Genomic DNA, 56,714 nt, shown 5'->3' with positions numbered 1-56,714 from the left:
GGGTTGTTGCGCGCGAACTGCCGAAAGGCACGACGATGGCATCGCAGACCATCCTTGTGACCGGTGCAGGCGCTTCCGCCGCAAGCGACGGCTGGTTGATCGTCAACAGCAGCCTCGATCTCGACGACGGTAGCGGTTCAGCGGAGCCGCTGATGGATCACGCGTGCAAGGTCGCACGAAAAAGCTGACCGCTCATACGCACCTCGTTCCGCTGCAACGCCCTTTTCCGTTTTTCAGCACATGCTTTCCGCGAGAAATTGGTTCTGCGGCGAGACGTGCGCCATTACGATCGGCTTTAACGGACGTGCCGCCTGACCGCGTCGCGCCGTATCGACAGCCTTTCATAACGACGCGAGTGAGCCTGTGGCGACCTATCTCGACGACACCCAGCGCCGCAACCTTGCGCGCCTCGCCACCACGCTGACGTGGCGCACCGAATGGCCCACGTGGGTATTGATCGCGACGATCTACGCATCCTGGTTTGGCGTCGCGACACACGTGCGCGCGCTCGGCGTGCCTGTTGCAGCACTTCTGCTCGCGTTTCTCGGCGCGTGGTACATGTCGCTTCAGCACGAACTGATGCACGGTCATCCGACGCGCTCACGCTTCTTCAATGGGCTGCTCGGTTTTGCACCGCTGGCGGTCTGGTTTCCGTATGGCATCTATCGCGACCTGCATCTTCAGCATCATGTCGATCCGCATCTGACGCATCCGTCGTTCGACCCGGAGAGCTATTTCGTTACGCATCAAACGTGGCAACGGACCGGGGCATTGATGCGCGCGCTGCTCACGGTACGCAACACGTTTATCGGACGCCTTCTGCTGGGACCCGCGTTTTCAATCGCGGCAACGGTTGTGGAAGCGTTTCGCAGGATGGCCGGTGGCGATTTGCGCGACGTTCCCGCCTGGCTCGTGCATTTCATCGCGCTCGCTGCGCTGACGTACTGGCTGGACGTGTCATGCGGGCTGCCAGCGTGGGTTTTTATTGGTGGCGTCGGCTATGCGTCGCTGTCTATCGGCTCGGTGCGTTCGTTTCATGAACATCGCACTTCCGGGACTGGTGAGCATCGGTCGGTGATCAATGAGGCTGCATTCTTCTGGCGGCTTCTTTATCTGAACAACAACTATCACGCGGTGCATCACGATCTGCCGCACGTGCCGTGGTTTGCGCTGCGATCGGTGTATCTCGCGCGGCGTGCGGACTATCACGAACGCAACGGCGGGTTCGTCGTGCAAGGTTACCGGGAATGGCTGGGACGTCATGCGATACAGCCCGTCGCGCATGTGGTGCATCCGTTCGCCGACGGCGTTCCGGCTCACCGCTCACGCGCGAACCCATCCGGCGTGGGTCCATTGCGCGCCGTGAGTAATGACAAAAGCGCGCGGCTCGCCGGTTGATATGCCAGAATCGGCGGCATGAACTGGATCGCCTCGCTGCCTATGTACAACGTGACGCCCGCGCTCGCCGCGGACTGGCGCGCGTTTCTCGCCGATGTACTCCACGAAGCGGCGCCGCTAACGCGTATCGTCGAAACCCACGAGCCGCTGCCCGCGTTCTGGCGCCGTACGGATCTCCTGATATCGCAGACCTGCGGCTACCCGTTGATGCAGGGACTGCGCGAATCCGTGCAACTGGTCGCGACACCGGAGTTCGATGCGCCGGGTTGTGCGGGTCCAGACTATTCGAGTGTGATCGTTACGCGTGCCGATGGCCCGGTTCATTCGCTCGAAGCGTCGCGCGGTCTGCGTGTGGCGTTCAACCAGAGCGATTCGAATAGTGGAATGAACGCATTGCGACACGCCGTGGCGCCGCTGTCACGCGATGGCACGTTCTTTGGAGAAATGATCGCTACCGGTTCGCATGTCGGCTCACTAACGGCGCTTGCGGAAGACCGGGCAGATATCGCGGCGATCGATTGCGTGACAATGGCCTTCGTACGCGACGGGTTGCCTCAACTTGCCCAGGCCGTGCGCGAAGTGGCGTGGACGCAGGCGTCGCCGGGACTGCCGCTGATAGCCAGCAAGGGCGTTGACACATCGATCGTCGAAGCACTTCGGGTAGCGCTGACTCACGCGCTGCGTACTGATCCTGCTCGCACCAAACGCCTTCGATTGAAGGGGTTTTCTACGTTGTCGCTCGCGGACTACGCACGCATCGAACAACTGGAGAGCGACGCGCTCGCCTGCGGCTACGCGCGCCTCGCCTGATCGTCGCTAACGGTCAGCTTACTTCCATCACCAGCAGTTGCGCGCCGTCGGCCACCTGATCGCCGACTGCATACAACACTTCCGCGACCTTGCCCGCTGCCGGCGCGCCGATGGTGTGCTCCATTTTCATGGCTTCCATCACGATAAGCGGCGTACCTTTTTCCACCACGGTACCCGGCTCGACCAGCACCGCGATCACCTTGCCCGGCATCGGCGCCGTGAGCCGGCCTTCGCCGTGCTCCGCATCGGCCGCATGGGCAAGGAGGTTCTGCCACTCGAACGCGAACGCAAAACCCCGGCAAAACACGTGAAAAACATCGCCATCGATAAACACGCGGCCCGTCACGCGTGAGTCGCCAATCGTCGCGCCGAACTCGTGAGCGTTTGCACCACTCCACCACGTGAACGGGTCGTGCTGGCCCGCGTGATCGAGTGTCTGCGAATCACCGTGACGTGCGAACGTGGCGGAGAACGCCGTTTCGCTCTCCACGTCGCGCCACGAAAGCGTCTGCGTATAGCCGCCATTCAGGCGCCAGTGCGAAAGCGCATCCCAGGGCGATGCGCCGTGGGCGGTGCCGCCTTCGCGCGTCAGCAATGCGCCGCACGCCAGCGCGAGCGCTTCCGTGAACGGCTTTTGCAGCGGCGCAAAGAGCGCGTCGTGATGTCGCTCGATCAAACCGGTATCGAGATCCGCCGATGAAAACGGCTCGCTCGTCACGATCCGCTGCAGGAATTCGACGTTCGTATGCGGCCCGACCACCTCGCACTCATGCAACGCACGGTTCATCCGGAACAGCGCTTCGGCGCGTGTCGCGCCATGCACGATCAGCTTCGCGATCATCGGATCGTAGAACGGCGTGATCGTGTCGCCTTCCCGCACGCCACTGTCGATACGCACGGGCGCGCGGTTGCCCGCGTCGCCGAGCGTGAACTCGACACCTTCCGGCATCCGCAGATGCTTTAGCGTGCCAGTCGAAGGCAAAAATCCGCGCGCGGGATTTTCCGCGTAGATGCGCGCCTCGATCGCATGACCGTCGACGCGCAATTCGTCCTGCGTCAGCGGCAACGGTTCACCTGCCGCGACCCGCAGTTGCCACTCGACGAGATCGAGGCCCGTCACCATCTCCGTCACCGGATGTTCGACCTGCAGGCGCGTGTTCATTTCCATGAAATAGAACGCGTCGCCGGTCATGATGAATTCGACGGTGCCCGCGCCGACATAATTCACCGCGCGCGCCGCGGCGACCGCCGCTTCGCCCATCGCAATACGCAGCGATGTGTCGAGACCCGGCGCGGGCGCTTCCTCAAGCACCTTCTGGTGGCGGCGCTGCACCGAGCAGTCGCGGTCGAACAGCCACACGGCGCCGCCCTGTGTGTCCGCAAAGACCTGCACTTCGACGTGCCGCGGCCGCGTCAGGTATTTTTCGATCAAGACCCGGTCGTTGCCGAAGCTGCTTGCCGCTTCACGCTTGCACGACGCGAGCGCAGCCGCGAAATCCTCGCTGCGCTCGACTACGCGCATGCCCTTGCCGCCACCGCCCGCGCTCGCCTTGAGCAGCACCGGGTAGCCGATCGAATCGGCTTCGCGATGCAGCAGCGCCACATCCTGATCGTCGCCGTGATAACCCGGCACGAGCGGCACAGCGGCCGAATGCATCAGCGCCTTGGCCGCCGCCTTCGAACCCATCGCGGCAATTGCGCTGACAGGCGGCCCGATAAACACGATGCCGGCTTTCTCGCACGCATGCGCGAAATCTTCGTTTTCAGACAGGAAGCCGTAGCCAGGATGCACGGCCTGCGCGCCCGTTGCGCGCGCGGCCTCGATGATGCGTTCGATGCGCAGATAACTCTCCGACACCGTCGATCCACCAATATGGACCGCCTCGTCGCAAGCGAAGACGTGCTTTGCATTCGCGTCCGCATCGGAGTACACCGCGACGCTCGCGATGCCGAGCCGCTTGCAGGTAGCGGCCACGCGGCACGCAATCTCGCCCCGGTTTGCAATCAGGATCTTGTTGAACATGAAGTGTCTCGCTCCCGGGCTGTTCTTGATGGATTTCGCGCACGACGCGACGTTCGTTGCATCAGGTGCGCCACGCTGGCGCGCGTTTCTCGAGGAACGACGCGACACCTTCGCGGCCTTCCTCGCTCGCCCGTACGCGCGCGATGCGCGCCGCGGTGTCTTCGATCAGTGCGGCGTCAAGCGGGCGACCCGCCACGTCCTGAACGAGCCGCTTGCATTCGCGTACCGCGTGCGGGCTGTTCGCAATCAGCGTCTCGACGAGCTGCTGCACGGTCGCGTCGAGCTGGTCGGCGCCGACCATTTCGCTCACCAGCCCGAGCCGCGATGCGGTCGCACAATCGAACTGTTCAGCCGTGGTGAAGTAGCGGCGCGAAGCCTGCTCGCCAAGCGCACGGGTGACGTACGGCGCGATCGTCGCGGGAATCAGGCCAAGACGCGCCTCGGACAGGCAGAAGCGCGCCGTATCGACGGCCACCACGATGTCGCAGGCCGCGATCAGGCCCATGCCGCCCGCGTATGCGTCGCCGCTCACGCGCGCGATCACGGGTTGCGGGCACCGATAGATCGCGCTCAGCATGTTCGCGAGACGCATCGCGTCGGCACGGTTCTCGTCGTCCGAGAAGCCGGCCATCTTCTTCATCCAGTTCAGGTCCGCCCCTGCGCAAAACGCCTTGCCGTTCGCGGCCAAAACAACCGCGCGCACGTCCTGCCGCTCGCCCATCGATTCGAACACGGCGGTCAGTTCCGCGATCATCGCTTCGTTGAACGCGTTGCGCACGTCGGGGCGGTTCAGCGTCACGGTTGCCACCTGAGCGGAAACCGCGACGTCCACATGTTCGTATTGCATGCTGCTGGACTCCTTCGCGTGCGTCACATTCTGAACACGCCGAAACGCGTGTCGCCGATCGGCGCGTTCATCGCCGCGGACAGACCCAGACCCAGCACATCGCGCGTTTGCGCCGGATCGATCACGCCGTCATCCCACAGACGCGCGCTCGCGTAATACGGGTGCCCCTGATGCTCGTACTGCTCGCGGATCGGCTGCTTGAACGCTTCTTCCTGTTCCGCGGTCCATGTGCCGCCCTTGCCTTCGATGCCATCGCGTTTGACCGTCGCAAGGACCGAAGCCGCCTGCTCGCCGCCCATCACCGAAATGCGCGCGTTGGGCCACATCCACAGGAAACGCGGTGAGTACGCGCGACCGCACATGCCGTAGTTGCCCGCGCCGAACGAGCCGCCGATGATCACCGTGAACTTCGGCACCTTCGCGGTGGCAACCGCCGTCACCATCTTCGCGCCATTGCGCGCGATGCCTTCGTTTTCGTACTTGCGGCCCACCATGAAACCCGTGATGTTCTGCAGGAACACGAGCGGAATCTTGCGCTGGCAGCACAGCTCGATAAAATGCGCGCCTTTTAGCGCGGATTCGGAAAACAGGATGCCGTTGTTCGCGATGATGCCGACAGGGTGCCCCCAGATATGCGCGAAACCGCAAACGAGCGTGGTGCCGTAACGGGCCTTGAATTCGTCGAACGCAGAATCGTCCACGACACGTGCGATCACTTCGCGGATATCGAACGGCTTGCGCGTATCGACGGGAATCACGCCGTACATGCTCTTGACGTCATAGCGCGGCGGCTTCGGCTCGCGCAGCACGACGGGCGGTTGTTTCGTACGGTTCAGATTGCCGACGATGCTGCGCGCAATCGCGAGCGCGTGCGCATCGTTTTGCGCGAGATGATCGACGACACCGGAAAGACGCGTATGCACGTCACCACCGCCGAGGTCTTCGGCGCTCACCACTTCACCGGTTGCCGCTTTCACGAGGGGCGGCCCGCCGAGAAAAATCGTGCCCTGGTTCTTCACGATGATCGACTCGTCGCTCATCGCGGGCACATAGGCGCCGCCGGCCGTGCACGAGCCCATCACCACCGCGATCTGCGGAATGCCATCTGCGGAAAGATTCGCCTGATTGAAGAAAATGCGGCCGAAGTGATCGCGATCTGGAAACACGTCGTCCTGATTCGGCAGATTTGCCCCCCCGGAATCGACGAGATACACACACGGCAAGCGGTTTTCCGCGGCAATTTCCTGCGCGCGAACGTGTTTCTTGACCGTGACCGGATAGTACGTGCCGCCCTTCACCGTCGCATCGTTGCAGACGATCATGCATTCCTGCCCGGCGATGCGCCCGATGCCGGTGATGACACCCGCACCCGGCGCGTCGTTGTTGTACATGCCGAACGCCGCAAGCTGCGACAGTTCGAGAAACGGCGTACCCGGATCGAGCAGTTGCGCAATGCGCTCGCGCGGCAGCAACTTGCCGCGCGACACATGCTTGTCGCGCGCGGCCGCGCCCCCACCTAGCGAAAGCGCCTCGATCTTTGCCTTCAGATCGGCGACCACGGCCTCCAGCGCCGCCGCGTTGGCGCGGAAATCGTCCGAGCGTGGATTCAGTTTTGTTTCTATGATCGGCATCGCGTGGCTCTCCGTTTCAGCACGTAGGCAGACTTACATCGTCTCCGCGAACAACTCGCGGCCAATCAGCATGCGTCGGATTTCGCTCGTGCCGGCGCCGATCTCATAGAGCTTTGCATCGCGCCACAGACGCCCCACCGGATACTCGTTGATATAGCCATTGCCGCCGAGAATCTGGATGGCCTCGCCGGCCATCCACGTCGCTTTTTCGGCCGTGTACAGGATCACGCCTGCGCAATCCTTGCGCACCTGGCGGACATGTTCCGTGCCAATCGTGTCGAGCTGACGGCCGACGGCGTACAAATAGGCACGGCACGCCTGCAATGTGGTGTACAGATCCGCGACCTTGCCCTGAATCAGCTGGAATTCACCGATCGACTGACCGAACTGCTTGCGATCGTGGATATACGGCACGACCGAATCCATCACCGCGACCATGATGCCCGTGGGGCCACCCGCCAGCACCGCGCGCTCGTAGTCGAGCCCGCTCATCAGCACTTTCACGCCACCGTTTAGCTGGCCCAGGATGTTTTCTTCCGGCACCTCGACGTTCTCGAAAACGAGTTCGCCGGTGTGCGAGCCGCGCATGCCGAGCTTGTCGAGCTTCTGCGCGACCGAAAAGCCTTTCATTCCCTTCTCGACGATAAACGCCGTAATGCCGCGCGAACCTGCTTCGATGTCCGTTTTCGCGTAGACCACGAGCGTGTCGCAGTCGGGGCCGTTGGTGATCCACATCTTCGTGCCGTTCAGCACATAGCGATCGCCCTTCTTGTCGGCGCGCAGTTTCATGCTGACCACGTCCGAACCCGCGTTCGGCTCGCTCATCGCAAGCGCGCCGACGTGCTCACCCGACACCAGCTTCGGCAGGTATTTGCGCTTTTGCGCTTCGGTGCCGTTGCGGTGGATCTGGTTCACACACAGGTTGGAGTGCGCGCCATACGAAAGACCCACCGAGGCCGACGCGCGGGAGATTTCCTCCATCGCGACCATATGCGCCGTATAGCCCATGTTTGCGCCGCCGTATTCCTCGGAAACCGTCATGCCCAGCACACCGAGGTCGCCGAATTTGCGCCACAGGTCCATTGGGAACTGGTCGGTGCGGTCGATTTCGGCGGCACGCGGAGCGATTTCTTTTGCGGCGAATCCTGCAATGCTGTCACGCAGCATTTCAATTTCTTCACCAAGCGGAAACTGCAAACCGGGCAGATGCGTCATGGGATGTCTCCTGGAATTCCGTGGCGGCCGCCCTGGCGGGCGTGCCGGCTTTCTGAGCGAGGCTCAGCAATCCTTTCTGGCCGCCCCCATGATGATCCATGCGTCGCGGCCGCTCAAGGCGAATTTCACGCCACATTTACGTATACGTCAACAGGTTTTTTGAGTCTTGCTCAATTTCCTCAAAAGCACCTTGCAGCGAGGTTATGGCGTGCTAACATGGTTCCTGTCATGCGTATCAAACGCTTAAAACTGAACCGGACTCAAATCATGGCCGTCCCGAAGGCCGAACTGCCTCCATCGCGCCGTCTGCCGGCCGGGCGCAAGTCCCAACAGCGTGTGAAGGAAATCCTTCATACGGGGCGTGACGTCTTCTCCGAAAAGGGCTACGAGCGCGCTACCACGTCGGAAATCGCGCAGCGCCTCGGCATTTCCGAGGCCACCGTGTTCAGCTATTTCCGCGGCAAACGCGAACTGTGCGCGCGCGTGATCGGCGACTGGTATGACGAGATCATCGACGCCATCGAGTCCGGTCTGCCCCGCGACGGCACGGTGCATCAGCAGTTCGCGTTCATCGTGCGGATGCATCTTCGCCTGATGCTGGTCAACGGCACCGGTCTGTGTTCGCTGGTGTTGTCAGAAGGTCGCGCGCGTCAGCACGAACTCAGCGAGGCGCTGGTTGAACTGCAACGGCGTTACACCGCGCCACTTATGCGCGTGCTGGCGCAAGGGCAGGAAACCGGACAGATCCGCCAGGATGTGCCATTGCGGCTATTGCGCTCGATGGTATTCGGGCCGATGGAACACGTGCTCTGGGACGCGACGCTGGCCAATCGCCGGATCGATATCGAAGCAACCGCCGACCGTCTGATCGATGCGCTGTGGTCGGCGCTGCAACCGCCCGACGCTTCGCTTGGCGCGCTGCTGCAGTTTCGTCACGTTGTGGGCGAGGCAACGCGGCAGCTCGAAGCGGCCGAAGCGGCACACAAAACAGCGCATACCGGCACGACAACAAGCCCGACACGACGCGCCCCACGCAAGGCGTCAGGCACGGACGCGGCCTGAGCCTCACCCATGAGAGGCGCGCGCCATCCGCGCAAACTGGGTATCCTGAACGAAGTCCCCACGGCGCCCGTCGCCGCGTGCCTTTGAAGGAGCCCGTTGTGACCCACCAATCTGACCCGTCCGCGCCCTCGCAACCCGCAACGCCGATCGATCCCGACCTCATCGAAGTCGCACGCGAAGTATTCGACCTTGCGAGGCGCGGAGACGCAGCCACGCTCGCGGTCGTGATCGAAAAGGGCGTGCCGCCCAATCTTCGCAACGAGAAAGGCGACAGCCTGCTGATGCTTGCGGCGTATCACGGTCACGTCGACGCCGTGCGCACGCTCGCCGAACACGGCGCCGATCCGAACCTGCGCAACGACAACGGCCAGACGCCGATTGCCGGCGCCGCTTTCAAGGGCTTCAAGGAAGTGATCAAAACGCTGCTTGCAAACGGAGCGGACGTCGAAGGCGCGTCACCCGATGGTCGCACTGCGTTGATGATCGCGGCCATGTTCAATCGCACGGAGATCGTCGATCTGCTGATCGCGAACGGCGCGAATCCCGACGCGCGCGATACCGCCGGTTTCACGCCGCTCGACGCGGCGAACAGGATGGGCGCGCCGGATACGCCGGCTATTCTTGCGAAGGCGCAGGCGAAGTCGTGAGCGTGCGGCCCCGGAATACGCAGGCATAACCGGGAGGCAACGACGTCGCCAACACCAATCTTGTATGCGGCTGCCCGCAGTTGACGATCGGCCTCTTATTCTCGATACGTGTATGGATCATTCCAGCCGCTTCGATGTCGGCGTTGCCTTTAAAAAAACCAGAACGAATTCGAAATATCACTTGCTGCACGATATATTCCAGATACATACCTATTTCTCAAGCCTCAGGGAAAGCCCTCATCAAGCACTTCCAGAAATGATTTGACGCTGAAATTGGCTCGTATATCCTGAACTACAGGTCAGCGTCATGACGATGTTGCGGTCCACAACAACGTGGGCTGCAATTCCGCGAACCACGGTTCGCGAACGGATGCACGAATGACCGGCGTCCCGTTTCTCCAAACGCCGTTGCGTTTGCCAGAGCGAGGCGTGCAATGTTTTCAATGTCGTCCAGTCGAGTGTAATCGTGAGAGTCCGAGTACCTTTGGTAAGGTGGGATCGAAGTCAGCGAGCGAGTGTTTCTCGCGCTGACCGTACCATCGCCGACGGCGCACACGGCAGCCCCACGCTTCGCCGTTATCTGTCCGTCTTCACGATCCTTTCCCGCCGTTCAGTTCGACGTCGCAACGCCATTTCGGCACGCGCATTCATCGCCGTTCGCACCGACGAAGTCGCGTCGCTGCTGCCGTAGCGTCTCCCCACTTTCAATCGTTCGATCCGTTCGCTTGCGTTGGCGCATGGCGCTTGTGCCGGGTTTCGCCTGCGTCATTCGCATTACCTGCGCGCGTGCCTTCGCCGCGAACCGGGTCGAACGGTTTTCCTGACGACATCCACCTCACGCACCATTCGTGGCTTTGCGCCTGACGCACGGCTGCGGAATCGTGTCGCGTGTGCGTGAAGCTATTTTCGTCACATTACGCGGCAATTCGGCACACGATCTTCTTCACACTGTTAGTCATGCAAAATAAACCGACAGTTGGCATCACCGCAGACAGCATTATGATCGGCGCGCACCCGTCGCATGTGACCGGCGAAAAATATATCGCCGCGATCGTCGAGGGATCGAACGCGCTGGCCGTGGTGCTGCCCGCGCTCGGCAAGCGCCAGTGCTTTACGGACATCCTGTCCCTCGTCGACGGCCTGCTTTTCACCGGCAGCCATTCGAACGTGGAACCGCACCACTACGGCGGCGAGCCCAGTGCGCCCGGCACATTGCACGACCGCGCACGCGACGCGACGACGCTACCGCTGATGCGCGCGGCCATCGAGACCGGCGTGCCGGTTTTGGCAATCTGTCGCGGCTTTCAGGAAATGAACGTCGTGTCCGGCGGAACGCTGCACCAAAACGTCCACGCAGTGGACGGACTTCGCGACCACCGCGAGAACAGGGACGACGAACTTGCCCTGCAATACGCGCCGTCTCATTCGATTCGCCTGACACAGGGTGGCCTGTTGCAGCGTCTCGCTTCCGGCGCGAATGAGGCACGCGTGAATTCATTGCATGGGCAAGGCGTCGAGCGGCTCGGCGCCGGTCTCATCGTTGAAGCTGTTGCGCCCGACGGCCTGGTCGAAGCAGTGAGCGTCAAGGACTCGCGAGCGTTTGCGCTGGGTGTGCAGTGGCACCCCGAATGGAAGTACGCGGAAGACGCGTTGTCTACCGCGATCTTCCAGGCCTTCGGCGCCGCCTGCCGTGAGCGAATGCGTTTCAAGGCCGGTCTCGCAGCGGCATCCGCCGCCGCAACCTGAGCAGCCGTCAACGCTCAACCGGCCACGAAAAAAGAGAGAGAAAATCATGCATGACATCGATGAGTTTCTGAAGAAACACCGCATCACCGAGATCGAAGCCATCATTCCCGATATGGCGGGCACCGCGCGCGGCAAGATCATTCCGCGCAGCAAGTTCGAATCCGGCGAATCCATGCGACTGCCGCAGGCAGTGATGATCCAGACCGTCACCGGCGAGTACCCGGAAGACGGATCGCTGACGGGCGTGACCGATCCCGACATGGTGTGCGTGCCCGATCCTTCGACGATCCGCATCATCCCGTGGGCCGTGGATCCCACTGCGCAGGTGATCCACGACTGCGTCCATTTCGACGGTACGCCCGTTGCCATTTCGCCGCGCCGCGTGTTGCGTCGCGTGCTCGAGCTCTACAAGGCAAAGGGCTGGACGCCCGTTGTCGCGCCGGAACTCGAGTTTTATCTGGTCGACATGAACCGGGACCCGGACCTGCCGCTGCAACCACCGATTGGCCGGACAGGTCGCGCGGAAACGGGTCGTCAGGCGTATTCGATCGAAGCAGTCAACGAGTTCGATCCGCTCTTCGAAGACATCTACGAGTATTGCGAGATCCAGGAGCTCGAAGTCGACACGTTGATTCATGAAGTGGGCGCCGCGCAGATGGAAATCAATTTCATGCATGGCGATCCGCTCAAGCTCGCGGACAGCGTGTTCCTGTTCAAGCGGACCGTGCGCGAAGCTGCGCTACGCCACAAGATGTACGCGACGTTCATGGCCAAGCCGATGGAAGGCGAACCGGGTTCGGCGATGCACATGCATCAAAGCGTCATCGACGATGAAAGCGGCCAGAACATCTTCACCGGCGGTGATGGCAGGTCGACCGCCCACTTCGACAACTACATCGCCGGGCTGCAGAAATACACGCCGGCGCTGATGCCGATATTTGCGCCGTACATCAATTCGTATCGGCGTCTGTCGCGCTTCATGGCCGCACCGATCAACGTGCAGTGGGGCTACGACAACCGCACGGTCGGATTTCGCATTCCGCATTCGGGGCCCGCTGCACGGCGTGTCGAGAACCGCATTCCGGGCGTCGACTGCAATCCCTATCTTGCGATCGCGGCCACGCTCGCTGCCGGTTACCTCGGCATGACGCAACGCCTGACGCCGACCGAACCGCTGACCAGCGACGGCTACGCATTGCCCTATCAGTTGCCACGCAACCTCGAAGAAGGAATCACGCTGATGGGCGCGTGCGAGCCGCTGGCGGAAATTCTCGGCGAGAAGTTCGTGAAAGCGTTCCTTGCGCTCAAGGAAACCGAATACGAAGCGTTCTTCCGCGTGATCAGTTCGTGGGAACGCAGGCATTTGCTCCTGCACGTCTAGAGCGCAAAAAAGCAGACGGTCAAAAATCTGGAGGCACCATGAGGTACACAACAGAAGAAGTCGCATATGTGCAACCCGCGGCGAGCGTGCAGGCCACGCAGCAACGCACGACTGCCGAATACCGCGCGCTCGACGCCGCGCACCACATTCACCCGTTCTCGGATATGGGATCGCTGAATCGCGCCGGCAGCCGCGTGATCGTCAAAGCAAAAGGCGTTTACCTGTGGGATTCCGACGGCAACAGGATTATCGACGGCATGGCGGGCCTCTGGTGCGTGAACGTCGGCTACGGACGCCGCGAGCTTTCCGACGCGGCATTCCGGCAGATGCAGGAATTGCCGTTTTACAACACGTTCTTCAAGACAACGCATCCGCCCGTTATTGAACTGTCCGCCCTGCTGGCCGAAGTCACGCCGGAGCCATTCAACCACTTCTTCTACTGCAACAGCGGCTCTGAAGGTAACGACACCGTGCTGCGCATCGTCCATCAATACTGGGCGACGCAAGGCAGGAAGCAGAAGAAGTACGTGATATCGCGCAGGAACGGCTATCACGGCTCGACGATTGCCGGCGGCACGCTCGGCGGCATGGGTTACATGCACGAACAGATGCCCTCGAAGGTTGAGCACATCGCGCACATCGATCAGCCTTACTGGTTTGGCGAAGGTGGCGACATGACGCCCGAAGCGTTCGGTCTCGCACGCGCGCGGCAGCTTGAAACGAAGATCCTCGAACTTGGCGCAGACAACGTCGCGGCATTCATCGGTGAGCCTTTCCAGGGGGCGGGCGGTGTGATTTTCCCGCCGTCTACCTACTGGCGGGAAATCCAGCGCATTTGCCACCAATACGACATCCTGCTGGTCGCCGACGAGGTGATTGGCGGCTTCGGACGCACAGGCGAATGGTTCGCCCATCAGCACTTCGGCTTCGAGCCCGACCTGATCACGCTCGCCAAAGGGCTGACAAGCGGCTATGTGCCGATGGGCGCAGTTGGCCTGCACGATCGCGTCGCCAAAGCGATCATCGACAACGGTGACTTCAATCACGGCCTGACTTACTCGGGTCATCCGGTTGCCGCTGCGGTCGCCGTCGCAAACCTCAGGTTGCTGCGCGACGAAAAGATCATCGAGCGCGTGAGGAACGAAACAGGGCCTTACTTCCAGCAGTGTCTGCGAGAGACATTCGCGAATCACCCGATTGTCGGTGAGATCGCGGGCACGGGCCTCGTTGCCGGCATTCAACTCGCGCAGGACCCGAAGGCGCGCAGGCGCTTCGAGAACGGCGGCGACGTCGGCACGATCTGCCGTGACTTCTGCTTTAACGGCGGCCTGATCATGCGCGCTTCAGGCGACCGGATGCTGCTTTCACCACCGCTTGTCATCACAAAGGAAGAAATCGACGAAGTCGTCCTGAAGGCAAAAAAGGCGATCGACGCGACCGCCCAACAACAGGGTCTTTCATGACGTCAGCTTGTCGGGCACACGCGCGTCGCGACGCCCGGTGCGGCGCGACGCGCGTGTGCCTGATCGGGTCCGCACGCTCCGGGTTGCTGTTTTCGGGCACTTCGATATGATTAAGTGCCTGCAAAACGCAGGTTAACGTTCCTGCCGGTGTGCCGATGACCACTCAACTCACTTCCGCAATTGCATCGAAATTCGCTACGCTGGCGCTCGATCACCTGACGCGCGAATATCCGAACAAGTTGACGCATTCGCTGGCCGGCCCACAGGATGTGCAGGGGCCGCGCGCGCTTCACCCGGTTTTCTACGGCAGCTACGACTGGCATTCGTGCGTGCACGGTTACTGGCTCGTGCTGAGACTGATCGACCGCTATCCCGACCTGCCCGAAGCGAAACGTATCGTCGCAACCGTCGATGCGCATTTCACGGCAGCAAATGTCGCGGGGGAGATGGCCTATCTGGACCTGCCGCACAATCGCGGATTCGAGCGGCCGTACGGCTGGGGGTGGCTGCTCGCGCTCGCGGCACAGGTGCAGTCCATGACCTTGCCGCAGGCGGCCACGTGGACACAGACAATCGCGCCGCTTACCCAGGCGTTTGTCGATCGCTTTGAGGAATTCCTGCCGAAGTCGACGTATCCGTTGCGCGTCGGCACGCATTTCAACACCGCGTTTGCGCTGTCGCTTGCGCTCGATTTCGCACAGCAGACAGGCCATCGTTCACTTGCCGGCCTGATCGTGGACACGTCAAAGCGCTGGTATCAGGAAGACGCCGCGTGTCAGGCGTGGGAGCCGTCGGGTGACGAATTTCTGTCGCCATCGTTGATGGAAGCTGAATTGATGCGACGCGTGCTGCCTGCGCGGGAATTTGTCGCGTGGTTCGCGCGCTTCCTGCCGGATATTGCAGCGCGCAAGCCAGCGACGCTCTTCGTACCCGCCACCGTAACGGATCGCACGGACGGCAAGATCGCGCATCTCGACGGATTGAATCTCAGCCGCGCATGGTGTCAACGCTCGATCGCGCGGGCGCTGCCTGCGGACGATGCGCGCGCCGCCGCGCTCTTCGAAGCGGCCGACACGCATCTGGCGGCCGCACTGGATCACGTCGCAGGCGATTACATGGGCGAACACTGGCTCGCGACGTTTGCGCTGCTGGCGCTGGAGGCCTGAGGAACGCCCGGTATCACCTGTATCGACGATCCCTCCCGGGATCGTCACGTTTAGTGCGAAATGTCTTCGAGCGCGCGACCCTTCGTGCGCGGCCCCATGAATCCAATCGCCGCCATGACGATCAGCATCGCGCCGGCGATCAGCACGAATACCCCTGTCGAACCAAACTGCCGCAACGCGGCGGCAATCAGGAACGCGGTGAAGATCGCGGAGAACCGGCTCCACGAATAGACAAAGCCGACCGCACGCGCACGGATGCTCGTCGGAAAAAGCTCGCTCTGATACGCGTGAAAGCTGTACGACATGATGTTGCTTGCCAGCGTCAGGCACACGCCAAGCGCCACCAGCAACAGTGCATCGGTCACCTGGCTGAACCACAGGCCGCACACCACAATCGCACCGGCCATCACCACGATCACGCTCTTGCGCTCAAAACGATCCGCGATCGCAAGCCCGATCACCGGTCCGAGCGGTGCCGCCAGCGCGATGATGCTCGAATACAGCAGGCTCGTTGTGATCGTGATGCCCTGCTTGATCAGCAGCGTCGGCACCCAGTTGGCGAAGCCGTAGAACCCGACCGTCTGGAATACGTTGAAGATCACCATCATCAATGTGCGCGAACGGTACGGCGCCACCCACATGTCACGGAAGCGGCCGCGTTCCGGCGTCGCGACAACCTTTTCAGGCGCCGGCAGCGGACGGCCGTATTCGGCCTGCACTTTCGCCTCGAGCGCGGTCATCACGCGGTCCGCTTCTTCAAGACGCCCCTGTTGCGCAAGCCATCGAGGGCTCTCGGGCAACGCACGACGAATCCACCACACGAAGAGCGCGCCATGCGCGCCAATCAGCACGACCCAGCGCCACCCATCGAGGCCGAAGAAAGTACGCGGCACCAGCAGATACGCGAGAAACGCCACCACCGGCACGGCCGTAAAGCCGACTGCCTGCTCGCAGGCGAACGCCCGGCCGCGGATCTGCCGTGGCACCAGCTCCGCGATGTACGTGCCGATCGTCACAAGTTCGACGCCGATACCCACACCCGCGATAAAGCGCCAGACGTTCAGCCCGAGCGCCGTCTCCTGGAACGCCATGATGACGTTAGCCACCGTGTACCACAGCAGCGAATACGTGAAGATGGCGCGGCGGCCAAAGCGGTCGGCAAGTGAGCCGCAGGCAATCGTGCCGACGAACAGCCCGGCAAACAGCGCGGCGATAAAACTCGCGATGCCGGTCGTGCCAAAGAGGCCATGCGTCGTCGCCGTCAGCAGACCGCTCTTGACGAGTCCGGGTGCCACGTAGCCTGTATAAAGCAGATCGTAAAGCTCGAAGAAAAAGCCGAGGCTAAGCAGAACGACGAGCTTCCAGATGGAACGTGTCGCAGGCAGCCGGTCCAGACGCGCGGAAATCGTACCGGCGTCGATGGCGAGCGAGGCGGATTCACGGGAGGCCGCCGCGTGTGCCGCGGCCCGATCCTGTTCAGGGGTTGTCATTCTTGTCTCCAGAGTGAGGCCGGTCTTCTGCCGGCTTTTCACTCCGCGCGCGTGCGATGAGTGCGTGCACAGCCGGGCACAAGGTCCGGCAGCATTCTAGCGGCGCACGCCCCTGAAAGGGTCGAACGTCGTGATTTTCCCCACAGACAGGGCAACCGCAACAGCCCGTCAGGCTTCGACGATCACTTCGAAACCGCCGAAAATCGCCCGCTTGCCGTCGAACGGCATCGGATTCGTCTCGGGCCGCATCCGCGGGTCGGCCATCACGGCCTGCATGCCCTTGTCGCGCACCTGACGCGACGGCCAGAGAATCCACGAAAAGACCACGGTCTCGTCGTCCTTGCGTTTGACGGCCATCGGGAACGAGGTCAGCGTGCCATCCGGCACGTCGTCGCCCCAGCATTCGACCACCTGCAACGCCCCCTGCTCCCTGAAAACCGCCGCGGCAATCTCGGCGTGTCGCGTGAACGCTTCACGGCTTGCCGTGGGCACTGCTGCAACAAAACCGTCGATATAGGTCATGAACGTGCTCCTTTTTCGATTGAAGAGGAATGAGGGCAGGAAGCCGCCACACGGAAACATCGCCGCCGGCAGCCTGACCACCCTTCACATACGACGAACGACACCGCAGGAAATCGACAACGCCAAAACCGCGCAGACAGTAAAATTGCCCGTGGAAATGAGCACCCAGAGGCGACTGTTTGACTGAGCAACACCAAGGCTTTCTTTTGACCCGACACTGGCGCGATACCGCAGCCGGCACGGAGGTCGAGTTCTGGCTCGCGACCGATCAGGGTCCGCGTCATATCCGGCTGCGTCCGCAGACGTCGGTGGCGTTCATCCCCGTTCAGCAACGTGAGCGCGCTGAAACGATATTGCGTCGCGAAGCTCAGGTCGAGTTGCGCCCGCTGGATCTCGTCGATTTTCACCATCGTCCCGTGTTGGGGATGTATTGCCAGCACTACCGCCAGCTCGGCGCGCTCGAAAAGCGGCTGAGACAGGGTGGCGTCGATGTGTATGAAGCGGACATCTTCCCGCCCGAGCGCTACTTGATGGAGCGGTTCATCACGGCACCCGTCACGTTCAGCGGCGAAGCGACCGGAAGCGGCATGCTCGTGAATGCCGAGATGAAGCCTGCAACAGACTATCGACCTCAACTCAGGCTGGTGTCGCTCGATATCGAAACGAGTGCGCATGGCGACCTGTATTCGATTGCACTGGAAGGATGCGGCCAGCGTCAGGTGTATATGCTCGGCCCCGCAAACGGCGACCACTGCCTGATCGATTTCCAGTTGGAGTACTGCGAAAGCCGCCCGCAGATGCTGGAAAAGCTCAATGAATGGTTTGCCGTTCACGATCCCGATGCGATTATCGGCTGGAACCTCGTGCAGTTCGATCTGCGCGTGTTGCAGGAACACGCAGAACGTTATCGCGTTCCGCTCAGGATCGGACGCGGCGCGAGCGTCATGGAATGGCGCGAGCACGGTCACCAGAAAAACCACTTCTTTGCGGGCGCTGCCGGGCGGCTGATCATCGACGGCATCGAGGCGCTCAGGTCGGCGACGTGGAGCTTTCCGTCGTTCAGCCTCGAATACGTCTCGCAATCCGTGCTGGGCGAAGGCAAGTCCATCGACAACCCCTATCAGCGCATGGAGGAAATCCAGCGGCGCTTTGACGAGGACAAGCCGGCGCTCGCGAAGTACAACCTCAAAGATTGCGAGCTGGTCACGCGTATCTTCGCCCGAACGGAACTGCTGACGTTCCTGCTCGAACGAGCCACCGTCACCGGGCTCGCGGCGGATCGCAGTGGCGGATCGGTCGCGGCATTTACCCATCTCTACATGCCGCGGATGCATCGCCAGGGATTTGTCGCACCGAACCCGGGCGACGTAGCGGGGCAAGCGAGCCCCGGCGGTCTCGTGATGGATTCGCGTCCTGGTCTCTACGATTCCGTGCTCGTGCTGGACTACAAGAGCCTGTATCCGTCGATCATCCGCACGTTTCTGATCGATCCGGTCGGGCTCGTCGAAGGCCTGCAGCACCCCGATGACGCCGATTCCGTGCCGGGCTTCCTCGGTGCACGCTTTTCACGCAGCAAGCACTGTCTGCCATCGATCGTCAGTCAGGTCTGGCAAGGACGCGAAGCTGCCAGGCGCGAACAGAACAAGCCGCTCTCGCAGGCGCTCAAGATCATCATGAACGCGTTCTACGGCGTACTGGGTTCGACGGGGTGCCGTTTCTTCGATCCACGTCTCGCATCGTCGATTACGATGCGCGGGCACGAAATCATGCGCCAGACGCGCAAGCTGATCGAAGCCGAAGGTTATGAGGTCATTTACGGCGACACCGATTCGACGTTCGTCTGGCTAAGACACGCTCACTCCGAAGAGGACGCCGCGCAGATTGGCCGGGCGCTCGTTGGGCACATCAATACGTGGTGGCAACAACACGTGCAGACGCGCTTTGGTCTGGAAAGCGCGCTTGAACTTCAGTTCGAGCGACACTATCGGCGCTTTTTCATGCCCACAGTTCGCGGCGCCGAGGAAGGCAGCAAAAAACGCTATGCGGGTTTGACCGTGCTGCCCGACGGCACCGAAGACGTGATCTACAAAGGGCTCGAAACGGTCCGCACCGACTGGACGCCGCTCGCGCAGCGCTTTCAGCAGCAGCTTTATCTGCGCATCTTCAGGCAGCAGCCCTACCAGGACTACATCCGCGACTACGTTCAGCGAACACTCGGTGGCGAGTTCGACGATCAGCTCATCTATCGCAAGCGGCTGCGCCGTCCGCTCGAAGACTATCAACGCAACGTGCCACCGCACGTGCGGGCCGCGCGCCTCGCCGACGAACTCAATCGCGAGAAAGGCCGGCCGCTGCAATATCAAAACGGCGGCTGGATCAGTTACGTGATGACAGGCGCAGGCCCCGAGCCGCTGGAAGCGCTACGCGCGGAAATCGACTACGACCACTACCTCACGCGCCAGTTGCAACCTGTGGCCGACGCGATTCTCCCCTTGCTCGGCGACGATTTCGAGACGCTGATGTCAGGCCAGAAAGCGCTGTTCTGACATGACACCCACTGGGCCTCAGAAACCGAACAGCCTGCGCGGCGTTTGCCACAGGACACGTCGGCGCGCATCGGAGTCGGGAATCAGGCGCTCGATGAGCGTCAGCAGCGGCGCGTAATCCATCCGCACAGGCGAGCGCAGAAACGGCCAGTCCGAACCCCAGACACAGTGATCCGGGCCGACCGTGCGAAGGATTTGAAGCGCGAAGTTCTGTGCGTCGTCGTACGGATAGGCAAGCTGCGAAAACTTTTGCAGCCCGGATAGCTTGACGGTGACGCGCTCCGTGTCCGCAAGACGCAGCAGCGTCTGGAAGCCGGCCTGGCCGGTGCCGGCAGCGACTTCCGGTCGACCGCAGTGGTCGATGAGTATCCGCGTTGACGTCCGTCTGATCAGCGGCTCGATCGCAACCAGCTGGTCGCCGGTGGTCTGGATCTGCGCGAACATGTCGAGGTCGGTCAGTGTGTCAAGGAGCGCATCGACATCGTTCATGGCCTCGACGCCCTCCATCGCCGGATTGAAGGCGAGGCCCACTACGCCCGCTGCCTTCAGCTCCACCAGTTCGGCGCGGCTCACGTCGTTATCCACTACCGCGATGCCCCTGAAACGACCGCTGCCGTTCGCGATTGCGTCGAGCATGCAGCGGTTGTCCGTGCGGTAGCCGCTCGTTGGCCCGACAAGCAGCGCATGTCGCACGCCGCAGGCGTCCATCACGTGAGCAAACTGCGCTGCCGTGCCGATCTCCTGCATTGACGGCCGGTACGCTGTGTCGGCACGATACGGAAAACGTGCGGGGTCGAAAATATGATTGTGACAGTCGATCTTCTCTTCGTCGAAGATGTTCATCTTTAAGGCGCTCCACGAGATGTGTCGCCAGGGCGCGTACCCGATATGTCGCGCTCACGGCCGATCCGGCTCACCATAGCATCGAACGCGTCGATCTGGAGGAAGCGCCCTGATTGCGGCGTCAAGCGCATACTGTTGCCAACCCTGCCTCTTACTCGTCTGGAGGTGCGAACCATGCGGACCGACACGCCCGCTCATCCGGCGCGCAGATCAGGACGTGCCCGACGGTGGCTTCGCTCGTTGCCCGGCATCCAGGTCGTCAAAGGTTATCAGGCAAGCTGGTTGCCGAAGGATCTGGCCGCGGGCCTGGTGTTGACCACGATGCTGGCGCCAGTCGGCATCGCCTACGCAGAGGCGTCGGGCGTGCCTGGCGTCTGCGGCCTGTACGCGACCATCGTTCCGCTCCTCGCCTATGCGCTCTTCGGGCCCAGCCGGATACTCGTGCTCGGGCCGGACTCCGCGCTCGCCGCACCGATCCTGGCGGTGGTGGTGCAGATCACGGCCGGCGACCCGTCCCGGGCGATCGCGGTGGCCAGCATGATGGCGATCGTCTCCGGCGTGGTCTGCATCGTGATGGGCATCCTGCGGCTCGGGTTCATCACTGAACTGCTGTCGAAGCCGATCCGCTATGGCTACATGAACGGCATTGCGCTCGCGGTGCTGATCAGCCAGTTGCCCAAGCTGTTCGCCATCCCGATCGAAGAAGCGGGACCGCTTCGCGACCTCATCAACCTCGCGCAGGCCATTGTTGCAGGCAAGGCGAACTGGACGAGCTTCGCGGTAGGCGCAGGAAGCCTCGTGCTCATCCTCTTTCTGAAGCGCTTCGAAAAGCTGCCCGGCATTCTCATCGCGGTCGTGCTGGCGACGCTGTGTGTCAGCGTTTTCGGCCTCGACAGTCATGGTGTCAAGGTGCTCGGCAAGATTCCGCAGGGGCTGCCTGCGTTCACCCTGCCCTGGGCAAGCGGCGCGGATCTGACGAAGATTCTCCTTGGCGGCGGTGCTGTCGCGCTCATCGCGTTCGCCGATACCAGCGTGCTGTCGCGGACCTTCGCTGCGCGCACAAATAGCCGCGTCGATCCGAACCAGGAGATGATCGGCCTTGGGGCCGCCAACCTTGCGGCCGGCTTTTTCCAGGGCTTTCCGATCAGCAGCAGTTCGTCGCGCACGCCGGTCGCCGAAGCGGCAGGTGCGAAGACGCAGTTGACGGGCGTCGTGGGCGCCCTCGCGGTCGCGGCGCTTTTGCTGGTCGCGCCCAACCTGCTGCGTTATCTGCCCACCAGTGCGCTCGCCGCGGTGGTCATAGCGGCGGCCATCGGCCTCTTCGAGATCAACGACCTCAAGCGCATTTTCCGCATCCAGCAATGGGAGTTCTGGCTTTCGATCGCCTGCCTTGCGGGCGTCGCGCTGTTCGGCGCCATCCCCGGCATCGGTCTCGCGGTGGCGATCGCGATCATCGAGTTCCTGTGGGACGGCTGGCGGCCGCATTACGCGATTCTCGGACGCGTGCCGGACCTGCGCGGCTATCACGATCTCGAACGTTATCCGCACGGTGAACGGATTGCCGGTCTCGTGCTGTTCCGCTGGGACGCGCCGCTCTTCTTCGCCAACGCCGAGCTGTTTCAGGAGCGCCTGTTGCAGGCCGTCGCGGCGTCGCCGACACCCGTGCGCAGCGTCGTCGTGGCCGCCGAGCCGGTGACCAGCGTGGACGTGACATCGGCCGACATGCTGCGCGAGCTGATCCGCAGGCTGGGCGCGCGTGGCATTGAGCTGCACTTCGCGGAAATGAAGGACCCTGTGCGCGACAAGCTCAGACGCTTCGAACTGACCGGGCTTCTCGGCGATGCGCGATTCCATCCGACGATCGGCAGCGCTGTCGATGACCATCTGGGCAATCCCGCAGACGGGGAGCCGCGTGACGATGCAGGCCGCGCATCTGCGGGGAAGACGTAAGGACGCCCGGACCTGGTGCCATCGGCGCGAGCGTTGGCAGGCCAGGGCAGAGCGGTATACTTCCACACTTTTATTGCCTTCCTCAGGCACGAAAGGTCTACACATGAGCGCATTGCCCACCTGTCCGAAATGCAATTCCGGATTCACGTACGAAGATGCGGGCGTCTATATCTGCCCGGAGTGCGCGCATGAATGGTCGGCACACGCAGCCGCACCGGGCGATACGGCCGACAGGATCTATCGGGATTCGGCGGGAAATGTCCTGCAGGATGGAGACACCGTCACCGTCATCAAGGATCTGAAACTGAAGGGCTCGGCTGGCGTGATCAAGATGGGCACCAAGGTAAAAAATATCCGCCTGGTGGACAGCGATCACGATATCGATTGCAAGATCGATGGCTTCGGCGCGATGAGCCTGAAATCGGAATTCGTCAGGAAGGCGTGAACGGGTGCGTGGTGCATGAATGGCGAAGGCCGGCTTCCTGGCCGACGGCCTGTCATCGTGACCATTCACGACTCATCGCATCCCTGCTCCCGGTATGGCTGCCTGCCTACGAGGCCTGGTCGTGGGCCGCCGCCCGGCGCGAGGCCTCCTGGACACCACGCACCGTCGCGGCTGCGAGAATGCCAGTCATCAGCAACCCCACCACGCCGAGCAGGACCGAGTCGATCCGGCCGAGTGCGGTCGTGGGGAGCACGTCGCCGTACCCGATGGTGAGCGCCGTAATTGCGCACAAATACAACGTTTGTCCAAACGAGGCGGGCGCCCGGCTTCCCGCGTCGACAGGCCCGCCGACGTAAAACATCACGACCGAAAGCACGACGAATATCAGCAGCAGACTGGCGAGAAATACACGCAGGTACCAGAGCGTCTTCGCAAACTCCGCGAACACGTCGCGAGCCCTTGGGGGCGTGTCGACAACTTTGCTGGCATTGTCCATGACGGGAACCTCTCGCAATCACGTGAAGCATTGAGCAACGTATCGGGTCCCGACATCCGCTTCGGACCATCGACGGCATTACGCTGGCGGCTGTCGCACACGGTCTGGCTGGTCGAGAAGCTGCAGCATCAGGCAGGCGTAGAGCGTCACGGCAATGAAAAGCCCCATACGTACTGCAAAGGCGCTGTAGACATCCTTGCCGGCCACGCTGTCCTGTACCGACTGGCCGAGCAGGATGATCAGCGTGACAAGGCTGTTCAGCCAGAAGCCGGGACGAAACCGCTGCGGCCTGGCGGCATACAGCCTGCGCGCCAGCAGCAGGCCGAACAGCAACATCCACAGGAAGAACATCCACAGATCCACGAAGAGCCTGAGCGCAAACCAGAACACGATGGCCAGCAGTCCGCCAAAGAGCGTCGACCCGAGGAGTTCGCGTGCCGCGCCGCGCGCCGTCGTCGTGCAGCTTTGCCGGCCAAGACTGACGGACTTCATGATGATCGGCATGTAGCTCGCGGGATCGGTCATGGCAAGCACGAATGCCGGCATCACCACCAGCGCGGCGCGTAACGCGATCCGGCCGGCCTCGGCATCCGGCATGACCTGTGGCGCTGCCTGTGCGCGATCCCGCGCGGGCTCGGGAAAGAGCCAGTGCGTGACAGCCAGCACCAGCACCGCAAGCAGAAGCCCTTTGACGAGCGCGCCCACGACCGTGACAGCAAGCTGGTAATCAGCGGTGCCTGCCGCGGAGATCATGGTGAGCCCGGCCACCAGAAACGTCGCGACCAGATTGTTGCCGCCGCGCAATCCATAGCGGAACGCAAGGAAAAGACACAGGCCGATCAGCAGCACACCCGGAAACGCGTAGTAGCGCAGCAACGGGATGAACAGCAGGCCGCAGCCAGTCGTCAACATCACCACCAGCGCGAGGCCGAGCGCGGCCTTGAACGACAGCGGCTGGTTGAGCGTGGCGAGCAGAAACACAGCGAATACCGGCGCGACCACGGGAATCGGCAGGTCGAGACCGAAGCTGGCGGCAAGGCACAGCGCCGTGCCGCTCGCGAGCCGCAGCGGACGTTGCCTGAGAGGTTCACGTACCTTGAACACGGTCGTCATCCCGTCATCAGTAGACGAAGGAAAGCCAGCTCATCAGATGCAGGAACGCACGGCCTGGCAGGTTGAGCGGATTGCCCTGCCCCGGAAACGCCATGACTTCCGCCTGGCCGCCGATGCGAATGCCACGAAGCCCGGACACCACACCGGGAGCAAACTCGACGATCACCGGGAAACGTTGCGCCGGACGCAGCCAGTCGCGGCTGTTCTGGACGGTCGGCAGGCCGCCGGGTGAAGTGCTCTGTCCGTCGCTGACGCCATAGCCGATGCTGCGAACGCGTCCTTCGAATATCTCGCCGGGCAACGCGTCAAGCACGATGCCGACCGGCGTGCCGGGCACGATATGCCCCAGGTTGTTCTCGGTCATGTCCGCACTCACCCATACGTCGCGCACCGAGATCAACGTCATGACGGGGCCGCCGGCTGCGGCGAACTGACCGACGTCCGTGCGCAGATCGGTGATCAGCCCGGCCGAGCGCGCATGTATCTGCGTATTGGCCAGATCCAGTTCCGCCTTCTTCACTGCGGCGGCTGCGCTGCGCAACTGCGCGTTATCCGCGTCGCTGCCGCCCTGCTGTTCGCGCGCGCGCTCCACCTCGGCGCGCGCTGCGGTGACCTGACTCACGGCCTGTTCATGCGTGGCGCGCGCCACTTCGAGGCGGCGCAGCGAGACGGTGCCCTCGTCTTCGCGGTACAGCCTTTCGAGACGGTCGCTATCCTGACGCGCCTTGACCTCATTCGCGATGGCCGCGCGCAACGAAGCCTGCGCGGAATCGATGCCCGCCGTGCTCGCGCCGATCTGACGACGCGTCGACTCGAGGTCGGCACGCGCGCGGTCAAGGGCGATCTGGTATTGCAGCGAATCCACCTCGAACAGGACGTCACCGGCCTTCACTTCCTGATTGTCATGGACGAGCACGCGGATCACCCGTCCCGACACTTCGGGAGCCACCGCGACAACGAACGCCTGCACCCGCGCCTGCTGGGTGTAGGGCGTGAAGCGGTCGGCCAGCAGGTACCAGAGAAGACTCACGCCGATCACAATGACCACCCACCTGACGCCCTTGCCTGCCGCATCGGCGGGGGGCGCTGGTGTCTCCGGCGGCGTCGCGGCTGGCGGTTTCGACGTGTCACTCATCGGGATTTCCCTCCGGCAACGCGCGACGTGTCGTCACAGACGGCGGCTTCGACTCGTTCAGCAGATCGCCCCAGTTGGTGCGTTGTTCCATCTGTTGACGGGTGGCCGCGTCGACAAGCGGCTCACCTGTCTGCCAGCCGCCACCGACGGCCGCGTACAGGGTAATCAGGCTCGACACGGCGTTGCCACGGTTCACCACGTAGGCGTCCTGCTGCGCCGAGAGCGCGCGCTGCGCATCCAGTACACGCTGGAAGTCCGAGTAGCCCTCGCGATAGATCGTGTTGGCGAGCGTGAGCGAGCGCAGCGCCGCGAGTTCTGCGTCGTGCAGGATGCTCTCGCGCGTCAGTGCCGTGACGAGGCTCGTGGCGGCATCGTCAGCCTCGCGCGCGGCCTCGCGCACGGTATTCTGGTACGCAACGACCAGTTGCTGCAGACGTGCGTCCTGCACGCGCACGTTGTTCCTGATCCGGCCATGGTCGAACACGTTCCAGGTCACGCTGGGACCCGCTACGAGCGCGAGCGTGCTGGGCGCGCCCGCCACCGACGTGGCGGTCCATACCAGGCTGCCCAGGATCGTCACCGAGGGATAGAGATCGGCTTCGGCCACGCCGATCAACGCCGACTGGGCCGCCATCTGCAGCTCGGCCGCGCGAACGTCCGGGCGGCGCAGCAACAGGTCAGCGGGCACGCCCTGCAGCACCGCACGGTCAACGAGTGGGATCGTGCCTTCCTTGCCGGGCTGTTCGTCCAGCTCGGGCAGCGGGCCAGGCGGACGGCCGATCAGGCTGGACAGCGCATGGCGGGCAAGCATGATCTGGTTCTCGAAGTCGGGGATGGTGGCCAGCGTGCCCAGATACTGCGTTTTCGCCTGTTGCAGGTCCAGTTCATCGCTTTCGCCGCTCTTGAAGAGACGCTGCGTGATCTCGAAGCTGCGCTTTTGCAGCCGGGCGTTGTCGCGGGCAATGCGCAGGCGCGCCTCGGCCGTGCGCAGGGCGTAGTAGGTCGTGGCCACCTGCGCATGCAGCAGCACCAGCACATCGTCGTGGTTCGCCCGGGCGGCAAAATACGCGGCATCGGCCGATTCGATCGCGCGGCTGAAACGCCCCCAGAAATCGAGTTCCCAGCCAACGCTGAAGCCCGCGCTGTATTGCAGGAAGCCGCCGGAATGGGGATGACTTCCGCCGGAGTGCTTTTCGTCGCCGTACAGGACATCCCCGGTGATCTGCTGCACCTGCGGATAGCGCCCGCTCAAGGCAATTCCGAGTTGCGCGCGGGCCTCCATCACACGTAGGCCCGCGATCTTCAGGTCGCCGTTGTGCGCGTCGGCCTCGGCGATGAGACGCTCGAGATTCGGGTCCGCGAATACCTGCCACCACTGGCGGGCGTCAGGCTGGAGCGCCTGCTGTGTGACCTGCTCGATGGCCGGGCTGCTCCAGTGTTCGGTCCACGCCTCGCGCTGCGGATGAAAGTCGGGCCCCACCTGCATGCAGCCACCGACACACACCGTGCCGATCAGCAGCAGGCGCTCGGCGCGGACGAGGCGCGGCACGGTACGCCCTCTCCGAACATCAGGGCTCAATCTGTTCCGGTGGCACACCCGCGTTCGGCTGGTCCTCTACCCATCGCCAGAAGAGTTGATACCCGACTGCCAGCAACACCGGACCGATAAAGAGGCCAATGACGCCGCCGGTGACCATGCCGCCCAGTGCGCCGATCAGCACCACCGGCATCGGCACATCGACGCCACGCCCCAGCAGCAGGGGCTTGAGGACGTTATCGGCCAGTCCGGCAACAAAGACGTAGACCGCGAAGATGATCGTCCCCACATTGGCACCCTGGGTGGCAATGACGAAAGCGATCACCGGCACCGTGATCAGCGTGGCGGGCAATTGCGCGATCCCGAGCAGCAATACGGCGAGCGCCAGCAGGCCGGCGGCCGGAATGCCCATCACGACAAAGCCGACGCCCACCAGCAGCATCTGGATGAACGCAATGCCAACCACGCCCTGCGCGACCGCGCGAATGGTGGCGGTGCACAGTTCGGCGATCTTCGGGCCGTTATCCGGGCCTGAGATGCGCGACGCGATCTGCACTGCGCTGCGGCTGCCCAGTTCGCCGAAAGCCATGAAGATGCCGGCGACGATCAGGGCGACAAAAAAGATCAGGAGCCCCGCGCCGAGGTTCGTGACCACCCCCAGCAGCGCGACACCGACCCCCTTCAACTGAGGGGTGAACTTCAGCACGAGAGGCGTCAGGTCGGTGGCGGCCTGCAGCCAGAAATCGTAGAGCTTCTTGCCCACCAGTGGCCAGGCTGCCACAGACTCAGCCGGCGGCGGAATCTGGAACGTGCCGCTCTTCGCCATTTCCATTGCACGATCCAGCGAGTCGGCAACCGCGTTGCCCAACAGCCAGGTCGGCACAAGAATGATGATGAGCGCAACGACAACGATGAACGTCGCGGCATAGCTGTCCTTCCTGAGCATCCCGTTGCGAAGTTTGACGTGCACCGGGTAGAGCGTGATCGCGAGTATCAGCGACCAGACCATCAGGTTGAGGAACGGGTAGAAGATCTGAAAACAGGAAATCGCCAGAATCGTAATCAGCCCCGCGCGGATCAATACATCGAGCAACCCGCGCGACAGCGTCTTTTCGGAAGTGAGTGTCGGCAACATCGATTGTTCTCCTCGCGGGTTGGCACGACCTGTCGGCGCTGCGTATCAAGCCTGCCCGTCAAACGTTTTTTGGCCATCACGATGTGACAGGTCCGTGTTCGCCGACGAAGCCCGCATGGAGCAACGTCAATTCATGCGATGTTCTTTCCGGAAAGTCAAACGTGGCAGGGCAGTGCGTTCCCACGACAAAAGTCTAGACCAGCGTGGAAGCAAGGACAACTTAAAGCGACATGGCGCAACCATCGTATGTGAATACGGAAGTGCGCCGGGCTACACAGGTAGTTATAGGTGGTATCGACGATGATGCGAAGGTCGTAAGCGAGTTAAACAAACGTGAAAAGCCGCCATGGCTGACGTGACGATCTGCATGACGAAGTTTGAATCCTTTGCATAATTGCGAACTCTGACGCTTTCAACGGCCCTTGCCTGCCTGGCGTGTAGGACCAAAGTCCGATTGAATCAGGGTGCCCGCGTGACACTATGTACTCGCAGCCTGGGTGTGCGGCGTGCCTGTGATGTGATTGCGCGACCTTGCGGCCAGCGCGACAGCCAGTCGCACCCGAGGTCCGGTCGAAGTCGGTGCACGGTATCAAGACCGCGTGTGCCGGATGGCCCTGGATGACTGCGGACCGCCCAATTGCGCAAGTTGGTGCATTGAGCGGTCAGAAATTTTTCGTGTGTGAAGACAGATCAGACTCTTTCGATCCAGGAGGAACGGTCTGGACTGTCAACGACGAACGGGCCTGTGCTCGAGTCACCTGTCAGATCGTCGCTGTCGCGGGGTCAGCTGGCGCTTTGCCTTCCATGGAGTTATCCGTGCTTTGCGGCATTTGATTTGGAGCCACTAACATGAAATATCCCTTGATCGCACTGGTCGCTGCACTCTCCGCTTGTGCCAGCCAGCCACCGTCAGACGTTCACCCCGTCGGCCAAAGCCAGAATTCTCCCAAGACGGTCGCTCAATGCATCGCAGTGAAGTGGGCGAACAGTTCCGGGCAGACGGTCTATTCGCAGTACATCTACGCCAACGAAACCGCATTCGACGTCTTTGTTCCCGGCACGCCGGCACCGGGCGGCTCGGCTGCCATCGTCCGTCCGTCGCCAACCGGAACCGGGTCATCGGTGGGTTTCCGCGGTGCTGACAGCAATGCGTCCAGTTCCATCAGCCAGTGCCTGTAAGGCTGAGTCGCAGCGTTATTCCAGTTTCAACGCAGCACTCCAGCTCATCAGGGGGCCATCATGAATCGTCGCATGCTGCTCGTGACGGCGGCCTGCTCGCTGGCCGTGCCCGGCATTGCGCTCGGCGCGAGCAAGGAAGAGAAGCAGGCTGAAGTACGCAAGGCGGGACAAAGTGCACTGGCTGCGCTCTACAAGGCACAGCCAGCGGCGCGCAAGGCCGTGGAGTCAGCCGCGGGTTACGCGGCGTTCAGCAACTTCGGCATGAAGATCCTCCTTGCAGGCGGAGGCTCGGGCAAGGGCTTCGCGGTCAACAACAAGACAAAGGCCTTGACCTATATGAAGATGGCCGAGATCCAGGCCGGTCTCGGCATGGGCGTCAAGAAGTTCCAGCTGGTCTGGGTGTTCGACAACGCCGGCGCGCTTAACGATTTCATCTCGTCGGGTTGGACGCTAGGCGGGCAGGCGACTGCCGCGGCGAAATCCGGCGACACAGGCAGTGCGTACCAGGGCGCGGCAGCCGTGGGGCCCGGTGTCTGGCTCTATCAGATTACCGACAAAGGCCTTGCACTCGAAATCACGGCTAAAGGAACGAAGTACTACAAGGATGACGACCTGAATTGAGCGCGAGCGCACCGCGCCAAACCGGTGTGTTCGATCTGCGGACGGCAACCTCGACGGTGAGATTCACCCCGGGGGCCGCACGCATGTGCTGACCTGGGCGAACCTGCCGGACGTACCACGAGGTTACGCGATGAACTGCATCGTGTATCGACTGCTCGCGGGGCTTGTCGTTACCTGCGTCCTGTCCGGTTGCGCCGCAACGACGTTTTCCACGGGCGGACTCCCTTACAGAAGCCGCGCAGAGACACGCTCTAGCGACGGGGTACAGGTGTCGGCATCCGTGCTTTCGGCCGAAGAAAGCGAGCAAGTGTACGGCGTGCCGCTCGCGAAGAAGATGATCCAGCCTGTCTGGATTGAAGTTCATGTCGACGACACGCACAGCTATTTCCTGATGTCGCCGGGCCTCGATCCCAATTTCTTTCCTGCGTCAGAAGCGGCCGAGGCCTTTTCCCAGGACGCTTCGCCGGGTGGCAAGGACGAACTCGACCGGCGCTTCCGCCGGCTTGCGTTCCACAATCCCGTCGTATCCGGCCAGACCGTGTCGGGGTTCGTGCTGACGAACCTTAGCGAGGGCGCGAAGCTCGTGCAGATCGACCTGATTACGAACGGACAGGCACGCACGTTCTCGATCCTCATGTCTGTCCCCGGCTTCCATGCCGACTATCACGCAAGCGAAATATTCTGGCGCGACATTTATCCGCCAGAGAAAATGATCGACTACACGGACGACCGCGCGTTTCTTGCCGCACTCGAAGCGCTTCAATGTTGTGCAACGAACAAGGACGGTTCGAAGAACGGCGATCCGCTCAATCTCGTTGTCGTGGGTGGCCTCGACGATGCTTTTCCCGCACTGGTGCGTCGCGGGTGGAGCCCGACAGAACAGAGATGGTCGGGCGCAATCATGAAGACGGTTACGTCAGCGCTTTCCGGCGAGCGCTATGTCAATGCACCGGTGAGCGACCTCTATCTGTTTGGCCGGCCGCAGGACCTCGCGTTGCAAAAAGCGCGTGACACGATTCACCAGCGCAATCATTTGCGGCTTTGGCTCAGCCCCATGCGGTATCACGGCAAGCCCGTGTGGGTAGGTCAGATCAGCCGCGATATTGGCGTGCGTTTCACGTTTCACTCGCCGACGTTTACAACGCACAAGATCGATCCCGACGTAGACGAGGCACGCACAGCGCTCGCGGAGGACATGGCCTATTCGCAGAACCTGGCAAAGATCGGGCTCGTCAAGGGAGCAGGGGCGGCCCCGCAAAGCGCGCCGCACGAAAACCTGACGACCGATCCCTACTACACCGATGGATACCGCCAGATACTGGTATTCGACCGCCACCCAACCTCCCTGTCAGAGATCGAATTCTTCCCTTCGGAGTCGGGTTCCGGGCGCGATAGCGTGCCGCTGGGAGAGAAGCAATGAGCGGGCTGTCATCGTTACAGCGTGCATGGAGAAACGCTTTGCTCAGTGTTGTCTTCCCGCTCGCGCTCGCCGGCTGCTCGACGTGGTCCGCGCCAACCAGCATCGACGATGCGCCGCTACGCGAACGTGCAGTCTCGGCTACCCGGCAGGATGTGCGCGTGAGCGCGGCCGTGCTGGGATCTGAAGACAGCAGGCGCATGTTCGGCGCCGACATCAACCGAAACAACGTACAGCCGCTATGGATCGAAGTTCAGAACAGGACGTCGCAATCTTTATGGCTGCTGCAGTCAGGCACCGATCCGGATTACTTTTCGTCACTCGAAGTCGCATGGTCGCTGCACTCGCATCTCGGGACAACGACAAATGCCCGCATCGACGATCACTTTAACGCGCTGGCGTTCAAGAATCCGATTCCACCGGGCGAGACGCGCTCGGGCATTCTGCTCACCAACCCGGATCGGGATCCCAAGCTCGTGAATATCGATCTGTTCGGCAGCAGAACGCTCATTCCGTTCACGCTCTTTGTGCCCGTGCCGGACGACCTGCCGGATACGCGCCTCGCACTGACCCTGTTCAAGTATCCCGACCAGGAGATCACCGATTACCATGACCTTGCTTCGCTGCGGGCCGCACTTGAACGGTTGCCGTGTTGCGCCATCGATCCGCAGGCAACGACTGGCGCGGATCCGCTCAATGTTATTGCCATCGGCAATATCGGAGACATCGGGGCGGCGATGGTGCGACGTAGCTATCACCGCAACCTGCACGAGGCTGATCTTGCACAAAGGCTCTTTGGACGGAAACCGGACGTCGTTCTACGCAAGCAGGCGCAGGCGGGCGCGCCCGCAACCTCGATACGCGCGTGGCTCGCGCCCATCCGCTTCAATGCTGAAAGTGTGTACGTGGTCCAGGTTGGACGGCCGGTCGGCGGCCGCTTTGCGCACAAGGGTGGGGCGGACGACGTGCTGCACGACGACGTCGATGAGGCAAGAAATTTTCTGGTTCAGGACATGATGTATTCGGGTGGCCTGGAGAAGCTCGGATTTGTGAACGGCGTCGGTCCGGTACCACAGGCGCATGCGCGAACCACGCTTAACGGTGCGCACTATTTCACTGACGGGTTACGCGCCGTAATGTTCTTCGCAACCCGACCCTTAAGCTTCTCGAACGTTGAAATTCTCAAGTGGGTGCCGTACCTGGAAGAGCGCGAGTCCGCCGCACGTGAGGGGAACGCCGATGCCGGCAAATAACCCTGTTGCGCCTCAAACGATTCTTCATTGGCGCACGTGGTGCGATCGCGGCTTCGTGAGCGTTCTCGTCGCGATGTGTCTCGCCCTTGCGGCATGTGCCTCGAAACCGCTCGTTCCCTACTCGACCGACACGCCCCCGCTCACGCTCGTTCCGGCATTTCAGGCGGGCGTTCTGGACAAACGGGCGCGGTTCCGCGAGATCTATTGCGCGGTGCTGGAAGCGCGCGGCACGACGCTTCCCGACTACCGTCCCTGCGAAGACGCGTTGACACGCGTCGGCACGGAGCCCGCTGGCAGCGCCATGCCCGTCGATCTCGGTCAGTCGGGGCGGCACCTCGTTGCAGCCGTCGTGTCAGGCATCGGATACGACTGCTTCAAGGCCTGGCTGAAACCGCCTGGCACCGTCGCGCAGCATCTTCGGCAATATGGATACGACGCGATCATGCTCGACGTCGACGGGTTATCGGGTTCCGCGCACAATGCCCGCCAGATTCGCGACGCCATCATGGCGATGCAATTGCCTGCGGGCGAGCCGCGACTCGTGCTGGTCGGTTATTCCAAAGGTGCGCCGGATATCCTCGAGGCGGTCGTCGAATATCCGGAGATCCGTAGCCGCGTGGCGGCGGTCGTCAGCGTAGCGGGAGCGGTCGGCGGCTCGCCGCTCGCCAACGACGCCGAACAATATCAGGCAGACCTGCTCAAGCACTTTCCGGGCGCGACCTGCACCTCGGGAGACGGAGGCGCCGTGCAAAGCCTGCGGCCGGCAGTACGCAAGACCTGGCTGGCGCAGAACCCGCTTCCGCCCGGACTGCGCTATTACTCGCTCGTGACGTTCCCGAAGCCGGAGCGCATTTCGTCGATACTCCAGTCGAGCTACGACAAACTCGCGCGTGTCGATCCGCGCAACGACAGCCAGGTGATTTTCTATGATCAGGTCGTGCCCGGCAGCACGCTCGTCGCCTACGTCAATGCGGACCACTGGGCCCTTGCGGTGCCCATCGCCCGAAGCCATGCGACGATCGGCTCGCTGTTCGTCACGCAAAACGATTACCCGCGCGAGGCGCTGACGGAAGCGCTGCTGCGCTTTGTGGAAGAAGATCTGGCGTTGCCCGCAAAGTGATGCAAGGAATGCGTTTGAGAAAGAACCTCGGCAGCTGCCGGCTGAAAGGACCCGCAGCAGTTCCCGCTACAGTCCCTTCAGGGCACCGTCCGAACGATGACCTCAGCATGAGAATTCGTTCTCGCCGGCACCTGTTCGTGCCATTATGAATAACCTGTAAGGAATGCTCGCTTTTATCGGCATGGTTTCCTCGGGCTGACCCTCGACGAGCATACGAAAACCGCCTGGCGCAACAGCCGGGCTTCGATTTAACCCGACACAGAGGAGCGTGAAAATGATCGAATCAGGAAACGGACTCTGGCGGCGCACGGGCGTCATGCTCACGGCCGCCGCACTCCTTGCGCTATCCGGCGCAGCCCTCGCGACCAACCAGTCGCAACAGCGCCAGGAAGGCAGGAATGCAAACCAGAATGCCAAACACGAAGCGCGCTCGAACAAGGTCGATTGCCGGGCCGCAAACGAGAAGAGCAATTCCCAGTGCCGGCAGGACAAACGCGACACGAAACAGGGTGGCCGCCAGGAAAAACGGGACATCAAGTACTGATCGAGGCGCGGCCGCGTCGCACGGCGGAGGGGCGCGGTCGCGTCACTTCCCTTGCGCCTGATGCGCGATCAGCGCCTGCATCTCCGCGATATTCCTGCGCGCCTGTGCCGCCGCCGGCGAATCCGGCGCGAGTGCCGCTTCGAGCCTTTTCCCGTATTCGAGCGCGGCTGCGTAATCGTGGCGATCCTGCGCAGCCGATCCGGCCAGCGCGAGCGCCTTCGGATTGGCCGGATCGATGGCAAGGGCTGCCTGGATCTGCGCCGACGCTTCGCCGTCAAGACTGCCGTTGCGCGCGCTTGCAATGGCATCGGCGTAGTCGGCTCGTAACTGGGCGTCACCGGGAGCGAGCGCAACCGCTTTCGCGTATGCCGCCGAGGCGTCCTCCGCGCGATCGAGTGCGAAATACGAGCGGGCGAGCATGGCCCAGCCATCGGCGTCGGCGGGCTGCGCTCGCAGGCGCATCGCGAGACGCGACACCATCAGTTCCAGCGGCCCCGAATCGATCTCGTGCTGCCCGGCGTACGCGCGATCGAGCGTCAGCGCGGCTGGTTCACCGAGATGCAGATACATCGCAAACGCGGCGGCAGGCATGAGCGCGACGATGAGCGCGGCTGTGCCAGCGCGCGTCGCAACACCGCGCACTGCGGAGGTCTGCGGCGCTCTGGCGGATTCGGCGGATGCCACGTCGTCGAGCAACCGCGCTTCGATCTCGTTTCGCGTCGACTCATGCAGCGCCTTCGAAAGCGCACCCGCGCGGAACTCGGCATCGACGTGGGCCAGTTCGTCGTGATACAGCGTGACGAGGAGCGCGCGGCTGTCCCGTGCGCCTCGCGTACCGGCGCGGCGCGTCAGAGGCCAGGCCACGCACAGCACGGCGAACGCAAGCATCGAGCCGGCAGTCAGCCAGAATCCGGTCATGGCGCGATGTCCTCCGAAGCATGGGAGAGCAGCGCATCGACACGGCGACGCTCATCGCCGGTAAGTGGGCGGGCGCGCATGGCCCGGCGGCGTGCGACGATGCGCACAAGGACGAAAGCGCCAAGCCCGAGGAGCGCGAACGGCCCGAACCAGAGAAGCCAGGTCAGCGGCTTGACCGGCGGCTTGTACAACACAAAGTCGCCGTATCGCTGGACCATGTAGTCGCGCACCTGCGAATCGGTCGCACCGCGTTCAACCTGCTCGACGATCTTGCCGCGCAGGTCGCCGGCAAGCTCGGCGTTGGAATCGGCCAGCGTCTGGTTCTGGCACACGACGCAGCGAAAGCCTTCTTCCAGCTCGCGAATACGCGCGGCGTTGTCATGCGCGCCGGCGCCTGCATCGACTGGAGCTGGAGCCGCAGGTGCAGCCCGGCCCGTCAGGGCAACGCACAGCATCGCCACAACGAGCCATCCGCGTGAGTAGACGATCCTAGTCATCGGCAGGCTCGCGTTGCAGTTGCCGCACGAGCGGCACGATCGTCGAATCGAGCGACGCCTCACTGAGCGGCCCCGCATGCCGGTAGCGGATCACGCCGTGCCTGTCGATCACGAAGGTCTCGGGCACGCCGTACACGCCGTAGTCGATGCCCACCTGCCCTGTCCTGTCGACGATCGATGCAACATAGGGATTGCCCGCCTGCGAGATCCACGCCAGCGCGGCCGCACGCTCGTCCTTGTAATTGAGGCCGTAGACCGGCGCGACCTTGCGGCGCGCGAACTCGACAAGCAGCGCATGCTCATCGCGGCATGACTCGCACCAGGATGCCCACACATTGAGGATCCACACCTGTCCGCGCAACGCCGCCGGTGAAAGATGCGCATCCGCCGTTTGCAGTTGTGGCAGGTCGAATGCTGGAGCAGGCTTGCCGACCAACGCCGAAGGCAGCCGGCGCGGGTCGTGCGACAGGGCCGCCGCGAGAAAAACGCTCAGCACGGCGAACATGATCAGTGGCGCGAGAAAGCGTTTCATCGCTCCACCTCGCCCGCCTGTGGCGCCACGACGGTCTCACGCACCGCGATGCCGGGCGCGAAGCGATCCGTATCATGAGCCGCATCGCGCTCCGCATCACGCGAGGGGTCCGCCGTGCGACGCGTGCGCGGTGCGAGCCGGTAACGGCGATCGCTCGCGGCGAGCGCCCCGCCCAGCGCCATCAACAGACAGCCCGCCCAGATCCAGCTCACGAACGGTTTGATGTGAATGCGCATCGTCCACGCGTCGCGGTTCGGAGCGGCACTCCCGCGCTCACCTACCTGCTCGCCAAGCGCAACGTACAGATCGCGAAATACGCCGCGATCGATCGCGGCTTCAGTCATCGGCGTCTGCTGCACGATGAAAAACCGCTTCTCCGGATACATCATGGCGACCGGATGCTCGCCGCGGCTTACCGCGATACTCGCGCGCGCCGCGTGATAGTTGGGGCCGTCGAGTTCGCGGGTGCCGTCGAAACGAAACGTATAACCGCCCTCGGTCACCGACTGCCCAGGTTCCAGGCGCACGTCGCGTTCGGTCTCGTATCCCTTTACAAACGTGACACCCGTGATGAACACGCCGATTCCGACATGCGCGATCAGCATGCCGTAAAACGCACGCGGCAAGCGCGCAAAGCGCGCCATGAACGGGCCCGGCTGCTTTCCGATGCGCTCCCACAACGCAACGGCAGAGGCACTGACGCTCCAGGCGGCAAGCAGAACACCGAGACCGACGAGCGGTCTGAATCCGCCGACGAGCCAGGGCAAACCGAGCGCCGTCACGACGCTCGCCGCTGCGGCCCAGCGTAGCCGCACCGCCAGGTCGGGCAGGCGCGCCGCCTTCCATCGCGCGATCGGTCCGATGCCCATCAGGAAAACGGCCGGCGTCATCAGCGGCACGAAGACGGTGTCGAAATACGGCGCACCCACCGATATCTTGCCGAGCCCCAGCACGTCGAGACAGAGCGGATAGAGCGTGCCGATCAGCACCGAAGCCGCGGCCACCATGAGCAGGACGTTGTTCGACAGCAGGAGCGTCTCGCGCGACACCGCCTCGAAGCCCGCACCGAGCCCGACCTTCGGCGCGCGCCAGGCGAACAGCAGCAGCGCGCCACCCGTCACGATCGAAAGAAACACGAGAATGAAGATGCCCCGTGCGGGATCGGAGGCGAACGAATGAACCGATGTGATCACACCCGAGCGCACAAGAAAAGTGCCCAGCAGACTCAGCGAAAACGTGCAGATCGCGAGCAGCACGGTCCAGCTGCGGAAGCACCCGCGCTTTTCCGTGACGGCGAGCGAATGGATCAGTGCCGTGCCGGCGAGCCACGGCATGAACGATGCGTTTTCCACCGGATCCCAGAACCACCAGCCGCCCCAGCCGAGCTCGTAATACGCCCAGCCGCTGCCGAGCATGATGCCGAGCGTGAGAAAGATCCACGCGGCCGTCGTCCACGGACGCGACCAGCGCGCCCACGCTGCATTCAGCTCGCCCGAGAGCAGCGCCGCGATGGCAAACGCAAACGCGACGGCAAAGCCGACGTAGCCCATGTAGAGGATCGGCGGATGCGACACCATGCCGGGGTCCTGCAGCAGCGCGTTCAGGTCGCGTCCGTCCATCGCGGGCGGGAGGAGCCGCAGGAACGGATTCGACGTGAACAGCATGAAGAGCAGGAAGCCCGCGGCGATCCAGCTCATCACGCCCAGCACGCGTGCGACCATCGCCATCGGCAACTGCCTGCTGAAGATCGAAACAGCGACCATCCAGAGCGTCAGGAGCAAGGTCCAGAGAAGCAGCGACCCTTCATGCCCGCCCCAGACCGCGGTGAACCGGTAGATCAGCGGCAGCATGGAGTTCGAGTTGCTCGCGACGTAGACGACCGAGAAATCGTTGTTGATGAACGACGCCGCAAGGCAGCCGAACGCGATTGCGACCAGCACGAACTGCGCGCGCGCCACGGGCCACGCGACGCGCATCCACCCGTCGATGCCGCGCGCCGCGCCGACGATCGGCAGCACGCCGTTCACCGCTGCGAGGAGAAACGCGACGATCAGCGCAAACTGGCCGACCTCGGGAATCATCGCCCCGTCTCCTTCGATGGACGGTCCGCAACGCGCAGGGTCGCGCGCGCCTTGTTGACCGCATCGGCGGCTTCGGGCGGCATGTAGTTCTCATCGTGTTTGGCGAGCACCTGGTCTGCCACGAAGGTTCCATCCGGCATCAGCGTGCCTTGCGCCACGACGCCCTTGCCCTCGCGAAAGAGATCGGGCAGCACGCCATGGTAGGTGACGGGGATATCGCGGGCCGTATCGGTGACGAGAAAGCGCACGTTCAGACCTTGCGCGTCGCGCGTGAGCGAACCCTTCTCGACCAGTCCGCCGACACGCAGCCGCGTGCCGCTCGCAACCCGGCCTTCGATCACCTGCGTCGGGGTCACGAAGAACATGACGTTCGAGCGGAACGCATTGAGTGTCAGCGCCGACACCGCACCGAGCGCGGCCAGTCCGCCCGCGACCCATAGAAGGCGGCGCGCGCGCGGCTTCATGAATCGCGGTCCGCCAGCGTGGTGCGCGATACCAGGCGCAACGACGCGGGTTCCTGTGCGTGCGGACGCCCGGGCTCACGCGCCGCCCTCCGGCTCGCGAGCCACACGAGCACCACTTCGAATGCGAGCAAAACGAATGTGATGCCAAACGCGGCCCACACGAAGGGCGCATGAGCGAGGCCCGCCGATCCGTTCATTGTGCAAAACCTCCCGCAGAGTTCGACACGGGTCCGCCCGCGCGTGCCCGAATGATCACGCGCACACGTGCAAGGACGATCGCTATCGAGTAGCACCAGAAGGCCAGCGTCATCACGACGATTCCCCACACCATCGACGGCGCCATGGAGACGCCGCTCCCAAAGCTGAGCGACGCACCTTGATGCAGCGTGTACCACCACTGCACGGAAAAATAGATGACCGGAATGTTCACGACGCCCACGAGCGCCAGCACCGCAGAAGCGCGATCGGCGCGCAGCGGCTCGTCGATGGCGGCATTGAGCGTGATGAAGCCGAGATATAGAAAGAGCAGAATCAGTTCCGACGTGAGCCGCGCATCCCAGACCCACCATGCGCCCCACGTCGGCCGGCCCCAGAGCGCGCCGGTCCAGAGCGCGATGAACGTGAAAAGCGCACCGGTGGGCGCGAGCGCGCGCGCCATCATCGCGGAGAGCCGGGCGTTGAAGATGAGCCCCAGCGCAGCGTAGCCTGCCATGACGACGTAGATCAGCATCGACATCCACGCCGCCGGCACGTGAACGAACACGATGCGGTAGACGTCGCCCTGTACGGCATCGACGGGCGCGACCACGAGGCCGATGTAAAGGCCGGACGCGGCCAGCACCATCGCCGACAATGCGAAACCCGCGATCAGCCGGCCCGCCAGCGCATGGAACGTTTTCGGCGACGCATAGCGAAACCAGTTGACGCGTGTGCCGTGCCTGCTCATGTGTCTCCCTCCATTCGCGTTCATTCCGCCGAGATCCGCAATGCCGCGGCGGTCGCAGCTGGACACAGCAGCAGCGCAACGATCAGCCCTGCGCCCAGCAGCGAGAAATTGGCCTCGCTCCACGCGCCCGCGCGCACGGGGTCTGCCGCACCGACGCCGAAGATCAGCACCGGCAGTTCGAGCGGCAGCACAAGCACCGCGAGCAGCACGCCGCCGCCGCGCACGCCGATCGTCAATGCGGCGCCAATCGATCCGATCAGGCTCAGCACCGGTGTGCCGACCAGAAGTGACGCAGTGAGAAGCAGAACGGCATCCGCCGCGAGGTCGTACTGCAGCGCGATCACGGGCGTGAGCAGCACGAGCGCGAAGCCGCTCGTCAGCCAGTGCGCCGCGATTTTCGCGTAGACCACAGCGAAGAGCGACTGCGGCGTGAGCAGCATCTGGTCGAGCGAACCGTCGTCGAAATCCTGCGAGAAGAGCCGCGTGAGCGAGAGCATCGTCGCGAAGAGTGCCGTGACCCACAGCACGCCGGGCGCCATGGCATGCAGGAGCGCTGGATCCGAGCCGACCGCGATCGGAAAGAGGCTCGTCGCGATGACAAAGAAGAGCAGGCAACCGAGCGCGTCGGTGCGGCGCCGCCAGGTGAGCGCGAGTTCCCGACGCATGACGCACGCCATCAGATCAAGCATGACGCGGTCCGCTCGAAGCAGAAGTAGCGCGTCGCATCCGGCGCCGTCTCGATTGGCCGGTGCGTCGTCATGACCGCAATGCCGCCGTGCTCCACATGCTCTCCGATGCACGCGCCGATAAGCCGCGTCGATTCTGCATCGAGCGCGGCAGCCGGCTCGTCGAGCAGCCACAGGAGCTTGCGGTCAATCAACAGGCGGGCCATCGCAATGCGCCTTTGCTGCCCCTGCGAGAGCGCACCCGCAAGGCGATTTTCGCAGCCTGCGAGCCCGAGTCGACCGAGCGCCTCCCGTTCCGGGCAGGCGGCGCTCGCATCATGCGCGCTCGCCGCACCGAGGCGCGCCGCGAAGCGCAGGTTCTCGATTACCGTCAGGTCACGGCTCACCGCATTCGCGTGGCCGACATACGCGAGCGTGCGGCGCCATGTTTCAGGCTGCCTGCGCGTATCGGCGCCATGCCAGCTTATCGTGCCGGCAGCCGGGCGCAGGAGCCCTGCCAGCAGCCGCAGGAGCGTGGTCTTGCCGCTGCCGTTGGCGCCGTGAATCTGCAGCACCTCTCCCGCATCCGCTTCGAAACTGACGTCGCTGAAGACCGTCTCCCCGCCACGGCAAAACGCGAGCGACGCGACCGAGAGCAGCGCGGGCACTGCTTCGCCTTCAGGTCTGCTCGTTGCGCGCATGGCCGCCCGCCTCACTTTCCCTTCGCCTGTCGTGCCTGTTCGTCGCGCATCGCCTGTGTCATGTCCGGCAACTGATGCGCGATGCCCTTGTGGCAATCGATGCAGGTTTTCTCTCCTGTGGCGAGGTAGGTCTGATGCGCGTTCTGGGCCCGTACGCTCTGACGCGTGAAATCCATCGACTCAAACGAGTGGCAGTTGCGGCATTCCAGCGAGTCGTTTGCCTTCATGCGCGTCCACTCGTGCTCGGCAAGTTCGAGCCGCTTGTCGAGGAACTTCTCGCGCGTGTCGACTGAGCCGAAGACTTTCGCCCACACCTCCTTCGAAGCCTGCATCTTTCTCGCGATCTTGTCGGTCCAGTTGTGGGGCACGTGACAATCCGAGCATTTCGCGCGCACACCGCTGCGGTTGGTGTAGTGGATGGTGCTCTTCAACTCGGCAAACGTGTTGTCGCGCATCTCGTGGCAGCCCGTACAGAACGCTTCGGTGCTGGTGAATTCGAGCGCCGTGTTGAACGCGCCCCAGAACACCACGCCCGCGACGAAGCCGCCCAGCGTGAGAAAGCCGAGGCTGAAATACGCGCTTGGCCGGTTGATCGTGCGCCAGTAGCGCTTCACCAGGTCGAGCATCGCGCACCCCTAGTTCTTGTGGCTCGAAGCCGGTTTCGAGCCGGGTGCCAGCCGGATATCCTCGACGTCCGTGAACGTGTTGCTCACAAGCGGTTTCGTATCGGCTTGCGGAACATGGCACTGCGTGCAGAAATAGCGGCGCGGGGCGAGGCTGCCGAGCGTCGCGCCCGCGCGATCGGTGTAGTGCGTGACGCCGATGGGCACGGCGCCGCTCTCCGCCGCACGGCTGCGTGCGTGACAGGCGAGACAGCGGTTCGCGTTCTTGTCGACCTGATAGCCGTCGATCTTGTGAGGGATCGTCGGCGGCTGCTGCGCATAGGCACGGCCACGGATCACATCCTTGTTCTCAGTCGGGTAAATCAGGGGCGGCTTTGTTTCCTCGTCGAGCGGCGTGGTGCCGCGCAGGCTGTCGTGAAACGGCACGTCGGGCACCGCCGGCTGTGCGGAGGCGCCGAACGGGCTCAAAAGACCACAGAGGGCGGCAAGTACGATCCACTGGCGCATGACATCTCCCCTAGACCCTGACGATCTTCACCGCGCACTTCTTGTAGTCTGTCTGGAACGAGATCGGATCGGTCGCGTCGAGCGTCACCTTGTTGATCAACTGGCTCGAGTCGAACCACGGCACGAACACCAGCCCGCGTGGCGGCTTGTCCCGTCCGCGCGTCTCCACCCGCGTGCGGATGTAGCCGCGTCGCGACATGACCTTCACTTCGACGCCGCGGCTGAGTCCGAGCGCCTTCGCGTCGTCCGGATGCATGAAGCAGACGGCGTTCGGAAACGCGCGATACAGCTCCGGCACACGCCGCGTCATCGACCCCGAGTGCCAGTGTTCGAGCACGCGCCCCGTCGACAGCCAGAACGGGTATTCCTTGTCCGGCATTTCGGGCGGCGGCTCGTATGGCAGCGCCCAGATCACGGCGCGGCCGTCCTTGTTGCCGTAGAACTCCCAGCCCGTGCCCGCCTTCACGTAGGGATCGGAGCCTTCCTTGTAGCGCCAGAGCGTTTCCTTGCCATTGACGACCGGCCAGCGTAGTCCGCGCGCCTTGTGATAGTCGTCGAACGGAGCAAGGTCGTGGCCGTGGCCCCGGCCAAACGAAGCGTATTCCTCGAAGAGGCCCTTCTGGATGTAGAAGCCGCATGCTTTGGCTTCGTCGTTGCGCCAGGCCGTATCGATCTGCGACGCGGGAAATTTATCCACCTGACCGTTGCGAAACAGCACGTCATAGAGCGTCTTGCCCTTCAGTTCCGGCTTCTTTGCGATCAGGTCCGCCGGCCACACCTCATCGACCGTGAAGCGCTTCGAAAACTCGACGATCTGCCACAGGTCCGAGCGCGCGCCCTCGGGCGGCGGCACAAGCTGATGCCAGAACTGCGTGCGACGCTCCGCGTTGCCATACGCGCCCTCCTTCTCGACCCACATCGCCGACGGCAGGATGAGATCGGCGGCGACCGCAGTGGCAGTCGGATATACATCGGAGACGACGATGAAGTTATCGGGGTTGCGATAGCCGGGCAGCGTTTCCTGCATCATGTTCGCCGCGGCCTGCATGTTGTTGTTGACCATCACCCAGTACGCGTTGAGCTTGCTGTCCTTCAGCATGCGATTCTGGAGCACGGCGTGATAGCCCGGCTTGTCGGGAATCGTACCCGGCGGAATCTTCCAGATTTCCTCGGCATGCTTGCGGTGCTCGGGGTTGGCCACCAGCATGTCGGCCGGCAGGCGGTGCGAGAAGGTGCCCACTTCGCGCGCCGTGCCGCAGGCGGACGGTTGACCCGTCAACGAGAACGGACTGTTGCCCGGTGTGGAAATCTTGCCCGTCAGCAGGTGCAGGTTGTAGACCATGTTGTTGGCCCACGTGCCGCGCGTGTGCTGGTTGAAACCCATCGTCCAGAACGAGACGACCTTGATATTGGGATCGGCGTACAGCTCGGCAAGCTGGTCCAGCTTGACCTTCGAGATGCCCGAGAGTTTCGTCACATAGGCCGCGTCGTATTTCGACACGAACTTCGCGAAGGCGTCGAAGTCCATCGGCTTCGAACCGTTCGCATCGCCGGCGTTCTTCGCGTTCTTCTGTAGCGGATTGTCCGGCCGCAGTCCGTAGCCGATGTCGGTATTGCCTTCCTTGAACACCGTGTGCTTCGTCACGAAGTCACGGTTCACGCGATTTGTCTTGATGATGTAGTTCGCGATGTAGTTCATGATCGCGAGATCGGATTGCGGCGCGAAGACCATCTGCATATCCGCAAGATCGAAAGAGCGATGCTCGAACACCGACAGCACGGCCACTTTGGTCTTCGGTACGCTCAGCTTGCGATCCGTCACCCGCGTCCATAGCACCGGGTGCATCTCCGCCATGTTCGACCCCCACAGCACGAAGGCGTCGGCCTGCTCGATGTCGTCGTAGCAGCCCATCGGCTCGTCCATGCCGAACGAGCGCATGAAACCGGTCACCGCAGAGGCCATGCAGTGCCGCGCGTTCGGATCGATGTTGTTGCTGCGAAAGCCCGCCTTCATCAGCTTGACCGCCGCGTATCCTTCGAACACAGTCCACTGGCCCGAGCCGAACATGCCGATTGCCGTCGGACCTTTTGCCTTCAACACCTGCCTGAACTGCTGCGCCATCACGTCGAACGCCTGATCCCACGACACTTCTGTAAATTCGCCGTTCTTGTCGTATTTGCCGTCCTTCATGCGCAGGAGCGGCGCATTCAGGCGGTCTCCCCCGTACATGATCTTCGAGAGGAAGTAGCCCTTGACGCAATTCAGGCCGCGATTGACTTCCGCCTGCGGATCGCCCTGCGTCGCGACGACCTTGCCGGCCTTCACACCAACAATGACACCGCAGCCGGTGCCGCAGAAGCGGCACGGCGCTTTCGACCAGGTCAGATCGTTGCCGCCCGCGCCCGCCGCCTGCGCTTCCAGACCCGGCAGCGTAATACCGGCGGCGGAGGCGGCCGTGGCCGCGGCGGTTTGCTTAATGAATGCCCGGCGCGTCAGTTTCATCGCCTGTCTCCTCATCGAGAGATTCGACATCTTCGTGGTGCTGGTATATGAGCGACGCGGAATAGACGCCCGGCAACGCGTGAATCGCGTTCAGTTGCGCGATGATGTCTTCCGACTCCTGCGCTTCCAGTGTGACCACCAGTTTCCCGGCGGGACTGACTGCGTGAATTTCGGCGCCGGGAAGTATCGAAACGGCGTGCCGGATGGCCTCTATCTGTCTGATATCCGCGTGCACGACGATGCCGGCAATGTGGGCTTGCGGACCGTCGACAACGTTTGTCACCCGCTTTTGCGCGTGTGAAGCCATCTGAGGACTCCCGGCACAACGTTTTAATTAACCAGCGAATAAAACTGCACGGAGACTTTGCAGGAGCGGCTGTTAATGCGGTGGACCGCCGACCAGAATCTGATAGAACCAGACGACGAACCCATATGCAGCAATAAACATCACGGTTAATACGGGCACCATGACGGCCGTCAGAAACAGGAAGCTGCGAAGTTCCTCGGTTTTGCGAAGGCCTTCTTTAGCGTCGATCATGGCTTTGGCGTATGTAGGGATTACGCGATTTTGATGATAGGTATCACTGATTGTTGTCGCCGGTACTTCATTCGTCAAGGCTATTAATTGAAATGACTGTGAATTTGATATGACCGCAATCGCTCTCGCGTATCGCGTTGCTGCACCGCACTCTCAATGAACAATCCGGTTTTGTCATCGGGAGCACGCGTGAAATCTATCACGCCGTGATCCTTATGCAAAATGGATTGCCGCTTCAACGGGAGCGCCCGCATGAAGCCGGAAGGATCGAGCTGTTGCATGGGAAGCTGGGGTATGGAAAACACCCATCGAAAGCTGGCCGGCGCCACACCTGGCGTGCGCGCGTCAGCCCTCTTCGAGCAGCCCGAGCATCAATGCGCGGCGCACCGCATGCTTGCGCGAGCTGGCATCGAGCTTGCCGAACAGGTTCTTCAGATGCCATTTGACGGTGCCCTCGCCAACCGCTGCGGCTACGGCGATTTCCTTGTTCGACAGGTTGCGCGCGAGCAGTTCGAGAATCTCGCGCTCCTTGGGCGTCAGCACCACACCCGGAACCGCGCGCGGGCCGCCTGTGCCGCGCGGCGCAGGCGGTCGTGCAATGCGCGGCTCAGCGATCGCGTGTGAGGCCGCGGGATCGTTCTGCCCGGCGCTCACGCGTCTCGCCCAGTCCGCCAGCGCCGGATGTGCGTCAGCCAGCGTGCGCGTCAGATCGTACGTCTGCGCGAGGTTCATCGCCTCATGCAGCAGCGGCCGGCCATCCTGCCCGGTCTGCTCGAGTACAAACGCACGCAACGCCATCAACTCGATCCGCGGCACCCCGAGTTTTTGCGCCTGTGCCAGGTCTGCCGCGTCGGCGAGTGCCTGCAGCGCCATGCCGTCGCGACGCGCAGCCAGATCGGCGCGGGCACGCGCCAGCACCAGCAGCAACGCGACCGAGCGTTGCCACAGCGGCCCCTGCGGCACGGCGTCGCTTGTCATGATGTCGTCGATATTGCGCACCAGCGCGTCGCACGTCTGCGCGCGATAACGGCTCGCGTGGATGCGCACCTGTTCCGCAATGCTCGCGATACACAGACGAGGCAGGCGTCTCGCAACACCCATCGCGTGCAGCGCCTCGAGCAGATCGAGCGCGCGATTCTCGCTGCCACGCACGGCAGCGATGCGCGAGGCAGTGCAGTACGCCAGCATCACCGTTTCCGGCGTGCCGCCGCGTTCGAGCACATCGAGCCGGTTCGCGAGCAACGCCGCGGCTTCGTCGATCCGGTCGGCCTCGTAGCTGATTGCCGCGCAGATCGCCGCGAACATGCAGGTGAGCGGATGGCGCCGGCCAAGATCGGCTTCGGCGCTCGTCAATGCGGGTAGCGAGACTTCTTCTGCGAGACGCAACTGTCCTTCCCACAGATAGCTCAAGCCAACGAAATGATCGCCCCAGCGCGATATGTAGCCGTGCCCCTTGCCCACTTCGCCGCGCGGCACGCGTTGCTGGAAGCGCCGCGCCTGGGCGGGTTCGCCCAGCAGGATCGCGCGCGCCGCCAGGCGGTTCGCGTGATTCTGCGCAAGCCATGAAGCGCCAGCGGGCGGCTGGTCCGCCCATGGCTCGAACAGCGCGACAAAGCGATCGGGCTCGTCGGCATAGTAGGCAGCGGCGCTCAGGATCAGGGCGCACTCATAACGCAGTTCCGTATCGGTGTCCGGCCCGGCGAGAATGCGCTCGACCTGCCAGCGCGCTTCCTCATGCCGCTGCCCGAGCGCGAACACCCAGGCTGCCGCGAGCCGGACACGCGGTCGCCGCTCCAGTTCTTTCTCAGGCAGCTGCTCGATCCAGTCGAGCACGGCGCCGTTATGCCCCTGCTTCACTGCGTCGTGCAGCCAGCTGTCGGCGAGTTCATAAGCCTTCTGATGCTGGCCTGCCGCAAGCGCGTGATGCGCCGCCTCCTGCAGCATGCCCTCGCCGACAAGCCACTCCAGCGCGCGGGTATGGAGCGTCGTCTGCCCATCGGCATCGAGCGCCGCGAAGCGCTCACGTAGCGCGTCGCGCACGAGCGTGTGCAGCCGGCACCACGGACCTTCCTCGGAGGTGATGAACACCGGGGTCTGCTGCATGAGCCGCGCCAGCCGCTCAGGTGCGCCGGCGTCACCCGTCAATGCTTCGCACAGGTCGGGATGCAGCATGTCGACGAGACTGATGCGGGTAAGAAACGCCTCGTCCTCGGGTGACAGCTTCGCCAGCAATGCGCCCACGAGCTGGTCACGCGCACTGCCGGGACCGGTCACGAGCGCATCGACTGTCTGCCTGGGGTCCGCCGCGTGCGCCATCGCCGCGAGTGCGAGTTGCAGGCCGAGCGGCCAGCCGTCGGTGGCTTCGAAGAGCCGCGCGCAGGCGTCCGCGTCGATGCGCGGCCCAAAGCGGTTGCCAATCAGCGCGATTGTTTCGTCGAGGCGAAAGCGCAGCATCTCGGGACCGACCAGTAACGCCTGTCCATATGCGAGCAGATCGCCGAACGCCACCTCGAGCCCGCGCCGCGCCGCGACGACAATCCGCAGGTTCGGCGGCGCATTGTGGAGCACGTAGGCGAGCACTTCGGCGCCGTCGGCCGGCATCCGGTCGGCGTCGTCGACGAACAGTACGATGTCGAGCGACAGCCGCGCCACTTCGGCAAGCCAGGCCGTCGCGCCCTCCAGATCGCGCACGGCGGGCGTCGCGCCTTCGAGCAGCACACGGCCGAAAGTGGGCCGCGCGCAGGCGCTGCGCATCGCGTGCACGAGGCCGGGGAGGATGCGCTGCGCGTCGTCGCGCTCGTCGACAAGCAGCCACGCAACGGCGACGCCGCGCGCCAGGTTTTCGCGCCGCCATTGCGAGAGCACCGACGTCTTCCCATAGCCGGCCGGCGCCTGCACGAGCACGATCGGCTGGGTATCGAAAGGCGGTGCCGCCGCGCTCAGACGCGGGCGCGGCAGCAGATGAAGCGGAGCGCGCGGCGCGATCGTCTTCAGGACGAATTCGGTCGCAGCGGATGCGCTGCCGGACAAGGTGGAGGCCATCTGGCGAGGTCGAGCGACACGTTGGGGTGGCGGGTGCGGGATGCTTTTGCCGACAATGCCGTTACAGGATGGTTCGGATTGTTTGCCGGCGTCAAGCCCTCCCTTGACGGGAGGGGTACGCAACGTATCAGCGGACTACGATACGGTTCATCAGGCATCGGGCGTGAGGCGTGACCGAGGTCGCATTCCAGCACGCCGGAACGTCCAGCCTTTCCGCCTTATCGGTGAGCAAGGGAGCTCATGTACCGTCACCTTCTCGTTCCCGTCGATGGCACCGATGCGTCTGTCGAAGCGTTGGGCCAGGCCGTTGAATTCGCGCAATCGATCGGCGCGCGCATCACGTTCTGCCCAATATCGGACGGACGCGCAGCACCGTGCGCCGACGCGGAAACTGACACCGTCGCACAGCTTTTCGATGCCGATATCGCCAGCGAACGACTGGCCCGGGCCGAAGCGGCGGCGCGCGCGCAAGGCGTGCCGTGCTCGTCTGCAACGTCTGCTGCTGTGCCGCTTTCCTCGCTTTCATCGTTCGCCGTCGCCGCGCGTGCGCAAGGTTGCGACCTGATCTGCGTTACGCCACAGCAGCAGGCGCCGTTGACTGGAACGTCGGCCCATGCCGCTTCCACGGGCGGCAGCGATGGCTTCGGCATCGCGGTGCTGACGTGCGCAATCGATCCGCGCGCCTCGGTCGCGCGGGCGATCGGCATGCTGCTGGGCGGGCAACGCGCAATCGCCGTGCTTGTGCATGCCGCGCTGCACGCTGTACGGAGGGCGCGTGCGTCGGGCGAGCCTCACGATGCGGCTTCGCTGCGCGAAATCGTAGTGCGCCTTGGCGCGCTGCAGGGGCCACGTCATTACTCGATGATGTCCGCTCTCTTTGCGCGGCTGCGCGAGCGCACGTCGACCGTCGATGCGGAACTTGACGAACTCGAACGGCAGCATCGACGTGTCGCACACATGCGTCACGAACTGGCCGCTCTCGTTGCAGGCGATCAGGCGTCCGCAACGGCCGGCGTGGAGCTCGAAGATGCGCTGAACGCGTGCGCGCAGTTCACCTGGGAGCACATGGGGCGCGAGGCGGGTGTCGTGCTACCCGCTGCGCGACGCTATCTGCACGACGCGGACTGGAACGCATTGTCTAGCGTGTTTGCCGCGCCTTCGACCGGTGAGTCGCTGCGCCCGCCGGCTTGAACGAAAGTCTGGCGCGTCAAACGCCACACGCGATACGAATGCACGAAACAGCCGATCGCGAGGCAATGCGGCGGGAAGACGCCCACGTCGATACGCAAAACCGGGGACGAGTCATCAATCAAATGGACATGTCAACCAGATTGACGCATCAATCCACGGACCCCGGCGACGGACTTAAAACCCATACTCTGCGCTGATGGCTGCGCCGGCGTCCCGCGCACGCGTGACCGGAACATGGGCGGCCGCCGAGAAATTCCACTCTCCAATGGTCACAAGGGGTGGAAGCTGCGGACGCACGGAAGACGACAGCAAACCGTAGGTATCGACCTGTGCGACCTGGCTTAGCGGGCCGGCCGGCGCGCCGGGACGCACGTCAGGCTCGGACGGCGCAACAGACGGCGTTGCAGCTGACGATTTCGCGAGACGTGTCGCGTAATCGAGTTCGAACGGCCTCAGGTACCTTGGCTGCCCGGAAACGGCTGAAACGGCTGAAATGGCCATTGTGGGGGCCGATGCGGGAGCGGGCGGCGCTGCTTGAACCTGCTTCGCGGCTGCGACATGCTTTTTCCCGTGCGTGTGTCTGGCGGGTTCACCTGCCGCCGATGCAGCTAACGCAAGTAGAAACGCGCCGAGCATCAAGCCTCGGATTGGGTGGCGTTTCGCGGGTAAAAAACCAATAAACATTACATGTGGCGGTACAGGTTGGCGCAGTGGCGATGTAGGTGGAGTCTAGGGCCAACCATTTCCCGGACAAATCAGGGGGAACCCTTTCCTGTCGCCGCTGTAATCCGCCCATCATCCCGGTCACCTGTTCAGACAGGCCGTTGTGGAGTCAACAAGCTCTGCCAGCGAAGGTCACGCGATTTCTCACGCAGCGGCTGACGTTCCATCGCGTCGCTTCGTCCAAGCCCGCGTGCTGACGAGCAGCGTTTCACGGCTGCCCGCCACACCCCGTTGCCAAAACTGCCAGAGTTCACTGACCCGTCAGCAGATGACTTCCCAGGAAACCTGACTGACCCGCGACGTCTCCACGGCAATCCGCCGTTTCTTCTTCATCGGTCCAGATAGGGATTTACCCGCGTCAGGCTCCCGCCATATTGCGTTGCACAACGCCCTCCATGCCTTGCTGCTTATACCGGCAGCGCCTTTACGTGTGCCTCTGTTTGAGCACCCGCCCACGACAATCTTCATTGACACTTCGCTGCCCACCTGCTGTACTAAATAAAGGCAATTGATTTAGTCTCTCCATGCGCCCGATTCTGTGAGAGGCCGGATCAACATACAAAGAGACGCACGCAGCGTCCCGCATGTCATTGAATCGACCAGAAGTCGAAACGTCGTTGCCAATAACCCGGAGGAGCGATCCATGAATTCCAGCCAGCATCCCGTCGTGAAACGTGTCGTATCGATGTGCGTCGCCGCCAGTGCCGTATGGTGCGCGGGCGTCACGCACGCCGCCGACCAGCCCGTCATTGGCCTCATCACCAAAACCGACACCAACCCGTTCTTCGTGAAGATGCGCCAGGGCGCGGACGCCGAAGCGCAGAAAGACGGCGCGAAACTGATCACGGCCGCGGGCAAGTTCGACGGCGACAACGCGAGCCAGGTCACCGCGATCGAAAACATGCTCACGGCAGGTGCCAAGGCGATCCTGATCACGCCAAGCGATACGAAAGCGATCGTGCCGAGTATCAAGAAGGCGCGTGCGGCTGGCGCACTCGTGATTGCGCTCGATACCCCGACTGATCCGCAGGATGCAACGGACGCCCTCTTCGCCACCGACAACTTCAAGGCTGGCGTACTGATCGGCCAGTACGCCAAGGCCGCGCTCGCTGGCAAACCCGCAAAGATCGCGACGCTCGATCTGGCGCCTGGCGTGTCGGTCGGCGTGCTTCGCCATAACGGCTTTATTCAGGGCATGGGCATCAAGGCCGGCGACCCGTCCATCGTTTGCAGCCAGGACACGCGTGGCGACCAGGGCAAGGGGCAGACGGCGATGGAAAACTGCCTGCAGAAGGCGCCCGATATCAATGTGGTCTATACGATCAACGAACCGGCCGCAGCTGGCGCGTATCGCGCGCTCAAGGCCGCCGGCAAGGAAAAGGGCGTGATGATCGTCTCGATCGACGGTGGCTGTGAAGGCGTGCGCAACGTGAAAGATGGCGCCATCGCCGCGACCTCCCAGCAGTACCCGCTCAAGATGGCGTCGCTTGGCGTGAGCGCAGGCGTCGACTACGCGAAGACCGGCAAGAAGGCGACTGGCTATCACGACACCGGCGTCACGCTGATTACCGACAAGGCGATGCCTGGCGTCGAGAGCAAGGACTCGAAGTTCGGTCTCGACAATTGCTGGGGCAACAAGTAACACGCCCTGAGCTTACGTAGTACGCAACTCCATGTCTGTACAGAAGTGGGACCCGCGCCCGCGGGTCCCAGCGGTTTCGCGCGTGCCAACCGTCACGCGATCGTATTGAGGAACACATCATGTCTACTCCATCGGCCCCCGGTGCCCGCCGTTTCGGCGAACATCTGCCCTCTCTCGCTGAAATCGGCCCATTGCTTGCACTGCTGCTCGCGTGCGCGTTCTTCATCTCGCAGAGCAGTCGCTTCCTGTCGTTCCAGAATCTCTCGCTGATTCTTCAGCAGACGATGGTTGTCGCCGTCATCGCGATCGGCCAGACGTTGATCGTGCTCACCGGCGGTATCGACCTGTCGTGCGGGATGCTGATGGCCTTCGGCTCGATCGTGATGACCAAATTCGCCGTCGTGCTCGGCGTGCCGCCTGTCATTGCGATCTTCTGCGGCATTGCCGCGAGCGCGCTGTTCGGCCTGCTCAATGGCCTGCTGATCACGCGCATCAAACTGCCCGCCTTCATCGTGACACTCGGCACGTTGAACATCGCGTTCGCGTTGACGCAGCTCTACTCGAACGCGGAGAGCGTGACGAATCTGCCCAACGCGATCATGTTCTTTGGCAACACGTTCAGCATCGGACCGGCGGAAGTCACCTACGGCACCGTGCTCACCCTTCTGATGTATCTGGCGACGTGGTTCGTGCTTCGCGATACGGTGCCGGGCCGGCATCTCTATGCGCTCGGCAATAACGCGGAGGCCGCGCGCCTGATGGGGCTGAAATCGCAACGCATCCTGATCACGGTGTATTCGCTGGCTGGCGTGTTCTACGGCATCGCTGCGCTGCTTGCGGTGTCGCGTACCGGTGTGGGCGATCCGCAAGCCGGACAGACGGAAAACCTCGACAGCATCACGGCCGTCGTACTCGGCGGAACGAGTCTTTTCGGCGGGCGCGGGTCCATCGTCGGGACATTGCTGGGCGCACTGATTGTCGGCGTGTTTCGTAACGGCCTCACGCTGATCGGCGTCTCGTCGGTGTATCAGGTGCTGATAACGGGGATCCTCGTGATTCTCGCCGTCGCTGCCGACAAACTGTCACATCGCCGCTAACGCGAAAAGGAACCTGCCATGTCGACCCCTCAAACTGCTTCCTCCCTCACGCCGGTGCTTCAGGCGCGCGGACTGATCAAGCGGTACGGCTCGGTGACCGCTCTCGACGGTTGCGATTTCGAAGTGCTGCCCGGCGAGATTCTCGCCGTCATCGGCGATAACGGCGCCGGAAAGTCATCGCTCATCAAGGCGCTTTCTGGCGCGACCATACCCGACGAAGGCGAATTGCTGCTGGACGGCACGCCCGTCAAGTTTCGCAGCCCACTCGACGCGCGCGCGCACGGCATCGAAACGGTCTACCAGGACCTCGCGGTCGCGCCGGCGATGAGCATTGCCGAAAACCTGTTCCTCGCACGCGAGCTCGTCAAACCCGGATGGCGCGGCTCGATCTTCAAGATGATCGACAAGCGCCGCATGCTGGAAGAAGCGACCGCCCACATGAAAGGGCTGCAGATCGGCATTCGTTCGATGCGTCAGGCGGTTGAAACGCTGTCCGGCGGACAGCGCCAGGGCGTCGCCGTCGCGCGCAGCGCCGCATTTGCGCGGCACGTCGTGATTCTCGATGAACCGACGGCGGCGCTCGGGGTCAAGGAAGGCAACATGGTGCTCGAGCTGATCCGGCGCGTGCGCGACCGTGGTCTGCCGGTCATCCTGATCAGCCACAACATGCCGCACGTGTTCGAAGTGGCGGATCGCATCCATATCCAGCGGCTTGGACGGCGCGCCGCACTCGTGAACCGCGCGGACATCCATATGTCGGAAGCCGTCGCGATCATGACGGGCGCGAAGGAAGCGGACGTCAAGGCGATCGCATGATGTCGACTTCTACGTGCGGCGCGTGAAAATGGATAACGCCCCGCGTTCGCCGCTCAAGCGCCCGGTCGGCTCGAACCAGGTCGGCATGCGGCAGTTCAACGAACGGATCGTGCTGCAGGCGATACGGCTGCACGGTCCGTTGCCGAAAGCCGATGTAGGTCGGCTCACGCGTCTGTCGATGCAGACGGTATCGATGATCGTCGATCGTTTGATCGAAGACGGCCTGCTCGCCAAACAACCGCGTGTGCGCGGTCGCATCGGACAGCCGTCGGTCCCGATCGCGTTGCGCGCGGATGGCGCATTCACGATCGGCATCAAGGTCGGCCGGCGCAGCCTCGACGTGCTGGCGATGGATTTCGTGGGCAACGTCTGCAGCCGCGACGTGTTCGAATACACGTATCCCGATCCGGCGATGCTCTTTCCCGCGCTCGAGGCGAGACTCGCGCGCACCAACGCGGCGCTTGGAGCGAACGCGAAGAAGGTTGTGGGGGTGGGCGTTGCGGCGCCGCTATGGCTCGGCGGCTGGCGCGATTTTCTGGGCGCGCCGCCCGAGGCGCTCGAAGCATGGAACGACATCGACATCCGTGCACGCATCGAGACGATGACGGGACTGCCCGTCGAGTTCGCCAAGGATACGACCGCTGCATGCGCGGCGGAACTCGTGATGGGCCAGGGGCGTGGCATTCACAATTTCCTGTATCTCTTCGTTGGGACGTTTATCGGCGGCGGCCTCGTGATCGATGGCCGCCTGCATGGCGGACCGCACGGCAACGCAGGTGCGGTCGGCTCGATTCCGCTCGCGCGCACCGGCACGAAACCGGCACGTCAGCTTCTGCATGCCGCGTCGGGCTTCGTGCTCGAGAAGATCTTCGTGGATGCGGGCGTGCCGCACGCGGCCGCGCACGATCATCGCGCGTTGAGTCCCGAACTGTGGCGACTGACCGAGCAGTGGCTCGACACGGCGTGCCCCGCTATTGCGACTGCGCTCACGAATGCGTCCGCGTTGCTCGATCTCGAAGCCGTGGTGATCGACGGCGAACTCGACCGGCAACTGCTGCGCGAGATCATTCGCCGCACGGAGCGCGTGCTCGATCGTTTCGAATGGGAGGGCATGGTACGCCCGCAATTGCTGGAAGGCGCAATCGGCGCCGATGCACGCGCCATGGGTGGCGCCATTCTGCCGCTATACGGGCATTTCGCGCCGGTGCACGAACTCTTTCTCAAGCCGGCGGTGGAAGTCGGCCTGTAGCCGGCTTCCCTGCGCGGTTGTTGATCGGCGGATATCAGCCCTTCGTCGCGCCAAACGTCAACCCGGCGACGAACTGCCGTTGCATGGCAAAGAACATCGCCACGGAAGGCAATGCCGCGAGGATCGAACCTGCCGACACGAGATTCCATGCTGTCGTCCACTGCCCCTTGAGCGCCGCCACGCCGACGGTGATCGGTGCAGCATCGTCGCCCTGCGTCAGGCACAGCGCCCAGAAATAGTCGTTCCAGACAAACGTAAAGACGAGAATACCGAGCGCCGCGAGCGCCGGACGGATCAGCGGCAGCACGATCCGGAAGAACACCGTCCACTCGCCGGCCCCTTCGATTCGTGCTGCTTCCACGAGTTCGAATGGTAACTGCTTGATGAAGTTACGCAGGAACAGCGCGCAAAAGCCTGTCTGAAACGCGATGTGAAAGAGGATCAGCGAACTGACCGTATTGAACAAACCCAGTTGCAAAGTCAGATCGCGCACCGGAATCATGAGGATCTGGATCGGCACGAAATTGCCCGCGACGAACGTGCCGAACAGCAACATGTTGCCGCGAAAGCGGTAGACGGCGAGCGCAAATCCGGCCATCGAAGCGAGCGCGATCGAACCGGCCACCGCGGGCACGGTAATCAGCACGCTGTTCCAGAAGTAATGCAGCATCGGCGAAGCGGTCAGCGCCTCGCGATAGTTCGCGAGCAGTGTGATGTGTTCCGGCCAGCCCCAGTAGTTACCTCGCGAGAGTTCGTCGGTCGAGCGCACCGATGTGATGAGCACGGCAATCATCGGCAACAGCCAGATGATGAGCGCAACGGGCAACGACATCTTGTAAAGCACCCGATTGGCCGGTTTCCATTTTTCAACGGGAAGCGGATACATGGCGATCTCCTTTACTGCTCTTCGCGCACCATGCGGCGCAACTGGAAGACGATATAGACGAGCACGATCGCGAACAGGACCACCGCGATTGCCGCTGAATAGCCGAGACGGTAATACTTGATCGCCTGGTCATACATGTAATACGCGAGCACCGTCGAGCTTTCGAACGGACCGCCGCCGCTCATCACCGCGATCAGGTCGAAACTGCGTAGCGCACCGATCACGGTGACCACGATCGCCATGAACGTCGTGGGCCGCAGTTGCGGCAGCACCACATGCCACAGCATCGCCCAGCCTTTCGCGCCTTCCATGCGCGCGGCTTCGAGCTGCTCGGCGTTTAGCGACGTGAGACCCGTGA

At 63.0% G+C, this 56,714-nt stretch carries 55 protein-coding genes (2 of these 55 running past the window's edge); 25 read left to right on the top strand and 30 right to left on the bottom strand.

Annotated elements, in window-relative coordinates; translation table 11 throughout:
* From LPA36_RS10975 to LPA36_RS10965, 3 genes are all read left to right on the top strand, one after another.
* On the top strand, positions 1 to 188 hold the 3' end of the coding sequence (locus LPA36_RS10975) for a CDP-diacylglycerol diphosphatase (RefSeq protein WP_228876315.1). 562 nt of this gene lie to the left of the window's left edge; only the last 188 of its 750 coding nucleotides appear in the window; its start codon lies beyond the left edge, outside the window; it ends in the stop codon at positions 186 to 188.
* Positions 189 to 363: 175 nt separating this feature from the next.
* Complete coding sequence (locus LPA36_RS10970) at positions 364 to 1,398, top strand: fatty acid desaturase (protein ID WP_228876313.1); 1,035 nt, start codon at positions 364 to 366, stop codon at positions 1,396 to 1,398.
* Between the two features lie 18 nt (positions 1,399 to 1,416).
* Positions 1,417 to 2,208 carry a phosphate/phosphite/phosphonate ABC transporter substrate-binding protein gene (locus tag LPA36_RS10965; RefSeq protein ID WP_228876311.1) on the top strand — a complete coding sequence of 264 codons (792 nt, stop codon included), beginning with the start codon at positions 1,417 to 1,419 and terminating at the stop codon, positions 2,206 to 2,208.
* Between the two features lie 13 nt (positions 2,209 to 2,221).
* Here LPA36_RS10965 and LPA36_RS10960 read toward each other — a convergent pair whose 3' ends face one another.
* The 4 genes from LPA36_RS10960 to LPA36_RS10945 all read right to left on the bottom strand — a co-directional run bounded on the left by LPA36_RS10960 (position 2,222) and on the right by LPA36_RS10945 (position 7,924).
* Positions 2,222 to 4,231: an acetyl/propionyl/methylcrotonyl-CoA carboxylase subunit alpha gene (locus tag LPA36_RS10960; protein ID WP_228876309.1), complete on the bottom strand. Its 2,010-nt coding sequence runs from the start codon at positions 4,229 to 4,231 to the stop codon at positions 2,222 to 2,224.
* Positions 4,232 to 4,292: 61 nt separating this feature from the next.
* The gene (locus LPA36_RS10955; RefSeq protein WP_228876307.1) at positions 4,293 to 5,078 is read right to left on the bottom strand and encodes an enoyl-CoA hydratase/isomerase family protein; all 786 of its coding nucleotides are present in this window, start codon (positions 5,076 to 5,078) and stop codon (positions 4,293 to 4,295) included.
* A gap of 23 nt (positions 5,079 to 5,101) precedes the next feature.
* Complete coding sequence (locus LPA36_RS10950; protein ID WP_228876303.1) at positions 5,102 to 6,709, bottom strand: carboxyl transferase domain-containing protein; 1,608 nt, start codon at positions 6,707 to 6,709, stop codon at positions 5,102 to 5,104.
* Between the two features lie 33 nt (positions 6,710 to 6,742).
* The gene (locus LPA36_RS10945; RefSeq protein ID WP_228876301.1) at positions 6,743 to 7,924 is read right to left on the bottom strand and encodes an isovaleryl-CoA dehydrogenase; all 1,182 of its coding nucleotides are present in this window, start codon (positions 7,922 to 7,924) and stop codon (positions 6,743 to 6,745) included.
* Positions 7,925 to 8,191: 267 nt separating this feature from the next.
* Here LPA36_RS10945 and LPA36_RS10940 point away from each other — a divergent pair, with 267 nt between their 5' ends.
* From LPA36_RS10940 to LPA36_RS10910, 7 genes are all read left to right on the top strand, one after another.
* A complete protein-coding gene (locus tag LPA36_RS10940) occupies positions 8,192 to 8,986 on the top strand; it encodes a TetR/AcrR family transcriptional regulator (RefSeq protein ID WP_228876300.1) in 795 nt (264 codons plus the stop codon).
* Between the two features lie 98 nt (positions 8,987 to 9,084).
* Complete coding sequence (locus LPA36_RS10935) at positions 9,085 to 9,633, top strand: ankyrin repeat domain-containing protein (protein WP_228876298.1); 549 nt, start codon at positions 9,085 to 9,087, stop codon at positions 9,631 to 9,633.
* Between the two features lie 466 nt (positions 9,634 to 10,099).
* Positions 10,100 to 10,324, top strand: a complete 225-nt coding sequence (locus LPA36_RS10930) for a hypothetical protein (RefSeq protein WP_407674251.1) — start codon at positions 10,100 to 10,102, stop codon at positions 10,322 to 10,324.
* A gap of 266 nt (positions 10,325 to 10,590) precedes the next feature.
* Positions 10,591 to 11,379 (top strand): gamma-glutamyl-gamma-aminobutyrate hydrolase family protein, encoded by a 789-nt coding sequence (locus tag LPA36_RS10925; protein ID WP_228876297.1) that lies wholly within the window; start codon positions 10,591 to 10,593, stop codon positions 11,377 to 11,379.
* A gap of 46 nt (positions 11,380 to 11,425) precedes the next feature.
* Positions 11,426 to 12,760, top strand: a complete 1,335-nt coding sequence (locus LPA36_RS10920) for a glutamine synthetase family protein (protein WP_228876296.1) — start codon at positions 11,426 to 11,428, stop codon at positions 12,758 to 12,760.
* A 38-nt stretch (positions 12,761 to 12,798) separates the two neighbouring features.
* Positions 12,799 to 14,223, top strand: coding sequence for an aspartate aminotransferase family protein (locus LPA36_RS10915; protein WP_228876295.1), 1,425 nt, complete (start codon positions 12,799 to 12,801; stop codon positions 14,221 to 14,223).
* Positions 14,224 to 14,378: 155 nt separating this feature from the next.
* Positions 14,379 to 15,389, top strand: coding sequence for a DUF2891 domain-containing protein (locus tag LPA36_RS10910; protein ID WP_228876293.1), 1,011 nt, complete (start codon positions 14,379 to 14,381; stop codon positions 15,387 to 15,389).
* 50 nt (positions 15,390 to 15,439) lie between these two features.
* Here the strand turns inward: LPA36_RS10910 and LPA36_RS10905 are convergent, their stop codons facing one another.
* Positions 15,440 to 16,879, bottom strand: a complete 1,440-nt coding sequence (locus tag LPA36_RS10905; protein ID WP_228876292.1) for an MFS transporter — start codon at positions 16,877 to 16,879, stop codon at positions 15,440 to 15,442.
* A 168-nt stretch (positions 16,880 to 17,047) separates the two neighbouring features.
* Positions 17,048 to 17,401 (bottom strand): DUF1428 domain-containing protein, encoded by a 354-nt coding sequence (locus tag LPA36_RS10900; RefSeq protein ID WP_228876291.1) that lies wholly within the window; start codon positions 17,399 to 17,401, stop codon positions 17,048 to 17,050.
* On the opposite strand from LPA36_RS10900, the gene LPA36_RS10895 reads away from it, so the two are divergent.
* Together LPA36_RS10895 and LPA36_RS10890 are read left to right on the top strand one after the other, a co-directional pair.
* On the top strand, positions 17,400 to 17,588 hold the full coding sequence (locus tag LPA36_RS10895) for a hypothetical protein (protein ID WP_228876290.1): 189 nt from the start codon (positions 17,400 to 17,402) through the stop codon (positions 17,586 to 17,588). The genes LPA36_RS10900 and LPA36_RS10895 overlap by 2 nt on opposite strands.
* Positions 17,581 to 19,947 carry a DNA polymerase II gene (locus LPA36_RS10890; protein ID WP_228876289.1) on the top strand — a complete coding sequence of 789 codons (2,367 nt, stop codon included), beginning with the start codon at positions 17,581 to 17,583 and terminating at the stop codon, positions 19,945 to 19,947. Before LPA36_RS10895 ends, LPA36_RS10890 begins: the two co-directional genes overlap by 8 nt.
* Before the next feature lie 18 nt (positions 19,948 to 19,965).
* On the opposite strand, the gene LPA36_RS10885 is transcribed toward LPA36_RS10890, so the two are convergent.
* The gene (locus tag LPA36_RS10885) at positions 19,966 to 20,790 is read right to left on the bottom strand and encodes an amidohydrolase family protein (protein WP_228876287.1); all 825 of its coding nucleotides are present in this window, start codon (positions 20,788 to 20,790) and stop codon (positions 19,966 to 19,968) included.
* A 174-nt stretch (positions 20,791 to 20,964) separates the two neighbouring features.
* Between LPA36_RS10885 and LPA36_RS10880 the strand changes: the two genes are divergently transcribed.
* Positions 20,965 to 22,740 (top strand): SulP family inorganic anion transporter, encoded by a 1,776-nt coding sequence (locus LPA36_RS10880; protein ID WP_228876286.1) that lies wholly within the window; start codon positions 20,965 to 20,967, stop codon positions 22,738 to 22,740.
* A 103-nt stretch (positions 22,741 to 22,843) separates the two neighbouring features.
* Entirely contained in the window at positions 22,844 to 23,185 is a 342-nt protein-coding gene (locus LPA36_RS10875; RefSeq protein ID WP_228876285.1) for a zinc ribbon domain-containing protein YjdM, read from the top strand.
* 106 nt (positions 23,186 to 23,291) lie between these two features.
* Here LPA36_RS10875 and LPA36_RS10870 read toward each other — a convergent pair whose 3' ends face one another.
* From LPA36_RS10870 to LPA36_RS10850, 5 genes are all read right to left on the bottom strand, one after another.
* On the bottom strand, positions 23,292 to 23,681 hold the full coding sequence (locus tag LPA36_RS10870; protein WP_228876284.1) for a potassium channel family protein: 390 nt from the start codon (positions 23,679 to 23,681) through the stop codon (positions 23,292 to 23,294).
* A gap of 78 nt (positions 23,682 to 23,759) precedes the next feature.
* Positions 23,760 to 24,794: a DUF2955 domain-containing protein gene (locus tag LPA36_RS10865; RefSeq protein ID WP_228876283.1), complete on the bottom strand. Its 1,035-nt coding sequence runs from the start codon at positions 24,792 to 24,794 to the stop codon at positions 23,760 to 23,762.
* 7 nt (positions 24,795 to 24,801) lie between these two features.
* On the bottom strand, positions 24,802 to 25,929 hold the full coding sequence (locus LPA36_RS10860) for an HlyD family secretion protein (RefSeq protein ID WP_228876282.1): 1,128 nt from the start codon (positions 25,927 to 25,929) through the stop codon (positions 24,802 to 24,804).
* Positions 25,922 to 27,478 carry a TolC family protein gene (locus LPA36_RS10855; RefSeq protein WP_267478565.1) on the bottom strand — a complete coding sequence of 519 codons (1,557 nt, stop codon included), beginning with the start codon at positions 27,476 to 27,478 and terminating at the stop codon, positions 25,922 to 25,924. Before LPA36_RS10855 ends, LPA36_RS10860 begins: the two co-directional genes overlap by 8 nt.
* Before the next feature lie 19 nt (positions 27,479 to 27,497).
* On the bottom strand, positions 27,498 to 28,601 hold the full coding sequence (locus tag LPA36_RS10850) for an AI-2E family transporter (RefSeq protein WP_228876281.1): 1,104 nt from the start codon (positions 28,599 to 28,601) through the stop codon (positions 27,498 to 27,500).
* Between the two features lie 849 nt (positions 28,602 to 29,450).
* Here LPA36_RS10850 and LPA36_RS10845 point away from each other — a divergent pair.
* The 6 genes from LPA36_RS10845 (at position 29,451) to LPA36_RS10820 (ending at position 34,735) form a co-directional block, all read left to right on the top strand.
* The gene (locus LPA36_RS10845) at positions 29,451 to 29,780 is read left to right on the top strand and encodes a hypothetical protein (protein WP_228876280.1); all 330 of its coding nucleotides are present in this window, start codon (positions 29,451 to 29,453) and stop codon (positions 29,778 to 29,780) included.
* Positions 29,781 to 29,840: 60 nt separating this feature from the next.
* Positions 29,841 to 30,401: a lipid-binding SYLF domain-containing protein gene (locus LPA36_RS10840; RefSeq protein ID WP_228876276.1), complete on the top strand. Its 561-nt coding sequence runs from the start codon at positions 29,841 to 29,843 to the stop codon at positions 30,399 to 30,401.
* Between the two features lie 130 nt (positions 30,402 to 30,531).
* Entirely contained in the window at positions 30,532 to 31,821 is a 1,290-nt protein-coding gene (locus tag LPA36_RS10835) for an LssY C-terminal domain-containing protein (protein WP_228876275.1), read from the top strand.
* Positions 31,818 to 33,071, top strand: a complete 1,254-nt coding sequence (locus LPA36_RS10830; protein ID WP_228876273.1) for an LssY C-terminal domain-containing protein — start codon at positions 31,818 to 31,820, stop codon at positions 33,069 to 33,071. The genes LPA36_RS10835 and LPA36_RS10830 overlap by 4 nt, the downstream gene beginning before the upstream one ends.
* A 73-nt stretch (positions 33,072 to 33,144) precedes the next feature.
* Positions 33,145 to 34,191, top strand: coding sequence for a lipase family protein (locus LPA36_RS10825; protein WP_228876544.1), 1,047 nt, complete (start codon positions 33,145 to 33,147; stop codon positions 34,189 to 34,191).
* A gap of 274 nt (positions 34,192 to 34,465) precedes the next feature.
* Complete coding sequence (locus LPA36_RS10820) at positions 34,466 to 34,735, top strand: hypothetical protein (RefSeq protein ID WP_228876271.1); 270 nt, start codon at positions 34,466 to 34,468, stop codon at positions 34,733 to 34,735.
* 42 nt (positions 34,736 to 34,777) lie between these two features.
* Here LPA36_RS10820 and ccmI read toward each other — a convergent pair whose 3' ends face one another.
* From ccmI to LPA36_RS10745, 15 genes are all read right to left on the bottom strand, one after another.
* Positions 34,778 to 35,653, bottom strand: coding sequence for a c-type cytochrome biogenesis protein CcmI (ccmI, locus tag LPA36_RS10815; protein ID WP_228876270.1), 876 nt, complete (start codon positions 35,651 to 35,653; stop codon positions 34,778 to 34,780).
* On the bottom strand, positions 35,650 to 36,150 hold the full coding sequence (locus LPA36_RS10810; RefSeq protein WP_228876269.1) for a cytochrome c-type biogenesis protein: 501 nt from the start codon (positions 36,148 to 36,150) through the stop codon (positions 35,650 to 35,652). Before LPA36_RS10810 ends, ccmI begins: the two co-directional genes overlap by 4 nt.
* On the bottom strand, positions 36,143 to 36,682 hold the full coding sequence (locus LPA36_RS10805) for a DsbE family thiol:disulfide interchange protein (RefSeq protein ID WP_228876268.1): 540 nt from the start codon (positions 36,680 to 36,682) through the stop codon (positions 36,143 to 36,145). The genes LPA36_RS10810 and LPA36_RS10805 overlap by 8 nt, the downstream gene beginning before the upstream one ends.
* Entirely contained in the window at positions 36,679 to 38,763 is a 2,085-nt protein-coding gene (locus tag LPA36_RS10800; protein WP_228876267.1) for a heme lyase CcmF/NrfE family subunit, read from the bottom strand. The genes LPA36_RS10805 and LPA36_RS10800 overlap by 4 nt, the downstream gene beginning before the upstream one ends.
* Positions 38,760 to 39,227: a cytochrome c maturation protein CcmE gene (gene ccmE, locus LPA36_RS10795; protein WP_228876266.1), complete on the bottom strand. Its 468-nt coding sequence runs from the start codon at positions 39,225 to 39,227 to the stop codon at positions 38,760 to 38,762. The genes LPA36_RS10800 and ccmE overlap by 4 nt, the downstream gene beginning before the upstream one ends.
* Positions 39,224 to 39,424 carry a heme exporter protein CcmD gene (gene ccmD / locus LPA36_RS10790; RefSeq protein ID WP_228876264.1) on the bottom strand — a complete coding sequence of 67 codons (201 nt, stop codon included), beginning with the start codon at positions 39,422 to 39,424 and terminating at the stop codon, positions 39,224 to 39,226. Before ccmD ends, ccmE begins: the two co-directional genes overlap by 4 nt.
* Positions 39,421 to 40,173 (bottom strand): heme ABC transporter permease CcmC, encoded by a 753-nt coding sequence (gene ccmC / locus LPA36_RS10785; protein WP_228876261.1) that lies wholly within the window; start codon positions 40,171 to 40,173, stop codon positions 39,421 to 39,423. The genes ccmD and ccmC overlap by 4 nt, the downstream gene beginning before the upstream one ends.
* Positions 40,174 to 40,193: 20 nt before the next feature.
* On the bottom strand, positions 40,194 to 40,862 hold the full coding sequence (gene ccmB, locus LPA36_RS10780; protein ID WP_228876259.1) for a heme exporter protein CcmB: 669 nt from the start codon (positions 40,860 to 40,862) through the stop codon (positions 40,194 to 40,196).
* On the bottom strand, positions 40,850 to 41,539 hold the full coding sequence (gene ccmA, locus LPA36_RS10775) for a cytochrome c biogenesis heme-transporting ATPase CcmA (RefSeq protein ID WP_228876243.1): 690 nt from the start codon (positions 41,537 to 41,539) through the stop codon (positions 40,850 to 40,852). Before ccmA ends, ccmB begins: the two co-directional genes overlap by 13 nt.
* Before the next feature lie 11 nt (positions 41,540 to 41,550).
* Complete coding sequence (locus LPA36_RS10770; protein ID WP_228876242.1) at positions 41,551 to 42,165, bottom strand: cytochrome c3 family protein; 615 nt, start codon at positions 42,163 to 42,165, stop codon at positions 41,551 to 41,553.
* A gap of 9 nt (positions 42,166 to 42,174) precedes the next feature.
* Positions 42,175 to 42,669 (bottom strand): nitrate reductase cytochrome c-type subunit, encoded by a 495-nt coding sequence (locus tag LPA36_RS10765; RefSeq protein ID WP_228876240.1) that lies wholly within the window; start codon positions 42,667 to 42,669, stop codon positions 42,175 to 42,177.
* Between the two features lie 10 nt (positions 42,670 to 42,679).
* A complete protein-coding gene (gene napA / locus LPA36_RS10760; RefSeq protein WP_228876238.1) occupies positions 42,680 to 45,172 on the bottom strand; it encodes a periplasmic nitrate reductase subunit alpha in 2,493 nt (830 codons plus the stop codon).
* Complete coding sequence (locus LPA36_RS10755; RefSeq protein ID WP_228876236.1) at positions 45,144 to 45,479, bottom strand: chaperone NapD; 336 nt, start codon at positions 45,477 to 45,479, stop codon at positions 45,144 to 45,146. The genes napA and LPA36_RS10755 overlap by 29 nt, the downstream gene beginning before the upstream one ends.
* 72 nt (positions 45,480 to 45,551) lie before the next feature.
* A complete protein-coding gene (napE, locus tag LPA36_RS10750; RefSeq protein WP_228876235.1) occupies positions 45,552 to 45,710 on the bottom strand; it encodes a periplasmic nitrate reductase, NapE protein in 159 nt (52 codons plus the stop codon).
* Positions 45,711 to 46,055: 345 nt separating this feature from the next.
* Positions 46,056 to 48,752, bottom strand: a complete 2,697-nt coding sequence (locus LPA36_RS10745) for a LuxR C-terminal-related transcriptional regulator (protein ID WP_228876233.1) — start codon at positions 48,750 to 48,752, stop codon at positions 46,056 to 46,058.
* A gap of 240 nt (positions 48,753 to 48,992) precedes the next feature.
* Here LPA36_RS10745 and LPA36_RS10740 point away from each other — a divergent pair, with 240 nt between their 5' ends.
* The gene (locus tag LPA36_RS10740; protein ID WP_228876231.1) at positions 48,993 to 49,943 is read left to right on the top strand and encodes a universal stress protein; all 951 of its coding nucleotides are present in this window, start codon (positions 48,993 to 48,995) and stop codon (positions 49,941 to 49,943) included.
* Positions 49,944 to 50,117: 174 nt separating this feature from the next.
* Here the strand turns inward: LPA36_RS10740 and LPA36_RS10735 are convergent, their stop codons facing one another.
* On the bottom strand, positions 50,118 to 50,444 hold the full coding sequence (locus tag LPA36_RS10735; RefSeq protein WP_228876230.1) for a hypothetical protein: 327 nt from the start codon (positions 50,442 to 50,444) through the stop codon (positions 50,118 to 50,120).
* A gap of 865 nt (positions 50,445 to 51,309) precedes the next feature.
* Here LPA36_RS10735 and LPA36_RS10730 point away from each other — a divergent pair.
* From LPA36_RS10730 to LPA36_RS10715, 4 genes are all read left to right on the top strand, one after another.
* On the top strand, positions 51,310 to 52,308 hold the full coding sequence (locus LPA36_RS10730; RefSeq protein ID WP_228876228.1) for a sugar ABC transporter substrate-binding protein: 999 nt from the start codon (positions 51,310 to 51,312) through the stop codon (positions 52,306 to 52,308).
* 119 nt (positions 52,309 to 52,427) lie between these two features.
* Positions 52,428 to 53,405 (top strand): ABC transporter permease, encoded by a 978-nt coding sequence (locus tag LPA36_RS10725; protein WP_228876226.1) that lies wholly within the window; start codon positions 52,428 to 52,430, stop codon positions 53,403 to 53,405.
* Between the two features lie 18 nt (positions 53,406 to 53,423).
* The gene (locus LPA36_RS10720; protein WP_228876224.1) at positions 53,424 to 54,221 is read left to right on the top strand and encodes an ATP-binding cassette domain-containing protein; all 798 of its coding nucleotides are present in this window, start codon (positions 53,424 to 53,426) and stop codon (positions 54,219 to 54,221) included.
* A 28-nt stretch (positions 54,222 to 54,249) separates the two neighbouring features.
* A complete protein-coding gene (locus LPA36_RS10715) occupies positions 54,250 to 55,470 on the top strand; it encodes an ROK family transcriptional regulator (RefSeq protein WP_228876222.1) in 1,221 nt (406 codons plus the stop codon).
* A gap of 34 nt (positions 55,471 to 55,504) precedes the next feature.
* On the opposite strand, the gene LPA36_RS10710 is transcribed toward LPA36_RS10715, so the two are convergent.
* Positions 55,505 to 56,356, bottom strand: coding sequence for a carbohydrate ABC transporter permease (locus tag LPA36_RS10710; protein WP_228876221.1), 852 nt, complete (start codon positions 56,354 to 56,356; stop codon positions 55,505 to 55,507).
* Positions 56,357 to 56,367: 11 nt separating this feature from the next.
* Positions 56,368 to 56,714: the final stretch of a carbohydrate ABC transporter permease gene (locus tag LPA36_RS10705; protein ID WP_228876220.1), read on the bottom strand. The gene runs 589 nt beyond the window's last position; 347 of the gene's 936 nt are visible here — the last part of the coding sequence; the start codon falls outside the window, past its right edge; the stop codon is at positions 56,368 to 56,370.

The sequence above is a fragment of the Paraburkholderia saeva genome, from assembly GCF_907164555.1.
Lineage (GTDB): Bacteria > Pseudomonadota > Gammaproteobacteria > Burkholderiales > Burkholderiaceae > Paraburkholderia > Paraburkholderia saeva.
This window is presented reverse-complemented; position numbering and strand designations above follow the sequence as displayed.

Bases quoted from the DNA above. Each gene is read 5' to 3' on its own strand.
- LPA36_RS10965 (WP_228876311.1), top strand. From the start codon at position 1,417: ATGAACTGGATCGCCTCGCTGCCTATGTACAACGTGACGCCCGCGCTC.
- LPA36_RS10960 (WP_228876309.1), bottom strand. From the start codon at position 4,231: ATGTTCAACAAGATCCTGATTGCAAACCGGGGCGAGATTGCGTGCCGC.
- LPA36_RS10955 (WP_228876307.1), bottom strand. From the start codon at position 5,078: ATGCAATACGAACATGTGGACGTCGCGGTTTCCGCTCAGGTGGCAACC.
- LPA36_RS10950 (WP_228876303.1), bottom strand. From the start codon at position 6,709: ATGCCGATCATAGAAACAAAACTGAATCCACGCTCGGACGATTTCCGC.
- LPA36_RS10945 (WP_228876301.1), bottom strand. From the start codon at position 7,924: ATGACGCATCTGCCCGGTTTGCAGTTTCCGCTTGGTGAAGAAATTGAA.
- LPA36_RS10940 (WP_228876300.1), top strand. From the start codon at position 8,192: ATGGCCGTCCCGAAGGCCGAACTGCCTCCATCGCGCCGTCTGCCGGCC.
- LPA36_RS10925 (WP_228876297.1), top strand. From the start codon at position 10,591: ATGCAAAATAAACCGACAGTTGGCATCACCGCAGACAGCATTATGATC.
- LPA36_RS10920 (WP_228876296.1), top strand. From the start codon at position 11,426: ATGCATGACATCGATGAGTTTCTGAAGAAACACCGCATCACCGAGATC.
- LPA36_RS10915 (WP_228876295.1), top strand. From the start codon at position 12,799: ATGAGGTACACAACAGAAGAAGTCGCATATGTGCAACCCGCGGCGAGC.
- LPA36_RS10910 (WP_228876293.1), top strand. From the start codon at position 14,379: ATGACCACTCAACTCACTTCCGCAATTGCATCGAAATTCGCTACGCTG.
- LPA36_RS10905 (WP_228876292.1), bottom strand. From the start codon at position 16,879: ATGACAACCCCTGAACAGGATCGGGCCGCGGCACACGCGGCGGCCTCC.
- LPA36_RS10895 (WP_228876290.1), top strand. From the start codon at position 17,400: ATGAACGTGCTCCTTTTTCGATTGAAGAGGAATGAGGGCAGGAAGCCG.
- LPA36_RS10900 (WP_228876291.1), bottom strand. From the start codon at position 17,401: ATGACCTATATCGACGGTTTTGTTGCAGCAGTGCCCACGGCAAGCCGT.
- LPA36_RS10885 (WP_228876287.1), bottom strand. From the start codon at position 20,790: ATGAACATCTTCGACGAAGAGAAGATCGACTGTCACAATCATATTTTC.
- LPA36_RS10880 (WP_228876286.1), top strand. From the start codon at position 20,965: ATGCGGACCGACACGCCCGCTCATCCGGCGCGCAGATCAGGACGTGCC.
- LPA36_RS10875 (WP_228876285.1), top strand. From the start codon at position 22,844: ATGAGCGCATTGCCCACCTGTCCGAAATGCAATTCCGGATTCACGTAC.
- LPA36_RS10870 (WP_228876284.1), bottom strand. From the start codon at position 23,681: ATGGACAATGCCAGCAAAGTTGTCGACACGCCCCCAAGGGCTCGCGAC.
- LPA36_RS10865 (WP_228876283.1), bottom strand. From the start codon at position 24,794: ATGACGACCGTGTTCAAGGTACGTGAACCTCTCAGGCAACGTCCGCTG.
- LPA36_RS10860 (WP_228876282.1), bottom strand. From the start codon at position 25,929: ATGAGTGACACGTCGAAACCGCCAGCCGCGACGCCGCCGGAGACACCA.
- LPA36_RS10850 (WP_228876281.1), bottom strand. From the start codon at position 28,601: ATGTTGCCGACACTCACTTCCGAAAAGACGCTGTCGCGCGGGTTGCTC.
- LPA36_RS10845 (WP_228876280.1), top strand. From the start codon at position 29,451: ATGAAATATCCCTTGATCGCACTGGTCGCTGCACTCTCCGCTTGTGCC.
- LPA36_RS10840 (WP_228876276.1), top strand. From the start codon at position 29,841: ATGAATCGTCGCATGCTGCTCGTGACGGCGGCCTGCTCGCTGGCCGTG.
- LPA36_RS10835 (WP_228876275.1), top strand. From the start codon at position 30,532: ATGAACTGCATCGTGTATCGACTGCTCGCGGGGCTTGTCGTTACCTGC.
- LPA36_RS10830 (WP_228876273.1), top strand. From the start codon at position 31,818: ATGAGCGGGCTGTCATCGTTACAGCGTGCATGGAGAAACGCTTTGCTC.
- LPA36_RS10825 (WP_228876544.1), top strand. From the start codon at position 33,145: ATGTGTCTCGCCCTTGCGGCATGTGCCTCGAAACCGCTCGTTCCCTAC.
- LPA36_RS10820 (WP_228876271.1), top strand. From the start codon at position 34,466: ATGATCGAATCAGGAAACGGACTCTGGCGGCGCACGGGCGTCATGCTC.
- ccmI (WP_228876270.1), bottom strand. From the start codon at position 35,653: ATGACCGGATTCTGGCTGACTGCCGGCTCGATGCTTGCGTTCGCCGTG.
- LPA36_RS10810 (WP_228876269.1), bottom strand. From the start codon at position 36,150: ATGACTAGGATCGTCTACTCACGCGGATGGCTCGTTGTGGCGATGCTG.
- LPA36_RS10805 (WP_228876268.1), bottom strand. From the start codon at position 36,682: ATGAAACGCTTTCTCGCGCCACTGATCATGTTCGCCGTGCTGAGCGTT.
- LPA36_RS10800 (WP_228876267.1), bottom strand. From the start codon at position 38,763: ATGATTCCCGAGGTCGGCCAGTTTGCGCTGATCGTCGCGTTTCTCCTC.
- ccmE (WP_228876266.1), bottom strand. From the start codon at position 39,227: ATGAAGCCGCGCGCGCGCCGCCTTCTATGGGTCGCGGGCGGACTGGCC.
- ccmD (WP_228876264.1), bottom strand. From the start codon at position 39,424: ATGAACGGATCGGCGGGCCTCGCTCATGCGCCCTTCGTGTGGGCCGCG.
- ccmC (WP_228876261.1), bottom strand. From the start codon at position 40,173: ATGAGCAGGCACGGCACACGCGTCAACTGGTTTCGCTATGCGTCGCCG.
- ccmB (WP_228876259.1), bottom strand. From the start codon at position 40,862: ATGCTTGATCTGATGGCGTGCGTCATGCGTCGGGAACTCGCGCTCACC.
- ccmA (WP_228876243.1), bottom strand. From the start codon at position 41,539: ATGCGCGCAACGAGCAGACCTGAAGGCGAAGCAGTGCCCGCGCTGCTC.
- LPA36_RS10770 (WP_228876242.1), bottom strand. From the start codon at position 42,165: ATGCTCGACCTGGTGAAGCGCTACTGGCGCACGATCAACCGGCCAAGC.
- LPA36_RS10765 (WP_228876240.1), bottom strand. From the start codon at position 42,669: ATGCGCCAGTGGATCGTACTTGCCGCCCTCTGTGGTCTTTTGAGCCCG.
- napA (WP_228876238.1), bottom strand. From the start codon at position 45,172: ATGAAACTGACGCGCCGGGCATTCATTAAGCAAACCGCCGCGGCCACG.
- LPA36_RS10755 (WP_228876236.1), bottom strand. From the start codon at position 45,479: ATGGCTTCACACGCGCAAAAGCGGGTGACAAACGTTGTCGACGGTCCG.
- napE (WP_228876235.1), bottom strand. From the start codon at position 45,710: ATGATCGACGCTAAAGAAGGCCTTCGCAAAACCGAGGAACTTCGCAGC.
- LPA36_RS10745 (WP_228876233.1), bottom strand. From the start codon at position 48,752: ATGGCCTCCACCTTGTCCGGCAGCGCATCCGCTGCGACCGAATTCGTC.
- LPA36_RS10740 (WP_228876231.1), top strand. From the start codon at position 48,993: ATGTACCGTCACCTTCTCGTTCCCGTCGATGGCACCGATGCGTCTGTC.
- LPA36_RS10735 (WP_228876230.1), bottom strand. From the start codon at position 50,444: ATGGCCATTTCAGCCGTTTCAGCCGTTTCCGGGCAGCCAAGGTACCTG.
- LPA36_RS10730 (WP_228876228.1), top strand. From the start codon at position 51,310: ATGAATTCCAGCCAGCATCCCGTCGTGAAACGTGTCGTATCGATGTGC.
- LPA36_RS10725 (WP_228876226.1), top strand. From the start codon at position 52,428: ATGTCTACTCCATCGGCCCCCGGTGCCCGCCGTTTCGGCGAACATCTG.
- LPA36_RS10720 (WP_228876224.1), top strand. From the start codon at position 53,424: ATGTCGACCCCTCAAACTGCTTCCTCCCTCACGCCGGTGCTTCAGGCG.
- LPA36_RS10715 (WP_228876222.1), top strand. From the start codon at position 54,250: ATGGATAACGCCCCGCGTTCGCCGCTCAAGCGCCCGGTCGGCTCGAAC.
- LPA36_RS10710 (WP_228876221.1), bottom strand. From the start codon at position 56,356: ATGTATCCGCTTCCCGTTGAAAAATGGAAACCGGCCAATCGGGTGCTT.